The organism is Kitasatospora cystarginea, from assembly GCF_039533515.1.
GTDB classification, from domain to species: domain Bacteria; phylum Actinomycetota; class Actinomycetes; order Streptomycetales; family Streptomycetaceae; genus Kitasatospora; species Kitasatospora cystarginea.
In genome coordinates this window covers 305609-363279 of record NZ_BAAATR010000003.1, presented here as the reverse complement: position 1 = coordinate 363279, position 57671 = coordinate 305609, and the positions used below count along the sequence as shown (strand labels likewise).

The following is a 57671-nucleotide window of genomic DNA, read 5'->3' as shown; positions in this document are numbered from 1 at the left end:
CCAACTCGGCGGTGAGCGGGTGGCTGTAGGTGGTCAACAGAATTGGTGCACCGCTGCCGTAGAGCCTGGCGAGATGGGCAGCCCGGTGCAGGGCAGTCACCGTCTTGCCAGTGCCCGCGCCGCCGGTGATCATCACTGAACCGGAATAGGGACCGTGGTAGGCGATCCGGCGCTGCATCGGATGAAGAAAGATCCTCCACAACGCGAACGGCGGGCGCAGCAGCTTCTCAAGCTCTTCGGGCCCGCTGATGAGCGCGACCTGCTCGGGCGTCCGCTCGATCGCTGCGGACAGGTCATCCAGCTCTACCTGGTCGGGTTTAGCAGCGTCGACGAGATGCTTGCTGACCTCTTCCCAGGTCTCCTCGATCGACATACCCGAGGCCAGCGCAACGAGGACGTCGTACTGGAGCGACGGCAGCATGTGCTGGAGGGCGTCCAGATGCGCCTCCCTGGTCAGCAGTCGGACGATCGGCAGCACCTGATCGTCGATGCCGAGTGTGTGGAAGTCCGAATCCTGGACATGGTCGAAGAGTCGGGCTGGTGTAGCTTCGGCGGCCAGCCGTAGTGTGCCGGCCATGTTCTGCAGCCGTGTCTCGTCGCGCATCTCCAGGACACCGAGGACCTGGTTGACGGTGAACAGCCGAGTCGTAGCCCAGGCGATCGCCTCGTCGTGTGGCAGGACACGCAGCAGGCAGTAGAGATCCCCAGACGCCGGCGCTAGGACGACTCCGCGATAGAACTGGTTGATGCGGATCGTCCGGATCCGAGGGTCCTCGGCCCGGTTGAGCTTCTCCAGATGCAGTCCCGCGTGCGTGGCCTGGGCAAACTTGCCAAGCGCGGCCTGCACGGCCTTCTGGACTGGCTTCTCCAGCTTGGAGTACTCGGAGAGGAACTCCTTGGCGATTGCCAACTGCGGCACGGGCACTCCTCCGACGGGGTGGGCGCCCCTCATGGTAGGTCGTTGATGATCTGCGCTGGGCAGTATCGTATGAGGTCCTCTGACCTACCTAGACTGACGACTGGGGGCTCCGCCTGTGGCGAAGCTAACGTTGCCGCAGCTGGAAGCGCATCTGTTCGGTGCGGCCGACATCCTGCGCGGCAAGATGGATGCCTCAGAGTTCAAGGAATACATCTTCGGGATGTTGTTCCTCAAGCGCTGCTCCGACCAGTTCGACACGATCCGGAGCCGGGTCATCGCAGAGCAGACCGCAGCGGGCCGGACACCGGAACAGGCCTTGGAGATCGCCGACAACCGGGCGTTCTACCGGGGTGGCGACTTCTTCGTGCCGACCGCGGCCCGATGGAGTTACCTGGTTGGAAAGTCGGCTGAGCACGGTGTTGCTGACCTGCTCAACAAGGCATTGGCTGCACTCGAGACAGCCAACGCCACCGCCCTACAAGGTGTGGTCGGGCACATCGACTTCAACCGCAAGGTCGGCAAGACGTCGCTGTCGGACCAGAAGCTGCGAGCCCTTATCAGGCACTTCGACCGCTACCGGCTTCGCAACGAGGACTTCGAGTTCCCCGACCTGCTGGGCGCCGCGTACGAGTACCTCATCGGCGAGTTCGCCGACTCGGCGGGTAAGAAGGGTGGGGAGTTCTACACCCCACGTGGCGTCGTCCGGATGATGGCGCGCTTGGTCGATCCGCACTCCGGGATGCGAGTCTACGACCCGTGCGCCGGCTCCGGTGGCATGCTCATCATGTCGAAGGAGTACGTCGCGGAGGCTGGCGAGGACGCTCAGGACCTGCGCCTGTACGGCCAGGAGGCGAACGGTGGCACCTGGGCCATCTCCAAGATGAACATGATCCTTCACGGCATTGTCAACGCCGACCTGGAGAACGACGACACCCTCGCGAATCCGCTGCATGTCGAACCGGATGGTTCGGCGCTGACGCTTTTCGACCGGGTGCTCACGAATCCGCCGTTCTCGCAGAACTACGTCAGCGCCGGGATGAAGCACGCCGACCGCTTCGAATACGGCTGGGCTCCGGAGACCGGCAAAAAGGCCGACTGGATGTTCGCCCAGCATGTGCTGGCGGTGCTCCGTCCCGACGGCATCGGTGCCACGGTCATGCCGCACGGCGTGCTATTCCGCGGCGGCGCGGAACAGGCGATCCGGAGAAAAGTTGTCGAGGCCGACCGGTTGGAGGCCGTCATCGGCCTTGCTTCGAACCTGTTCTATGGCACTGGTATCCCTGCGTGCATTCTGATCCTGCGGGGCCCCGGCCCCCGCCCGACCTCACACCAGGGCAAGGTCCTGTTCATCAATGCCGACCGAGAGTACCTGTCGGGCCGCGCACAGAACTACCTCGAACCCGAACACGCCGAGAAGATCGTCGCCGCCTACCGGGCCTATCTAGCCGACCCCGCGCACGATATTCCCGGCTTCGCCCGCGTGGTGTCGCTTGAAGAACTTGAAGATAACCAGTTCAACCTCAACATCCGGCGCTACGTCGATAACACCCCACCACCGGAGCCTCAAGATGTCCGGGCGCATATTCACGGCGGCATCCCGAAGTCCGAGGTTCGTGAACACGAGGCTGCTTTCCGGGCATACGGCGTGGATGTGCACTCCCTATTCGTCGAACGAGACGCCAGCTACTACGAGTTCCCGGCGCATGGTTGGCGGTCGGCTGCTGACCGCATTCCCGAACTGGCCGCGCCCGCTGAAGCATGTATGCGGGGCGCTTTCGATGAGTGGTGGAGCCGGCACAGCAAGCGTCTGAGTGAGCTGCCCGACACCCGCAAGGTCATGGACACCCGCGCCGAGTTGCTGGAGTCCTTCGTCGCGGAACTCGCACCCCTTGGCATGCTCGACCGCTTCCAGCTCTCCGGCGCGGTCGCCTCCTGGTGGGGCAGCGTCCAATACGACATTCGCACGTTGGCCTTCCACCAGTTCAGCGGGGTCGTTCAAGGATGGCTTGCAACGATCCAGACTGCTTTCGCGGATGACGAAGCCGCAGTGCTGAACGCCCAACGCCAGGCAGCCGCCAAACGTAAGGCTCGGGAACACCCCCTCGTACCGTATGTCCTTGCCGATTACCTCAACGAGCTTGAGGAGGCCGAGACCCTACGGGCCGAACTCGACGCCAAGGTCAAGGCCCTCACCGCGTCCTCTGAAGAGGATGCTGACGAGGTCGGGGATGTCGACCCCGTCGTACTGAAGCGACTGCGCGCTCAGCTGACCGCGGCCAAGTCCAAGGTCCGCAAACTGGAGGCCGTCTTCATTGACCAACTTGGCTCGGGCGTTCGCCTGATTCACGACGCCGAGACCGAACCAGAGCTGGTTATGCGCGTCTTTAAAGCTGACCTCAGTCGACGCCTCGATGCCCGCGTCGAGGCTGGCCGCAGAGTATTGATCGAGCGCTACGGCAGATGGGCCGCCAAGTATGCGGTGACTCTCCCTGAACTCGAAGCTCAGCGGGCTGCCGCAGCCACCCGAGTCAACGAGATGCTGCGGGAGCTCGGCTATGCGTGACGTCCCTGAGGGCTGGATCCGGGTCAAGCTGAAGGACTGCGGAACTTGGTGGTCTGGCGGAACCCCGGCGACTGAAGAGCCTCGCTTCTGGGGCGGAGATATCCCGTGGATCAGCGCCGCGAGTCTCAAGGACTTCCGGATTAATGATTCCGATCGCAGGGTGACTCGTGCGGGCAGTATGGCCGGCACCAAGGTGGTTGAACCTGGAACTGTGCTGTTCGTTGTGCGAGGGATGAGCCTAAAGAAGGAGTTCCGGGTCGGTGTTGCCCAGCGCGGTGTGGCGTTTGGGCAGGACTGCAAGGCGCTGCTGCCTCACGCATCGATCGACGGGACTTTCCTCGGCCTCGCACTTAAGGCCCGTGAACGTGACATCCTCGCAATGGTCGATGAGGCAGGTCATGGGACCGGGCGTCTGCCGACTGACCTGATGGAGCGGCTGGAGATTGCGATACCAGCTGATTTGGCTGAGCAGCGGCGGATCGTGGAGGTCCTCGACGCCTTCGACGAGCAGGTCATGTCTGCCAATCGAGAACTTGCAAAGTGGCGCGAGGTGGAGGCAGGTTTTGTAGCGAATACGTTTAAGGTTGACTCCCATTCTGGATGGCAAACTCCTACCGTTGGGGCGCTGCTAGGGGGTGGCGGAGAAATTCAGATCGGTCCCTTTGGTAGTCAACTGCATTCTCATGAGTACGCTACCGATGGAATTCCCGTCGTCATGCCCCAGGATATTATTGACGGATCTATTTCGCCCGATAAGATCGCCCGAGTACCTATTAGGAAGTCTCGAGAGCTCGCGCGCCATCTCCTCGTTTTCGGGGATGTAGTTCTCGGCCGCAGGGGGGATCTATCGCGATGCGCAGTCGTCCGTGCCGAAAATGAAGGATGGCTGTGTGGGACTGGGTGCTTGCGGATTCGCCTCGGTGCAAGTCGAATCCTCCCTGAATGGCTCGCGATTGCCTATACTCAAGATTATTGCCAGCGTCAGATTGCCGCTTCGGCGGTAGGCTCTACTATGCCTAATATTAATTCCGGAATCGTTAAGAATCTGAGGGTTCCAGTGCTTCCGATGGAAATGCAAAGGCGGGCGATCTCGGCATTGAATGCGCAACGGGTCGGATTGTCTGCTGCCGAGCTTAAAGTCTTGCAGTTGATGCACGCGAAACAGGGCCTCGTAGATGACCTGCTGAGTGGATCCGTTCGGGTTTGAGGTTATGCAGGCATAAGGCCAGACGGCTTTTCCCGGAGCCAGTGGGTGAGGCGTGGATGCCGGCTTCCTTGGCGTGGTTCGTGAAGCCTTGGTGGGTTTCGGCCTGTGGGGGCTGCGATGCCGCCCTACGCACCCGACCTCAACTCCGCCGAAGGTGTTTGGCTCCTGCTGTGGCGCGGCTACCTCTCCAACTTGTCTGCATCTTCCCCGAGCACCTCATCCAGTGCATCTGGTGCGGCTACGGCACATCCAGTACCACAGCGACCTCATCGGCGGCTGACTCAGCGAGACCGGCCTGACCACCAGACCTACCTGAGTAACAGCACGACACCGTGAGGTCAAGCTCCGTAGAAATGTCCGTGGCGTGGAACGGTCTTCGCAAGGAATGATGGGACCGCTATGATCACACGCTGACTTGAAGCGAGGGACGTTCTTGTCCGGGCCCGAGTACATGCAGGTTGAGGCTCCGCTGCTCCGCCAGTTGACGCTTATGGGGTGGGAACACCTGCCAGGCCAGGCAGAGGGCGCGTTCACGCCAGAGGACCCGAAGGTATCTGGGCGCGAATCGTTCGCCGACGTGCTGTTGGAGTCACGGCTCCGTAGGTCACTGCGTGATGTCAACCTGGGACCGGATGGCGAGCCGTGGCTGGACGATGCGCGGATCAGCCAGGTATTGGGTGAGCTGACGCGGATCACGGTCAAGGGTCTGCTGGAGGCCAACGAGCGCACGACCGAGCTGCTGATCAAGGGTGTCACCGTGCCCGGTCTGCCAGGCTGGGATGGGGGACGGGATCAGCGTGTCCACTTCATCGACTGGGAGCACTGGCAGCGCAACGAATTCGTGGTGGTGTCCCAGTTCAGGGTCGACGTTCCGGGCACGAGCGGGCTGAAGTATGTCACGCCTGACGAGGTGCTGCTGGTCAATGGCATCCCTCTGGTCGTTGTGGAGTGCAAGAAGCCCAGCAAGGGCGACGCCATCGCCCAGGCCGTTACGCAGCTGAAGCGGTACGCCGGCCAGAGCCGAAGTCGGATGCCCACCGGAAATCCGAAGCTCTTCCACACCGTCCAACTAACCGTGGCGACTTGCGGAGAGCGGGCACGCCTGGGCACGTTCACGGCCGATGCCGAGCACTATGTGCCATGGCGCGACCCGTATCCGCTTACAGACGCGATCATCGCGGCCCAGCTCAGATGCGATGAGCGATCGGTTAGCGAGCAGAACCGGCTCACCGCAGTGGTACTCCATCCTGAGCGGCTCTTGCGGATCATCCACGACTACATCACGTTCATGACGCTGGACAATGGCATCCGAATCAAGGCAGCGCCGCGGTACCAGCAATACCGCGCGGTCGAGAAGACCCTAGAGCGATTGCTGGTGGGCGACACACGGGAGGAGGATGGTGCTCAGGACCGGCGGGGCGGGATCATCTGGCACACCCAGGGCTCCGGCAAGAGCCTCACTATGACGTTCCTCGTCCGTCGCATGCGGTCGATTCCGGAGCTTTCCATGGTCAAGGTCGTGTTGGTCACCGACCGGACCCAGCTACAGAAGCAGTTGTCTGAGACGCTCCGGCTCACTGGTGAAGAAGTTCAGGAGGCCAAGCGTGTCAAGCAGGCCAAACGACTACTGGCGACCCATGGCCCGGGCATCGTTGCCGTGATGATCCAGAAGCAACAGGACGTGGCTGCACGGACCACCGATGGCGAACTGAGTGAGGCTGTCCCTTCACTCGGGGAGCTCAACGACGACACCGCGATTGTGGTGCTCATCGACGAAGCACACCGGTCACACGGCTCCACCCTGCACATGAACTTGCTGGAGGCGCTGCCCAACTGCGCCCGGATCGGCTTCACCGGGACCCCGATCATCATGGGAAAGCAGAAGAAGACCTCGCAGATCTTCGGCAGTGTTATCGATACCTACCGGCTGGCCGACGCCGAGGCTGACGGCGCAGTCGTGCGGATTTTTTATGAGGGCAACACGGTCAAGGGCGCGGTTAGGGACGGACGTGACCTCGACGAGGTTTTCGAAGATCTCTTCGCCGAGCAGAGCGACGAGGACCGTGAGGCCCTGCAGCGCCGGTACGCCACTAAGGGCGATGTGCTCGAATCGGAGGAGCTGATCGCAGCCAAGGCCAGGCACCTGCTTAGGCACTACGTCACGACCGTGCTGCCTGGCGGGTTCAAGGCTCAGCTAGTGGCTAACAGTCGGGAGGCGACGCTGCGCTACCGGACGGCCCTGCTCGCCGCGAGGGACGAACTGGTTCGCCAGGCCGAGATGCTCCCAGCGCGGTTGCTCGACACCCCGCTAGACCAGCTGACCTCGCGACAGATCGCGCAGGTAAACGCACACCGCAATCTCGACCTGCTCCGCGCCATGGACTTCGTGCCTGTCATCTCACCGGGTACCGACGAGCGCGAAGAGCGCTTCGCCGAGTGGACCGCTCAGAAGCCGCAGGAACGCTGGATCGATGATTTCACGAAGCCGTTTCCGGCGGAACTCGGGCCGGACGATCAACCGGTCGCATTCCTGATTGTCAAGTCAATGCTGCTGACCGGCTTCGACGCGCCGATTGAACAGGTGCTCTACATCGATCGCTCGCTCAAGCAGGCCGAACTGTTGCAGGCGGTGGCCCGCGTTAACCGGCCGGCGAAGGATAAGAAGTGCGGTTATGTTGTCGACTACTTCGGCGTCGCCAACCATCTGACCGAAGCGCTTAAGGCCTACGCAGCCGACGATGTTGATGGAGTCCTCGTCGATCTCCGCGAGGAAGTCGCCAAGCTGGATCCGATGCGTCGTCGCCTCCAAGCGGTCTTCACCGACCACGGCGTGACCCCCTCCGGCACGACCCTGGAGGACTGTGTGCTTCTGCTGGATGACGGGGCTCGGTTCGATAGGTTCGAGGCCGAGCTCAAGCGGTTCCTCACCACCATCGATGTCATCCTTCCCGAACCGACCGTACGTCCCTTCCTCAAAGACGCCACTCTCTACGCGGAGATCGCCATGCGAGCCAAGCGTAGGTTTCGAGTAGACGGCGGCGACTTCGACCCTGGCCTGTATGGTGCGAAGGTTCGGCAACTGCTTGACGATCACCTGCTCTCGCTCGGCATCGATCAGAAGCTGCCGCCAGTGTCGCTGACCGCGGACGACTTCGAGGAGAAGGTGGCGGCACTCCCCGGTGCGCGAACCCGTGCCTCGGAGATGGAGCACGCCGTACGGGATCACATCGAGATCAATCGAGGCAAGGACCCGCGATTCTATAAGCAGCTCAGCCAGCGTCTCGAAGAGATTCTGCGCAACTATGCTGAGAACTGGGAACAGCAGGCCGCGCTCCTCGCCAATCTGGTGGCCGAGCTGCGAGCGGACCGCCCGGCGCAGGACGATCCGCTCAGCCCAGTTGAACGAGCACTGTACGGAGTCATATTGGAGGAGACCGCGAGGGACGGATTAATCGATCCGGAAACTGACCAGTGGTTGTGCGACATCAGCACCGGTGTGTACACCATTGCCCGACAGGTGACGCATCGGCGCGATTTCTGGCGGAGCCCGGTCGACCAGGAGGACTTTCGGAGCCAGACCGTCCAGTGGCTGATCTCTAAGGACGCAGTGGCGATCGACAAAGTCGATTCACTAGCTGATCAGCTGGTGGAGGTTATCAGACACCGCCGGGCGGAGATTCGGCGCCTCTGATTGGCGCCCCTGGGCAGGAATGTCAGTGATGGGTGCCAGGATGTAGCAGTGAAAGGTGGAGCAGACGTCGAGGTCCTGCGAGTCGATGACCTCGACGTACATGTGCGAGTCAGCGAGCGACGGCGGCAGGTCAGGCTGACCGTCGAGCGCGACTCGACGGTCAGCGTCACCGTGCCCCCAGGGATCGGGCAACTCGAGCTGGTCAAGTTGATCAGAAGCCGGCGGCGATGGCTGTACGGCAAGCTCGCCGAACGCGCGTTGCTGAGCAACTGCAGACCTCCGCGTGAATATGTGTCCGGAGAGGGCTTTCCCTACCTGGGGCGCAGCCACCGGCTGCTGGTCGTCGAGACCGGCTCGGCCGATGTGCGGTTGCTGCGAGGGCGGCTGGAGATCCGACAAGATGTACTCCACGATCCGCCCATGGCCCTGATCGCCTGGTACACCAGGCGTGGTGAGAGCTGGCTGCCTGGCCGGCTCTCACCGTGGGCCAAGCGGTTGGACGTGGCGTGCGAGGAACTCCGGGTCCGTCCTCTGGGCTATCGCTGGGGGTCGTGCTCGCTCCGTGGTCGCCTCAACATCCATTGGGCGACTATGCAGCTGCCGCCCGATCTAATCGACTATGTGCTTGTGCATGAGCTTGCTCATCTGCATGTGCCCGATCACAGCGACCGATTCTGGCGACTGGTTCAGCGAGCGATGCCCGACTTCGGTGCCCGTCGCGACCGGCTGCGAAGACTCGGGCCCGATCTCTGGTTGCCGGAAACATAGATCACTATGTGATCCAGCTGTGCCTCGATGGCTTCCCCGAGGAGGGCCCGTAGCGCTGACGGTGGTAGTCATGCTGAGCCGTTGGGCAGGCAGTCTGCGTGAGCGATGCGTGAGCGGACGGGGTAGCACGTGCCGGTTCGGCCGGGATCGCGGATCACCGCGCAACCTCCTGACCTGCGAGTTCATCACCAAGTGATCATACTGGCAGCAGCCAGCATGATCACTCTCGGGCTCGTAATGCGTAGGTCACGGGTTCGAATCCCGTAGGCGGCTCCATGTGGAACCCCAGGTCAGGAATGTGACCTGGGGTTTTCTGTTCCTCGGGCCATTTCCGGCCGTGGGGCCGAGGCGTTGATGCACCCGGCCGACGGCGATCTCCCAATCCCTGGGCATGCGCTCACCGTAGGGCTTGGCGCGGACAACTCGGGCACTGACTGCCAGTTGTTGGTGACAGAGTGTCGATGGAGTCGGTGCGCCCGGGCCGGACGGGCTTCGATGCTGCCGGCCTGCGGCCCGACGGTCCCAGGCCGGCCGTCCGCGTTCGACTGCCGGTGGGCGAGGGGCCGCCGGATGCGTGCCGTGGTGGCGTGGGATCAGGGGCAGCGGACGACCTGGCCGGCGTAGGAGAGGCCGCCGCCGAAGCCGAAGAGCAGGACCGGGGCGCCCTTCTCGACCTCGCCGCGTTCGACGAGCTTGGAGAAGGCGAGCGGAATGCTGGCGGCGGAGGTGTTGCCGGAGTCGACCACGTCGCGGGCGATGACGGCGTTGACCGCGCCGATCTTGTGCGCCACCGGTTCGATGATCCGGAGGTTGGCCTGGTGCAGGACGACTCCGCCGAGCTCCTCGGGGGCGACACCGGCGCGCTCGCAGACCCGGCGGGCGATGGCGGGCAGGGTGGTGGTGGCCCAGCGGTAGACCGCCTGGCCCTCCTGGCTGAAGGTGCCGTCGCGGCCCTCGATCAGGACGGCCCGTCCCATCTCGGGGACCGAGCCCCAGACCACCGGGCTGATCTCGGGCGTCTCGGAGGCCACCACCACGGCCGCGCCCGCCCCGTCGCCGACCAGGATGCAGGTGGAGCGGTCGGACCAGTCGGCGAAGTCGCTGAGCTTCTCCACGCCGATGACCAGGGCCTTGGCCGCGGAGCCGCCCGCGATGGCGAGGTTCGCCATCGCCAGGGCGTGCGGGAAGCCGGAGCAGGCGGTGTTGACGTCGAGAGCGGCTGGGGAGGGCACCCCGAGCCGGTCGGCGACCCGGGCCGCGACGTTGGGCGAGCGGTCGAGCGAGGTGCAGGTGGCGACCACCACGAGGTCGATGTCGGCGGGGGTGAGGCCCGCGGCGGCGAAGGCCTTCTCCGCGGCCTTGGCGGCCATGTCGGCCACCGACTCGTCCGGGCCGGCGATGTGGCGGGTGCTGATCCCGACCCGGCTGCGGATCCACTCGTCGCTGGTGTCGACCATCTTCGCCAGGTCGTCGTTGGTCAGGATCCTGGCCGGCTGGTAGTGGCCGAGCGCAAGTATGCGAGAACCGTGCACAGCTCAAATCCCCTCAAGTGAAGCGGATTCCGAGGCCCCGCCCACCTGTCCGACGGCCCCTGGAGGAGAGTCAAGTATCCATCCGTCATGATCGCATCGCCCGTCAATCTCTGTGCTTTGAAGGAGAGTTGTCGATCGGTAGGGCCGGTGGTGCCCGATTCGCCCGGGAAGGCGGTCGGTTGGGCGTGCGCGGGCTCGGTCGTGAGGTGTGCCGAGCCTCGGGCCGCGAAGCGGTCCCCCGCCACGTGCCGCGACGGGGGACCAGCCGGGGACTGCCGGGTTCAGCCGGCCGCCAGGGCCGGCTCCTTCGAGGGTTCGGGTTCGACGGCTTCGGGCCGTGCGGCCCGCGCCGGAAGGGCGAAGACCAGGGCGAACACCGCCAGCAGGCCGGCCGTCACCCACCACAGCGAGTGGGTGAAGGCGTCCACGAAGACCGGGCCCGCCGAGCGCGTCGGCGCGGCGCCGTCCACCACGGAGAAGAAGGCCACCGAGGAGAGGCCGAGACCGAGTGCGACACCCAGCTGCCCGGTGGTGTTGATCAGCCCGGAGGCCGAACCGGAATGCTCGCGCGGCACCTCACAGAGCACGGCGTCGGTCAGCGGCGCCACGATCAGGCCCATGCCCAGACCCATCACCACCAGTGGCGGCGCCATCTGCCACGGCTGGATCCCGGTGCCGAGGTGCTCGGCCTCGGCGAGGTGGAGCAGGGTTCCGGCGGCCATCACCAGCGCCCCGGCCTGCAGCACCTTCCGTCCGAACCGCGGCACCAGCCGCTGCACCGACAGCCCCGCGGCGACCGACACCGCGATCGAGAACGGCACGCCCGTCAGTCCGGCCCGGAGCGGGCTCCAGCCGAGGCCCAGCTGCATGTAGAGGGTCCAGACCAGGAAGAAGATCCCGGTGACGACGCCGAAGCAGAGCTGCACTCCGATGCCGCCCGCGAAGCTCTTCACCCGGAACAGCGAGAGCTCCACCAGCGGGGAGCCGTCCCGCCGGGTCTTCGCCCGCTCGTACGCCACGAACAGCAGAAGTACCGGCACGCTCAGCGCCATCGAGACGAATCCCCACAGCGGCCAGCCGGACTCCCGGCCCTGGGTGAGCGGGTAGAGCAGCATCAGCAGTCCGGCGGCACCCAGCGCCATGCCGACCGGGTCCAGCTTCAGTGCCCGCGGTGCGCGCGACTCGTCCACGTACTTGGCGCCCAGCAGCAGTCCGGCGACGCCGATCGGCAGGTTGACCAGGAAGATCGGCCGCCAGCCGAGCCCGAACAGGTCCCACTCGGAGAGCAGTGCGCCCAGCAGCGGGCCCAGCACCGCGCCGAGGCCGACCATCGCGCCGAACATGCCGAAGACCTTGCCGCGCTCCTCGGCCGGGAAGGTGGTGTGGATGATCGCGAGCACCTGGGGCACCATCAGCGCCGCCGTGCCGCCCTGCAGCACCCGGGCCGCGACCAGGAACGCGGGGCTGCCGGCAAGCCCGCAGAGCGCCGAGGCGAGGGTGAAGCCGGTGACACCGAGCAGGAACAGCCGCTTGCGGCCGTAGATGTCACCGAGCCTGCCGCCGGTGATCAGGCCGACGGCGAAGGCCAGCGCGTACCCGGCGGTGATCCACTGCAGCGCGCTGAACGAGGCGCCGGTGTCCTTCTGGATGCTGGGCATGGCGATGTTGACGATGGTGACGTCGACCAGGTCCATCAGGCTGGCCGTCATCACCACGGCGAGCGCCGCCCAGCGGCGGCGATCGGGGACGGTCTGGGCGGATGGCATGGCGGTACTCCTGAGCAGGGGGTTCTGGGGAGGGGTGGGGCGGATCCCGCGGATTCCCGCGGCCGGCGCCCCGGACGTCGTCGACGGTAGCCCGTATACAGGTCAGAACCTGTCCGCTACCTCCGTCATGCTGGCACCATGACGGACACCTCCGCACGCCTGCTGAACCTGCTCTCCCTGCTGCAGACCCCACGCGAGTGGCCCGGCGGCGAACTGGCCGAGCGCCTCCAGGTCACCCCGCGCACCATCCGCCGTGACATCGAGCGGCTGCGCGACCTCGGCTACCCGGTGGAGGCGACGCGCGGTCCGATCGGCGGCTACCGCCTGGTCGCGGGTACCGCGATGCCGCCACTGCTGCTGGACGACGAGGAGGCGGTGGCGATCGCGGTCGGCCTGCGCGCGGCGGCCGGCGCGGCGGTCGAAGGTGTCGAGGAGGCCTCGGTGCGGGCGCTGGCCAAACTGGTCCAGGTGCTCCCGTCCCGGCTGAGGCACCGGGTCGGCTCGCTCGGCGCCGCCACCGTACGGCTGGACGCCGGCGGTCCGCGGGTCGATCCGGAGACGCTCACCGTGCTGGCCTCGGCGGTCGCCGCCCGGGAACGGATCCGCTTCACCTACCGGGCCGGCTGGGGCCGGCCCGACGGCGCCGCCGACGAGACCCGCCGCCTGGTGGAGCCGCACCGACTGGTCGCCGCCGGACGGCGCTGGTACCTGGTCGCGTACGACAACGAACGGGACGACTGGCGGATCTTCCGGGTCGACCGCCTGCGCGACCCCCTGCCCACCGGGGCCCGGGTGCCGCCGCGCGAACTGCCAGCCGAGGACGCCGCCGCATACGTCGCCCGCAAACTCGCCGACCTGACCACGACCTACACCGCCGTGGTCACCCTGCACGCCCCGATCGACCGGGTCTCGCGCTGGCTGACCGGCCCGTCCGACCGGCTGGAGCCGATCGACGAGCACACCTGCAGGCTGCGGGCCAGCTCCGAGTCGCTGGACTGGCTGGCGGTCCGACTGGCCATGCTGGGCTGCGACTTCGAGGTCCACGAGCCCGCGGCCCTGCGCGACCGGCTCGGCGCCCTCGCCGCCCGGGCCGCCGCGGCGGCGGCCTCGGGAGGAACGGAGGAGCCGCGCGGGTGACAGGCACTGTCCGGAGGGCGGTCCAGCGGTCTACCGTGCGAGAGCCGGACAAAATGCCGACGGGACGGCGCAGGCGCGCGGCCGGGCCGCCGCCGTCGGATACTTCCAGTACCGACCTGGGCCCAGGTGGGGCTCCGAGCAGCAGGGACGGACGCCATGCGGCAGAACCCCGAGAACCCCGAGTTCCCCGAGGACTTCGACGACTTCGCCGACGAATCCCCGCTCGTCCTGGAGACGGAGGACGAGGAGCGGGACGTCGACGGCCACCCCGGCGACGACTTCGAGCAGCTGCGCGAACGCCGCTCGCTCGGCTCGGACGACGCCAACGACGCGGACGCGGTCGAACAGGCCCGCATCGTCGAACTCGACGAGGACGAGTACCGCTGACGGACTCCGGCCGCGGGGACCGGCCGTGCGGCACCCGGGCGCGGTGGGCCCCGGGGTGGTGCGCGGTGGCTCGCGCGCGCCGCTAGAGCGCCTTGCGGCGCTGGAGCCAGGTGAAGGCCAGCCAGCCGGGGAGGATCGGGAGCAGGAAGGTCAGCACCCGGAGCAGGATCACCGCGGCGAGCGCGGTGCCCTTGTCGATCGAGGCGGTGCCGGCCAGGGCCGTGGCGAGCAGGCCCTCCACCACGCCGGAGCCGCCGGGGGTCGGGGCGGCGTTGCCGGCGGCGTTCCCGGCCAGGTAGGCGACGGCGGTGGCGGCGAAGGCGGGCCGTGGTCCGACGGCCCGGGTGCAGCAGTACAGGCAGGCGACCAGGGTCATCGACACCAGCAACTGCCCGACCAGTCCGATGACCAGCTTGCGGGGCTGCTGGAGCAGGTCGAGCAGCCGGGGCAGTACCTCGGCGCGCAGCGGCCGCAGCAGTTTGGCCAGCCGCCCGCGCACCCAGGGCACGGAGAGCGCCAGCACCATGAGGACGGCCAGCACCGCCAGCGAGGCGAGCAGGACGGGGGATTCGGGGAGTTCGGCGCCCTTGCCGCGGCCGAGCAGGGCGCTGAAGACCGCCAGTTGCAGCAGATGCAGAGCCGCCCCGATCAGCTGGGACGCGCCCACGCTGGACAGCGCCTGCGCGGTCGGCACGCCGCTGCACTGCAGGAAGCGGGTGTTAAGCGCCACCCCGCCGACCCCGCCGGGGGAGACCAGCCTGACGAAGGAGCCCGCCACCTGGGCGGCCAGCGCGCGCCGGAAGCCCAGTTGCTCCGGGACGAAGCCGACGAAGCCCATGGTCGCCGCGAAGTGGCTGGCGACGGCGGCCAGCGCCGCCAGTGCCAGCCAGCCGGGGTCCGCGTGGGCGACGGTGGAGATCGGGTCGGTCTTCGAGCTGAACATGAACTGCAGCAGCAGGTAGCCGGCGAACACCCCGGCGACCAGCGCCAGCAGGGTGCGCGGGCGCAGCCGCTCCAGCCGTACCGGTTCGACCGGGGCCTGGGGCCGCCCGCGCAGGGTCTCCTCCCGGATCGCGGCGAGCAGTTCGGGCCGGCCCTTGAGCGAGTTCCGGGTGCCGCGCGGCAGGGCGATCGGCTGGAGCAGCGGCAGGGCGGCGCCGATCGAGGCCGCACCGAGGACCGCGGTGCCGGTCGTCACCGCGCGTTCGGCGCCGGCCCGCAGGGCCAGGGAGGTGAGCAGTCCGGCGACGTCGAGGTGCAGCAGCAGCTCGCCCGCGGCGATCTCGCCGTCGGTGAGCCCGACCAGGTGGACCGCGCCGTCCGGGCCGACCAGCACGTTCTCGGGGGCGAGGGCGCGGTGGGCGATGCGGCGGCGCTGCAGCAGGTCCAGCTGCCGCCAGGCGTCGCTGAGCACCTCGTCGGTGACTTCGGTGTCGTCGAGTTCTGACAGGGTCCGGCCCGGGAGGCACTCGTAGGCGACCAGGGCGCGGTCGGCGTCGAGTTCGGTGGTGGCGGCCAGGCGGCGGGTGCGGGCACCGGCGGCGGACGCCGCGTACGCGAGCAGGGCCTCGTGCTCCAGGCCGGAGCGCAGCGAGCGCAGGCCGCGCGGGCGCGGGGCGGTGCGCAGCCGCAGGAGCAGCCACAGCCGGTGGAACAGGCCGGTGGCCTGGGCGTGGCGGTCGAGCAGGTGGACGTCGAGGTCGGGGCGTCCGTCGTGCTGGGTGACCAGGTAGCGGAAGGAGCCGGTGCGGCGGGCGAGGTCCGGGCGGGTGCCGGCCTGGCCGAGCGCCGTTCGCAGCTGCTCGGTGCTCGGGCGGACGACCGGGGTCCCGATCGCGTACACGGTGCCGTGGGCGGCGGCCCAGCCCACCAGCAGGGCCAGGACCAGTGAGAGCGGGGTGGCCCAGCCGGTGATCAGCCCGGACAGCCCGGCCGTGGCGAGGGTCGCGGTCAACGCGGCGCGCCAGCGGGGCAGTCCGACGAGATCGGCGGCGGTCATGAAGGCGAGGACGGGTGCCAGGTGCCCGTAGACGGCGTCGGTCCGGCCGAGGCCCTCGGGGGCCGCGTGGGTCAGCGTGGCGAGGTCGCCGAAGACGGTGTCGAGACCGAGCGAGAGCCCGTACGCGACCACGGCGGCGAAGACCCCGTCGGCGACCCGCAGCCCGGCGCGGCGGGCCAGCCGGTCGACGGAGAAGGCGAGCGGGACGAGCAGCAGCGCGGCGCCGGAGACCACCGAGGCGAGCCGGCCGGGCGGCCAGGGGACGTGTTCCGCGCCCTCGGCGACATCGGCCTCCAGGCCGTTGGTGGTGCCGTGGGCGCCCATGGCGAGCAGCAGCAAGAGTGCGGCGGCGGCGAGGCCCAGCCCGCAGCGCAGCAGCGAGCCGGGGTAGCGGATCCGCCGGACCTCGGGGGAGGCCGCGTCGTCCCCCGCCCGTGTTCGACTGTCGTCGCGTATCACCGTTGCCACCCGGCGCATGCTTCCACAGATGCGGTTCGGCGTACGGCCGACGGTCAGGTGTGTCGTTGCCGCCGGGACGGCCGGCGGCCGGGCGACGGAGACCATGACGGGCCGAAAGGCTAGAATCCGGGACATAACGTCCCATGCGCCCGCCCTGCCGCGCACTCCGCCGCGACGAGCGGTCGCCGGAGGGAGGTCCACGATGACCAAGCAACCGTCGGGCAAGATGACCAGGCTCCGCCGCGGCACCCAGGAGCTCCTCGAACGCCGCGGCATGGCTGCCAATCCCCGCGGACTCCCGCCCGTCCTCGGTGCCGGGACACCGAAGGCGACCCAGTCCGGGGCGCACTTCGGCGACGCCGTCTTCAGCCACGGCGGCCGCCGCGCCGCCGACTCCGCCGGCCCGCTCCAGGGATCGGCGCACCACGCCGAACTCCCGGGCCACCGCCACCGCGGCGCGGAGAAGCACTCCGCCCACTGACCCAGAGGACGCGGGGCGGCGCCCGGTGGCCGGGGCCGCCCCGTGAGGATGTCGTACGCCCTGCCCGGCGACGCGGTGGGAGTGGGAGAGTGGGCGCGCACACCGGTCCACGACACCTCCGGAGGGACAGCCCATGACGGACACCCCGCTGCTGCAGACCCGCGACGAGTGGCTCGCCTCGCTGCGCCGCGTCTACGCGGCCTCCGGCTGCCTGATCAGCGACCCCGAGGGGCGGCTGCTGATCGTGAAGGCCGGTTACCGGGAGCACTGGCAGTTCGTCGGCGGCACGGTGGACCCGGGGGAGAACCCCGAGGAGTGCGCGAAGCGCGAACTCCTGGAGGAGACCGGCATCGTGAAGGAGCCGGGCGCCCTGCTGGCCGTCGGCTGGACCCACCCCTCGGCCGAACTCGACCACCCGGCCTGCCACTTCCTCTTCGATCTGGGCACCATTCCCGCCGACACCCCGGTCGCCCTGCCGCCCGGCGAGCTCGACGCCTACCGCTGGGCCACCCCCGAGGAGGCCCTCGTCCTGCTCGGCCCGAGCCGGTCCCTGCGCCTCGCCGCGGGCCTCGCCGCCCGAGCGGACGGGCGCACCCGGGTGCTCACCACGCCGATGGTGGGCTTCTGAGCACGAGCCGGCCGGGCGGACCGGGCCGCGGCCGGGTGCGGAAGGCTCCGGTGCGGGCTAGGCCGGCTTGCGCCAGACGTACGCGGCGGAGACCGGGCGGTGGCGGTAGCGCTCCCACTTGGGCTTCAGGGCGACCCAGGTGTCGTCGACCACGGCCTCGTGCATCTCGGCGAGCTGCCACCCGGCGGCCAGTCCGGCCGTGAGGTGGTCGCTGACCAGGTGGATGTGGGTGGTGATGGCGATCGGTGAGCCGTCCGCACCGTCGAAGTGGGTGGGCATCCCGGCGGCCATGATGAAGTACGGGTGCAGGCCCACCAGCACGCACAGCCCGCCCGGCCTGGCCAGCCGGAACGCCTCCCGGTACAGCGGGGCCAGGTCGGCCAGGTGCTCGTCAACCAGCGAGGAGACCACCAGGTCGTACGCCACGCCGGGCAGTCCGGTGGCGGCCAGGTCGGCCTCGACCAGCCGGTCGTGGACGCCCTTGGCGCGGGCCAGTTCGAGCATCTCGGGGGTGAGGTCCACCCCGTCCACCGCGCCGACGCCCCGGTCGCGCAGCCAGACGCCGGTACGGCCGGTACCGCAGCCGAGGTCGGCGGCCCGCGCGGCCGCGCCCCAGTCCGGCACCGCCAGCCGGGCGAGGACGGCCAGGTCCATCGCGTCCTCGACGGTCTGCTCGTAGCTGCCGACCCACTGGCCGTACCCTGTGCGGACGTCCACCATCGGATAGCCGCGGGAATCGAAATCTGCGAATTGCACCATGCCGGGAGTATTGACGGTCCGGCGCTCCAACGGCGAGTGGATTTAGTGTCGCTGACCTGAAGTCAATTCCTGGGCGGTGCATCGAAGTTGCTGATCACGCCCTGGTCCGAAACCGAGGTTCTGCCGGAACTCCGCGCGCAGGTGTGGGAGTTGCAGGAACAGGCATGGCCCAGCGGTGGGTTTGATCCCGGGCTGAGCCGCGATCCGGCGCTGGATCCGCGGTCGATGCTGCTGGTGGACGGCGGCGGCCGGGTGCTCGCCGCCCTCGACCTGCTCTCCGAGGAACTCGCCCACGCCGGCGAGGTGTTCACCGCCCGCGGCCTGAGCTGCGTGGTGACCGACCGCGCCCACCGGGGCCGCGGCCACGGCGGGCGGCCGGTCGCCGCCGCCCGCCGGGCCGTCGAGGAAAGCGGTGCGGACCTCGGCCTGTTCACCTGCGACCGGGTCCTCGGGGGTTTCTACGAGAGCGCGGGATGGGCGGCGCTGCCGGGAACGGTGCTGGTCGGCGGCGCCCCCGAGGACCCTGCGATTAGCCCGGCTTCGACAAGGCCACCATGGCGGGGTTCTGCTCCCGGCGGGCCCGGTCGGTCAGGGACGGCTTCGTGGGCGCCAGGATCGCCCTCCATCCGGGCACCGCCGACAGGCTGAGCGCGGCCCCGGCGTCCTCAGCCCACCAGCCTGGCCCGTAGCGCGGCCAGGTCGCCGGACGGCAGGTAGCGGTCCGGGTCGAACCCGGCCAGCGTGTCCAGCAGCGCGCCCTCGGCGGTGGTGCCGGCCCGGGCCAGCAGGTCCTCCGCCGCCCGCTCCTGGTCCGGCCGGCCGAGGATGCCCCAGAGCGGGCGAAGGTTGGCGGCACTGAGCAGGTAGTCGGCGACGATCTCGCCGGGCTCGGTCCGGGCCGCCGCCAGCAGGACCAGTGCGGCCAGGCCGGTCCGGTCACGCCCGGCCTTGCAGTGCACCACCACCGCTCCCGGACGGGCCGTCGCGACCGCGGCGACCAGCGAGCGCACGGCGCCCGCGCAGTGGTCGAGATAGGGACGGAAGGCGAGCGGTGTGCCGTCCAGCTCGCCGAACCGCTCCCACCAGGCCGCCCCGGCCAGTTGGTCGAGCGGGACCCGGACCAGGTCGACGCCCTCCGGGTGAGGCAGCAGCGGCCGGCACTCCGGCTCGTCCCGCAGGTCGACCACCGTACCCACGCCGTAGTCGGCCAGCGCCGCCCAGCCCTCGGCGGTGAGCATGTCGAGGTTGTCGGCGCGTATCACGGCGCCGCGCCGGGTGCGGCGGCCGTCGGTGGTGGACAGGCCGCCGAGATCCCGTACGTTCAGGCAGCCGTCCCAGAAGAGCCGGCGGTCGGCCGGCAGCTCGGTCTTCATTCGGTTGTTCCCCCTTGGACGGGAGCTGTTCGCTCCCTGTCCACCAGGACATCCGGGGAGTGCGGATCGGTTCCGGGCGCGGTCAGAAGGTCCACAGGTCGCGGCCGAGGGTGTCCCGGCAGCGCACCCGGCCGAAGCGTTCGTCCCGGGCGGAGAGGAAGCCCTCGGCCGCCCCCTGCAGGACCTCGCGCGCGACCGGGTCGCTGCGGCTCCAGGCACCGACCAGCACCAGATCCCCGTCCGCCAGCTCGGCGCGCTGGATCCTGGCCACGGCGGCGATGAGCAGGGCGGCGTTCACCTCCTCCAGCTCGGCGGCGGAGAGGTAGGCCGCCCTGCCCGCACCGCCCGCCCGCGCCTGTTCGAGTCGGCGGCGCAGCTCGGGCAGGCCGTAGTGGCGGACGGCGGCGATCGAGTCCTCCACGGCCACCAGCCAGCGCGGCCCGGCCGCGATCTCCCACCACACCTCGCCGCCGACCGGCAGCAGCTCGCCGATCGAGGAGTGCCAGTGCTCGGCACCGCCCGTCGCGGCGGACAGGCTGAGGTCGAAGGTGTACCGGACGGCGTGCTGGCTCACGGTGCCGAACCGGATGCCGAGCAGCGCCCGGTACGTCTCGTCGGGGAGCCGGAAGACGTGCTGCTCGCCGCCGGTGAAGCCCATCGACCGGAGGGACGGCGCGATGTGCGTGCGCAGCCCCTCGGCGAACAGGTCCTGGGCGGTGGTCATCGCGTTGTCCCGGTGCTGGCTGGGCGTGCGGTCGCGCTGGGCCGGGTGGGGAGGGCCGGTGTGCCGCCGGGCCCGCCCGGGGCGGGGCGCGCCCCTCCCTGCCAAGGTATGACCGGGGCGGCCGGGACGGCACCGGCCGACGACAGCACCGGAGCGGACGTCGGTCCCACCGGCCGGGGCCCCGGCGCGGAGGAGGCGGGGCGCATACCGCGCGCCCCCCGGATACGGCTCCCGCTCCTGCCGGGCCACCCCTCGCCTCTGGGGCGCCTCACCGGGATGGCGCATGATGTGGCGGGTGCACAGTGCAGAACCACACGGGACGGGCGCCGACCACCTCGCCGGCGACCAGATATCACCCAGCCGGCCGGGCCCGCCGGACGATCCGCTGCCCGCCCGCCGTGCGGCGGACCTCACCGCCGCCGTACGGGCGGCCCAGCAAGGGGACGAGGACGCGTTCCGGCAGCTGTTCCGCGCCGTCCAGCCGGGGCTGCTCCGCTATCTGCGGGTACTCGTCGGCGGCGGACCCGAGGACGCCGAGGACATCGCCTCCGAGACCTGGCTGCAGATCGCCCGCGACCTCGGCGGCTTCAGCGGCGACGCGGACGGCTTCCGGGGCTGGGCCGCCACCATCGCCCGCAACCGGGCCATGGACCACCTGCGCCGCATCCGCCGCCGTCCGGTCGCGGACCTCCCGGTGGAGTACCTGACCGAGCTGGTCGCCGCCGAGGACACCGCCGGGACGGCACTGGCCACCGTCGCCACCTCCGACGCGCTGGCCCTGATCGCCCGGCTGCCCAGGGACCAGGCCGAGGCGGTACTGCTCAGGGTGGTGCTCGACCTGGACGCGACCGCCGCCGCCCAGGTGCTGGGCAAGCGCCCCGGCAGCGTGCGGATGGCCGCCCACCGGGGGCTGCGCAAACTGGCCAAGCTGCTCGACGAGGCCGGCGGAGCCGCCTTCGGCGTACCCGGACGGACCGCGTCGGCGACGCACTGGGGCCCGGGACGGGGACCGGACGGCGGGCCGGAGCCCGGGCTGGAAAAAAATTCCTCGAAGAATTCCGCGCAGGGTGTGACACGCGCCGGAGCAGCGACGCTGAAGGACATGAGATGAGCACCAACCGATCCCGCCGGATCGACCGCAGCGCCGCCGAGCAACTGCTCGGCGGCGCCAAGGTCGGCACGTCGGCCGGTCAGGCCCCCCTCACCGGTCATGCCGCCCTCGCCGGGCTGCTCGCCGCCGCCGCCGCAGGGACCGCGGCGGGTGGCGCGCAGCAGGCGGACGGCGTACTGCCCGGAGAGGAGGCGGCACTGGCCGCGTTCCGGGAGGCCCGTCGCAATCCTGCACCGCTACCCGGGAGACGAACGATGGCGAGCACCGCGCTGGCGCGGGCCTTCAGTGCGAAGGTCCTCGCCGCCGTGTTCGCCGCCACCACCCTCGGGGGAGTGGCCGTCGCCGCCGGTACCGGACATCTGCCCGCGGCACTGGGAGGCCGGCCCGCCGCGGCCGGCCCCACCGCGGCGCGTGCCACGGCGGCCGCCTCGCCGGCCACCGCCCACCACGTCGGTGCCGGCACCGCCGCCTCCGGACAGCCCCGGCCGAACGGTGCGGCCTCACCGGCCGCGGACCGGGGCCCGGAGGCGAGTGCCGATCCCGGCGGCAACCCGGCCGGCGACCCGAGCCAACCCGCCGGGCAGGTCCCGGACGCCGCGGCCGAGCGGTCGGCCGAGCTCTGCCGGCTGTACGCGGACCGGCTGGTCGGCGGAGCGGCGGCCCGCACGGTACTCGCCGACGCACGGCTGGCCCCGCTGGTCGCGGCCGCCGGTGACGTGGACCGGGTGGACGGCTACTGCACGGCTGTCGCCGCCAGGTCCAAGGGCAACGGCAACGGCGGTGGCAACGGCACGACCCCGGCCCCGGACCGCACGAAGGACCTCAAGGACAAGCCCCCCACCGAACTGCCGACCAAGCCGGGCCAGCCGACCCGGCCCGGCGGCGGGCCCGGTGGGCGCGACACCGGCGGAGGCAACGGCCCTGGCAGGTGACCCCCCGAAACCCCGGACGGACGGTGTGCGACATTCCCCCCGGGCACACCGTCCGTCCGGTGAACCGCTGCACCAGTGAACCGAAGTACCGGACCAGCAGTACCCGGCAGCAACTCCCAAGCTCCGGGCGGTCGGTGGGCTCCCCCGTGTCCACCGCACGCCCGGTTCGACTCCGGACGGCCGACGGCGCACCCCCGGGCCCGTCGGCCGCCCGGACCACCCCGCCGGTGGAGTGTCAACTCCCCGGCACCGGGCGGTCGGTGGGCTTCCCCGTGTCCACCGGCCGCCCGGCCACTCCATTCCTGGCACGCCACGACCGGTGACCCGATCGCGTGGTTGCCAGGCGAAAGGCCCGGCCATGACGACGAGTTGGACCACAAGGGGCGGGACGGCGAGGTGCCATCCGGCAGCCGACGCCGTGCTGTCGGACCACGTGGTGCCGGACTACGCGGTGCCGGACTACGCGGTGGCAGGCCACGTGGTGCCGGACTACGCGCCGGCAGATCAAGGGGTGCCGCACTACGTGGAGCCGGACTACGCGCCGGCGGATCAGGCCGTGCCGGACGACACGGTGCGGATCGACGGTGTGCCGCTACCGTCGGCCGGGACGGCGCCGCCCGACGCGCCGGTCTTCGTGGACTCCTCGGGCCGCCGCCAGCGCCGGGTGAGGCGGCTGGGCCGGCTGGCCGCCGTCCCCGCCGTCGGCTACCTCGCTCTGTTGATCAGCAGCGCGCTCGGCGGTCCCACGGTCAACGCTCCCTTCCTCCCCCAGTCGCCGGTGCAACAGGCCGGCCGGCCGCCGGTCGCGCCTCAGCCGGTACCGAGCTCGGAGCCCAGCGGAGAGCCCGGCGATCCCAAGGCCTCCGGTACGACCGGACCGAGGCCCTCCAGGTCCGCGGTCGCCGCTGTCACGCGCCGCGGGCCAGGAGCCCCCGTGGCCCCCGGTGCCCCGGCGGTCGCCGGACCGGCCGCACCCGGAGCCCCGGCCGCACCCGGCCCCTCCACGGCGCCCGTAACAGCGCCCGCCCCGAGCGCCACCGCGAGCCCGACGAGCCACGGCCACCCGAGTGCGGCAGCGTCGCACGCCCACCCGACCAAGGCCGCCTGACACCCGACGACCGTCTCCCGAGCCGCCCGCCCCGAGCCCTGGGCCCCTGCACCCCGACCGAGGACCGAGTGACCACGCCGACCCGTACCGCCCCCCGACGCCGACGCCGAGGCCGCGGCAGGCGCGGCACGGTGCGCAGCGTCCCGCTGCGCACCCACTGGCTGTTGCTCACCGTGCTGATCACCACGCTTTCGGCGGCGCTCTTGCTGCAGGGCTACACCCGGCACATGTACGGGCAGACCGCCGACGGCGCGGCGCTGAGTCAGGGCAGCGACGCCGACGTTCCCGCCGTGGTCCACGGAGGCGGTCCGGTGATCGACCCGGGCTCGGCCGCCGGGCCCAGCACCGCCAGGCCATCGGCCAGGACCATCGCGCTCACCTTCGACGACGGCCCCGACCCGCGCTGGACCCCGCAGATCCTGGACGTACTGCGCCGCCACAACGTGCACGCCACCTTCTTCGTGGTCGGGACCCAGGTCGCCGACAACCCCGGGCTGGCCCGCCGGATCCTGGCCGAGGGGAACCAGATCGGCATCCACACCTTCACCCACACCGATCTCGGCAGCGCCGCACCCTGGCGTCGCTCGCTGGAGCTGCGCGAGGCACAGCTGGCCCTGGCCGGTGCCACCGGGCGGACCAGCTCGCTGCTCCGCCCGCCGTACTCCTCCTCCGCCGACGCGCTGACCGACACCGACTGGCAAGCGGTCCAGCAGGCCGGCCGGGAGGGCTACCTCACCGTGCTGACCACCCTCGACAGCGAGGACTGGCAGCGCCCGGGCGTCGAGAAGATCCTCGCCAACGCCACCCCGCACGGCGCGGACGGCCAGGTCCTGCTGATGCACGACGCGGGTGGCGACCGCAGCCAGACCGTGGCCGCGCTCGACCAACTGCTGCCCAGGCTCCAGGCGGCGGGTTACCGGTTCGCCACCGTCGGTGACGCCGTCGGCCTGCCGAACCCGGTGAAGGCGGCCGGCGCCTCCGACCGCTGGCAGGGAGAGGCGCTGATCGCGGCCATGACGGCCGGCGACTGGGCACTCGGGATCCTCGACTGGCTGTTGTACGCGGCGGGTGCGGTGAGCGTCCTGCGCGCGGTGGCCGTGCTGGTCGCCGCTCGGCGGCACAAGCGGTTGCGGGGCCGCTCCTGGGGGCCGCCCGTCACCGAGCCGGTCAGCGTCATCGTCCCCGCCTACAACGAGGTGGCCGGCATCGAACCGGCCGTCCGTTCGCTGCTGGCCTCCGACCACCCGGTCGAGGTGATCGTGGTGGACGACGGCTCCACCGACGGCACCGCCGATCTGGTCGAGTCGTTGAACCTCCCCGGCGTCCGGGTGATCCGGCAGGAGAACGCGGGCAAGCCCGTCGCGCTCAACACCGGTATCGCCGCCGCCCGGTCCGAGCTGTTGGTGATGGTGGACGGCGACACCGTCTTCGAACCGGACGCCGTCCGGATGCTGGTGCAGCCCTTCGCCGACCGGCGGATCGGCGCCGTCTCGGGCAACGCCAAGGTGGTCAACCGCGGTGGGCTGCTAGGTCGCTGGCAGCACATCGAGTACGTGGTCGGCTTCAACCTGGACCGCAGGCTCTTCGACCTGGCCGAGTGCATGCCGACCGTGCCCGGTGCGGTCGGAGCCTTCCGCCGTTCCGCCCTGCTGCGGGTCGGCGGTGTGGGGATGAGCACCCTGGCCGAGGACACCGACCTCACCATGGCGCTCTGCCGGGCCGGTTGGCGGGTGGTGTACGAGGAACGGGCCAAGGCCTGGACGGAGGCCCCGGCCTCCCTCGGCGCACTGTGGCGCCAGCGCTACCGCTGGTGCTACGGCACCCTGCAGGCGATGTGGAAGCACCGCGGTGCGCTCGTCCAAGGGGGTCAGGCGGGCAAGCTCGGACGACGCGGCCTGGGCTACTTGCTGATGTTCCAGGTACTGCTGCCCCTGCTCTCCCCGGTGGTGGACGTCTTCGCCCTGTACGGCCTGGCCTTCCTGGACCCGGTGCGGGTCATCGGCGTCTGGCTCGCCTTCCTGGTGGTCCAGCTGGCGATGGCCGGCTACGCCTTCCGACTCGACCGTGAGCGGCTGGGCCCGCTCTGGAGCCTGCCACTGCAGCAGTTCGTCTACCGGCAGCTGATGTACCTGGTGGTGATCCAGTCCGTCTTCACGGCGGTGGCCGGGTCCCGCCTGCGCTGGCAGCGCATGCAGCGCTACGGCAGCTTGCAGGTGCCGAGGTGATCCACTTCCCCCCGCGCGTCACCATCCTCGCCCTCCGGGTCCGGCTGGTGCTGCTCCGCGTGCTCGGTGTCCGGTAGCCGCGGCGTGTGGTGCGGCTACCCGGAAGGCACACACGGTCTGCGAGAACACCACACGGTCGAGTTGGTTATCGTGCACAGGTGCACCAGCGGCCCGAAGTCTCCGGCCGGTGGACCCGAGGGGAGTGGTGCCAGGTGATCGGACGTGCGCTGAACGGGCGTTACGTACTGGAGGAGATAATCGGCGTCGGTGGGATGGCCACCGTCTGGCGCGGCCACGACCGGGTGCTCGGCCGTGCGGTCGCGGTCAAGGTGCTCAACGGCGGCCTGGCCGACGACCCGCGCTTCGCCGATCGCTTCAGCCGCGAGGCCCAGCACGCCGCGATGCTGGTTCACCCGCGCATCGTCACCGTCTTCGACTCGGGCGTGGACCAGGGCTCCCCCTACATCGTGATGGAGCTGGTGCACGGCCAGCCGCTCAGCCGCCTGATCGCCGAACTCGGACGCCTGCCGGTGGAGCGGTCCGTCGGTATCGCCGCCGCCGTCTGCGAGGCGCTGGAGGTCGCCCACGCGGCCGAGATCGTGCACCGGGACATCAAGCCCGGAAACATCATGATCACCCAGGACGGCGGGGTGAAGGTGGTGGACTTCGGCATCGCCCGAGCCGGCTCCTCCAGCTCCCGGCTGACCCAGACCGCCTCGGTGGTCGGCACCGCCGCCTACCTCTCGCCCGAGCAGGCCACCGCCGCCCCGGTGGACGGCCGCTCCGACCTGTACGCGGTCGGCTGCGTCCTGGTCGAAATGCTCACCGGTCGGCCGCCGTTCGACGCCGAGACCCCGGTCGGCATCGCCTTCAAGCACGTCAGCGAGCAGCCCGCCCCGGTCGCCGCGCGCCGCCCGGACGTACCGCCGGCGCTGGACGCGGCGGTGCTGCGGCTGCTGGCCAAGAAGCCCGCGGACCGTCCGGTCGGTGCGGCCGCCGCCCGGTCGGAGCTGCTGGCCGCCGTCCCGGTGGCCGCGGCCGCGGACCGTACGGCGGAGCTGCTGGCAACCAACGGGCAGGGCGCCGAACTCTTCGCCGCCACCCAGCTGCTGCCCCCGGTCGCCGGAGTACCGGCGGAGGTGCCGGGCCGGGGGCACGCCGACGCGCAGCGCACCGCCGTACTCCCGGCGGCGGCCCCGCCGCCGTTCGCCCAACCCTCGTTCACCCCGCCGGGCGGACCTCCGGCGTCCGGGGCTGCCACGTCGCTGATGGAGCCCGTTCCCGCCCACGACGAGCCCGTGCTGCAGCGCCGCAGACGGCCGCTGGTACCGATCGCGATCGGGGTCGCCGCGGTGGCGGGCGTGGCGGCGGTCGCGGCCTTCGCACTCGGTGGGTCCTCCGGCGGCTCGGCTCCGGCCGCGGCGCCGAGCGGCAAGCCGCCGACCGCGGTGGGGTCCTCCCCGGCCGCCGCGGCCACCACCCCGACGCCGGACACCGCGACCAGCGCCCCGCCCAAGAACGGCCCGGCCGCCGCACTGGCCGCGCTCCGCGCCGACGTGGCGGCGCAGCCGTTCGGCAAGGAGAAGGACAAGCAGGGCGAGCTGCTGGGCCGGCTGGACACCGCGGCACAGGCGATCGCCGACCACCGGCCGCAGGATGCCGAGGCGGTGCTGCGGGGTGTCCAGAAGACCGTCAAGGACCTGGCCAAGAAGCACGGGGTCGACGGCGCTACCACCCAGAACTGGCAGAACCGCCTCGGCGCACTGGTCAACACGTTGCACGGCCAGCAGCCGCGCGACCGCAACGCGGACGACGGCGACAACTGACGCGGCGTCCGGTCGGCCTCCGGTTCGCCGGCTCCGCCGTACGGGCCGCTCCGCCACCCGCTCACGCCGGCCGGTCGGCGGCGGTGGCGCCCGCGGTGGATGCGGAAACGCCGGAGCCTCCGGCCCGTCAGCTGACGGGCCGGAGGCTCCGGGTGAAGTCGTGGTGGCCGGCTCAGGCGGTGGTGGCCGACCTGTCGGTCTCGGCGGACTTGGCGATGTTGGCGGGGCTCACCGCCGGGCGCGGCTGCTCGGCGGCAGTGCTGGTGGCCGTGGAGTTCTGGGCCGTCCCGTCGGTCGGAGTCTCGTCCTCGCGCAGCGCCTTGGTCTCCGCCTTCAGGATCCGCATGGACTTCCCGAGGCCGCGGGCCATCTCGGGCAGCTTCTTCGAGCCAAAGAGCAGAACGATGACAGCCAGCACCACGAGGAGGTGCCAGGGCTCCAGACCGTTGCGCAGCATCCCTGACCACCGGTCCCTTCGGATATCTCGCCGTTATCAGGGCCGGGCGGGCTTGCCCGACTTGGCCAGTATGCCTGGCGCGAGCGCAGAACGTATACACCGGCCGGGAAACGGTGGTCAAAGAGCGGGTGTTCTGCAGGTGGGGCAGGGTATGTGGTCTCGACCACGTACGGATGGGCCGCCTGTTGCCGGTATCGCGCACCGGCCGCCGCACCCCGCCCGACCGGCTGTGCGGCCCGCTCTGGTCCGCCGGCCGCACCGGGGTGGCGAGCGTGCGGTCTGAGATCTCATCAGGTCGGGGGCGGGTGGAGAGCCGTGTTGACGGCGGGGACGGGGCGGCCGGGGCGCGGCGGCGGTGGCGTGGAGTGGGGCCGTCCGGGACGGCTGCGCCGCACGGTCGTGTGACTCGGGCGTCTTGCTCTACTGTCCAAGACGGTCGTCCAGCGCTGGAATAGCATCGGGCCATGGGAAATCGCGAGGATCTGCTGGCGGGGGCCAAGCGCTGCCTGTACGAGAAGGGCTACGGGCGCACCACCGCCCGGGACATCGCCACGGCCGCCGGGGTCAGCCTGGCCGCCATCGGCTACCACTACGGCTCGAAGGACGCCCTGCTCGTCCAGGCGATCATCGAGGCGATGGGTGAGTGGGGTGAGGCGGTCGGCAGGCTGACGACCGAGGCGCGCGGCGCCGCCACCCCCGAGGAACGCTTCGTCGCCGTCTGGGACCGGGTGCTGGAGAGCTTCGTCGAGCACCGCGACCTGTGGGCGGTGCAACTGGAGGTCGCCACCCGGGTGGCGGACTCGCCGGAGCTGCGGGAGGCGTTCGCGGCCACCCAGCGCGAGGCGCGGCTCGGACTCTCGGCGATCTTCCAGGGGCTGGCGGAGGTGCCCGACAGCCCGGAGGAGCTGGCCAGGGGTGCCTTCTACCAGTCACTCCTGATCGGGCTGGCGGTCCAGTGGTTCGCGACCCCCGACCAGGCTCCGGACGGACGGGAGATCCTGCGCGGGTTGCGGCTGGTCAGCGGGACGGTCCTGGCCGCACCGGCGTCCTGAGCCCGACGCGGCCCGGATGGTTGCTTCGGATGGCTGACGGCTGTTCCGCCGCGCGGCCCGCGCGGTCAGTAGGTGACGGCGGTGAGCAGCACCACCGAGTCCTGGTGGGCCAGCAGGCCGTGCCGCTCCTGCGGGATCGGGCGCAGTTGGCCGGCCCGCAGCTCGATCCGCCGGCCCGAGACGGTCAGCGACACCCGTCCGCGCAGCACCTGGATGCTGGCGGCGGGCGGTGCGTTGTGCTCGTCCAGTGAGGTCCCGGCCGTCAGGGCGATCACGGTCTGGCGCAGTACGCCGTCGTGGACCAGGAGGTGCGCGCTGCGGCCGTGCGGGTCGGCGGCGGCCTTCGCGGCGTGCTCGTCGGCGAGTGCCACCAGATCGACGGGGGTGTCGGCGGGGGCTGGGCCGGCCATCGCGTCCTCCTGGTTCGCGGCCTACTGCTGGAGGGTCCCCCGACCGCGACCCTAGGCGGCCCGCTCCGCGGACGGCAACCGTGCACCCGGCCCGGACCAGCCGCGGGCGGTAGGCGGGTACCCGGTCCGGTCCATCGGCGGACGGCTTCCGGGTGCGGGCGGCACGCCACTCTTGGATGGTGGATGCCATGGCGAACTATCAGAAGTTCATCAGTGGATTCCAGGTCAACCGGGGCATGCTCACCGCCGGTGCCGCGCTCACCGGGATCGGCGCGCTGATCGGGCTGACCGGCACGGTGCTCGTCGGCGTGGCGCTGGCCTCGGCCGGACGGGGCTGGGTGCAGCAGCTGGAGACCCCACCCAGCGAACTGGCGGCCCGCGCCTTCCAGCAGGCCAAGGCGGCCTCCCAGGCGGGCCTCGAAGCCTGGCGCGCCCAGGCGGCGGACTGACCGGCCGGACGGCCCTGGCGGGCACGGAGCCGTTCCGGCACCCCGCGTGGGCCGCCCTCCGGCTCACGTCGCGCCCGGAACGGCTTCCTGCGCGATGACCTCGGCGCGCAGGGCACGCTTGACGATCTTCCCGGTGGGGTTGCGGGGCAGTCCGGTGCCGCGCAGGAACACGTGCGTGGGCACCTTGAACGAAGCCAGCCGGGCCGCGACATGGTCGCGGAGCCCGTCCGCGTCGACGCCCGCGCCCGGCCGGAGCACCACCACGGCGGCCACCTCCTCGCCGAGTACGGGGTGCGGCACACCGATCACGGCGGCGTCGGCGACCTCGGGATGGTCGAAGAGCACCCCCTCGACCTCGATGCAGTAGACGTTCTCGCCGCCGCGGATCACGATGTCCTTCAGGCGGTCGACGATGTAGACCTCGCCGCCCTGGAGGCGGGCCAGGTCACCGGTGCGGAACCAGCCGTCGGTGAAGGCGGCGGCGGTGGCCTCGGGGTTGTTGCGGTAGCCGCTGAAGACCGGCTGCCCGCGCAGCCAGAGCTCGCCGATCTCGCCGTCCGGGAGGGCGGCGCCCGTGGGGCCTGCGATCCTCACCTCGACGGCGGGAGCGGGGCGGCCGATGCTGTCGGGCTGCTCGACGTAGCGGGCGCCTAGGTTGGCGATCACGCCGCCGCAGGTCTCGGTGAGGCCGTAGCCGTTGCGGGCCTCCACCCGCCCGCCGAAGCGGCGGGCGATCCGCCGGGCCAGCCCGGGCGGGGCCGCGGAGCCGCCGGTGCTGATCGCCCGCATCGTGGGCAGCTCCTCCCCGGCGGCGTCGGCCGCGTCCAGCAGCCCGAGGGCGGTGGCGGGGACCCCGTAGTAGGCGGTGATCCGGTGCCCGGCGATCAGCCGGAGCGCCTCGGCGGCATCCCATTTGTGCATCAGGACCACGGCGCCGCCGCTCGCCATCAGCGGGAACAGCGCGGTGAACGCCGCGACGTGGAAGAACGGGTAGGTCATCAGCGCGGTGTGCAGCGGCACCGCCACCGGGTCCACGTCCGCGCAGAGCATCGCGCTCAGCGCGAAGAAGCGGGGGTTCTGCGCCGCCGCGCACCAGGCCCGGTGGGTGGCGGCAACTCCCTTGGGGTGACCGGTGGTTCCCGAGGTGTAGATGAGCGTGGCCTGGTCCTCGGGGGAGATCTCGACCGGTGGGAGGCCGGCCCCGGACGCGGCCGGGCCGTCGAGCGGCAGTTCCTCCAGCCGGTCGTGCCCGAGCCCCGGGGCCCCGACGGTGAGCAGCGGTACTCCACGGGCGGCGGCCCACCGCTCGGTCCGCTCGGCACGCTCGCGGTCGGCGACGATCAGCCCCGGTTCGCAGTCGTCCAGCGCGTACCCCAGCTCCTCGCGCTCCCACCAGGCGTTCAGCGGTACGGCGACCAGTCCGGCCAACTGGGTGGCCCAGAAGGCGATCTGCCACTCGGGGAGGTTGCGCATGGCGATCACCACCCGGTCGCCGGGCCGCAGGCCGTACCTGGTGCGGTACCGGTGGGCGAGGGCGGTGGCGGCCGTGTGGTGCCCCGCGTAGGTCAGCTCGCGGGAGCCGGCCAGTAGGAAGGGGCGGTCGCCGTGCGCGAGGGTGGTGTCCAGCAACTCCCGTAGGGTGCGCGGTCCTTGGCGGTAGTGAGGGCCGTCAGGGGTGTCGGCGGTGGCGAAGGGGGCGCCGGGTGCGCTGAGCGCGGCCTGGACGCGGACGAGCTTGGCGAGCGCGGGTGTCATGGCGTCCTCGGTGCGTCGGCTCTCGGAAGACCGGTCGGTCTAAGGTCGCGAAGGGTCCGGCAGCGGGCCCATGGGGGAAGCCCGCTGCCGGGGACGCGGCGATCCGGTGGGGGGCGGCCGCCGCGCGCTGCCGGGCCTACAGGCCCAGGGACTTGGCGATGATGGTCTTCATGACTTCGCTGGTGCCGCCGTAGATCCTGAACACCCGGTTGTCGGTGTAGAGGCGGGCGATCGGGTACTCCAGGATGTAGCCGTAGCCGCCGTGCAGCTGAAGGCACTTGTCGATCACCTGGGAGGCGGACTCGGTGCAGAACAGCTTGGTCGCCGCCGCGTCCGCGACCGTCAGCCCGCCGTTCTGGTAGAGCTCTAGCGCCCGGTCGACCATCGACTGCTGGGCCATCACCTGGGCCTGGCAGTCGGCCAGGGTGAACTTGGTGTTCTGGAACTCGGCCACCGCCTGGCCGAACACCTTGCGGTCCTTGACGTAACCCACCGCGAAACGCACCGCGGCCGCGGCCGAGGCGTACGCGCCCACGGCGATCGCCAGCCGCTCCTGCACCAGGTTGTGGGTGAGGTAGTCGAAGGCCCTGCCCTCCTCGCCCAGCAGGTCCTCCACCGGCACCTTGACGTCGGTGAACGAGAGTTCGGCGGTGTCCGAGGCGCGCAGGCCGATCTTCTGGAGCTTGCGGCCGACCGAGTAGCCGGGGGAGGTGGTGTCGACGCAGAGGATCGACAGGCCGGCCCGGCGGTCGGCCGGGTCGTACGGGGAGGTGCGGCAGACCACCAGCACCAGGTCGGCCAGCACGCCGCCGGTGATGAAGGTCTTGGCGCCGTTGAGGACGTAGTGGGTGCCGTCCTCGGAGAGCTTCGCCGTGGTGCTGATCCCGGCCAGGTCCGAGCCCGCGCCCGGCTCGGTCATCGCGATCGCCGTCATGATGTCGCCCGAGACGAAGCCCGGCAGCCAGCGCCGCTTCTGCTCCTCGTCGGCGTACTCCAGCAGGTAGGGCAGCACCAGGCCGGTGTGCACACCGGAGGAGCCGAAGGTGACGCCCGCGCGGGCGCACTCCTCGCTGATCACCGCCTGGTACTTGAAGCCGGTCTCGCCCGCGCCGCCGTACTCCTCGGGTACCTCGATGCCGTAGACGCCCAGTTCACCGAGCTTGCGGTAGAAGTCGCGCGGCGGGTGGCCCTCGGCCTCCCAGCTCTCGTAGACCGGGACGACTTCCCTGGCGATGAAGCTCCGGATGGTCTCCCGGAACGCCTCGTGGTCCTCGGTGAACACGGTGCGGCGCACGGCGGCGCTCCCTTCGTGGTGCCCGTTGATCGCTCCACAAGTTAATCGCGGGTAGCCATGGCTGTCCAGCATCGAAGCATTGCTTTCTCGCTGATCGAGGAGGAAGAAGTGAATCCTTGCTAACCTGTGGCGAATCATCGAGGTGTGGTGTTGCCGTGATTCACCGAACTGGTCCGCTGTGGGGAGCACGGACCAGCGGGGTGCGGCGCCCGGGCCGATCGCGAGGGGAGTCACGTGACGACGGAGCGGGAGGTCGTGCGCCGGCCGCCCGGGCGCAGGGCGCAGATCCTCGCGGTGGCGAGCGAGCAGTTCCACCGGCGGGGATACCACCAGATCTCGATGGCGGAGGTCGCCGCCGAGGTCGGCATCACCGCCCCCGCGCTCTACCGGCACTACCGCAACAAGCCCGAACTCCTGCTTCGGGCCGTCGAGTCGGACCTCGCCGCGGTCCGGGCGGCGGTCCGCGCCGGCCACCGGGACCTGGACGGGCTCTGCGGCGCGCTCGCCGCCGTCGCGGTGGAGCACCGGGCGCTCGGCACCCTGTGGCAGCGGGACGCCAGGCTGCTGCCGTCCGTCCAGCGCGCCGAACTGTGGGGGCGGCTGCGTGCGGACGTCGGCGCGATGGCCGAGCTGCTCTCCGACGCCAGGCCCGAACTCCCGCCCCAGGACGCCGAGTTCCTCTGCTGGTCGACGCTGTCCGCGTACGGCAGCCTGTCGTACCACACCTTCGCACCACCCCGCCGCAGCTTCGAGCGGCTGCTGCGGCGGATCGGCGGGGCGGTGCTCGCGGTCACCCCGTCCGGGCTGCCCGAGCCCGTGGTGGCGGCCCGGACCGCCGCTGCGGTGCCGGAGTCCAGGCGGGAGGAACTGCTCACCGCCGCCGTACGGCTGTTCCACGAGCGTGGTTTCGACAATGTGAGCACCGACCAGCTCGGCGCCGCGGTCGGAATCTCGGGTCCCAGTGTGTACAAGCACTTCGACACCAAGGCCGAACTGCTCGCCGCCACCCTGGTGCGCAGCCGCGAGCGGCTCTGGCACGAGGTCGAGAGCGCGATCGCGGGCGGCGGCACCCCCGGCGGGGCACTCGCCGCCGGGCTGTCCGCGTACGTCGACTTCGCGCTGCGCCACCGGCACCACCTGGGCGTGATGCTGGTCGAGACCGAGCGGCTGACCGAGCCCGACCGCAGGGCGGCGGTGGACTTCCGGCGGGACTTCCTGCACACCTGGGTCGGCCTGCTCCGCCAGGTGCGGCCGGCCTTCGAGAACACGGAGGCGCGGATCCGGGTGCATGCGATGTTCGCGCTGGTGAACGACGGGGTGCGGAACCGTCCTGGCTGTACCAGGCCGGATCTGGCGGACTGTCTGGTCGAGTTGGGCCGGGCGGTGCTGGGCCTGACGGTGTGACCCGGCCGACGGCGGCAACGGTGTGCCCCGGTCGGCTGTGGGAGGGGGCGGCCGTCGGACGGTGAAGGGCGGGCCCCTGTGGAAGGGAGGGGCCCGCCCGGTCACTCGCGCGGCGGACTGAGCGCGCCCGCTCGGCGGTCTGGGCGGCTCAGTACAGAACGAAGGGGTAGTAGACGCGGCTGTCCAGGTCGGCGCTGCCCTGAAGGGTGGTGCGGGCGTCACCGAGGCCGTGGTTCCGGTTCTGCCGCCGGTTCCGGTCTCCGCCGTCCGAGCCGGCCTGCCGGCCCGTGTCGCCGTCGAAGGTGCTGCCGGAGTCGCTCACCACGCTGTCGGGCTGGGGCTCGGAGCCGGTGCCGTTGCTCGCCTGGGCGCTGCCGATTCCGGCGAGGAGGAACGCGCCGAGAGCGGTGACGGCAGCGGCCGCGCGAATACGGGACACGGTGGTCTCCCTGCTTAACTGGTGCGAATTGTGGCGCATCCCGGGGTGGCCGCCCCGGGATGCGCCGCTTCCTGACGTCGCGGGACAAGCATTCCCCGAACGGCCGATTGACTTCAATGGATCGCCGCCAGGTTCCCTCGTTCGTGTCACCCGGATGGAATAGCGCGAAGCGGTACGAGGCTGGTACGGAGGGCTGGTGAGGCCCGGAATAGCGTCGAATATCGGCAATTTCCCCCGCTTTGCCATAGTGGCTCGGGGTCACTCTTGCGTCAACGCCGAGTTGACCGGTTCACGTCGCGTGAATAGCGACTGAAAACAGTGGTCGAAGGATTGTCGTACTGGCAGACTGGGGCCTCATGTCTGAAGGACTCCAGCCCGGTCGCGAGCCCGATCGCGACCTGCGAACCACCGAAGTCGATCTCGGCGGCCTGGTCGGCGTACTCGCCACCCACCTGTACTCCACTCCCCTGGTCGCGCTGCGCGAACTCGTCCAGAACGCCCACGACTCGCACATCCGCCGCAGGCTGGAGGACCCCGACAGCACCGTCCGGCCGGTGATCAGGGTCCGCGGCGACGCCGAGCGGCGTACCGTCGCCATCGAGGACACCGGAGCCGGGCTCACCGAACCCGAGATCCACGCCTACCTGGCCACCGTCGGTACCGGCTACACCCGGCTGCTGCGCGAAGTCACCGGCGACCAGAGCCTGATCGGCGCCTTCGGTCTCGGCTTCCTCTCCGCCTTCTCGGTGGCCGAGGAGGTCGCCGTCACCACCACCTCGCACCGTGAGCCCGCTGCCGGCCACCGCTACCGCAGCCGGGGCGGCGAGCAGTACAGCGTCGAGGCCGTCGCGCCGCGCCCGGTACCCGGCACCGTGGTCGAACTGCTGCTCAAGCCCGAACACGCCCACCTCGCCGACGAGTACGCACTGCGCGAGGCGCTCGCCCGGTACTGCGCACTGCTGCCCATCCCGGTCCACGTCGGCGACGACCCGACACCCGTCAACGACGTGCCCGTGCCCTGGCGGCAGGAGGTACCGGGGGACCCGCACACCGCCCGGATGCGCTTCGCCACCGCCTTCGGCCGCCGCTTCGAGCCGCTCACCGCCTTCCCGGTCACCCCCGTCGACGGCACGACCGACGCCGTCGGCCTGCTCTGGGTCCAGGACGGCGGCACCTACGGCAGCAGCGACAACCGGGACCTGTCGGTCTACCTGCGCGGCATGCTCCTCTCCGAGGACGCCCGCGACCTGCTGCCCAGCTGGGCCGGGTTCATCGGCGGCGTGATCGAGTCCACCCGCCTCACCCCCACCGCCAGCCGCGAGGACCTCCAGCGCGACGAGCACTACCGCGCACTCCAGCAGGCCCTCGCCGACGCCGTGGTGGACGGCCTGTACGAGACCGCCAGGCTGCACCCGGCCGCCTGGCGCCGCATCCTCGCCCGGCACGGCCAGGACCTGCTCGGCGCCGCGCTCTGCGACGACCGGCTGTTCACCCTGCTCGCCGACGACGTCCCGGTCCCCACCTCGCAGGGCGACCTGACGGCCGGTGCGCTGCGCGCGGCCGGCGGCGGCGCGGTGCACGTCGCGCTCGGCAGCGGCGGCGGCGGCTTCGAGGAGATGCTCTACCGGGCCATGCAGGTGCCGATCGCCCGCGGCGACCGGTACGCCGTCCTGCCCTTCCTGCGCCGCTACGCCCGGCTGCGCGACTGCCGGATCGTCGAACTCGGCAGCGAGAGCGGCAACCGCGAGCTCTTCCGCGACCCCGAGCGGCCGCTGCCCGCCGAGGAGGCCGCCTGGCTCTCCGCCGCCCTCACCGACCAGGGCGAACAGCTGGTCCCGGCCCGCTTCGACCCGCCGGGCCTGCCGTTGGTCCTGGTCCCCGACCGGGAGGCCGAGCTCAAGGCCAGGATCGAGGACGACCAGGCCGACGCCCGTATCCCGACCGCCGCCCTACGGCTCGCCCGTGCCTTCACCGCGAAGACCGACGGCACCGTCAAGGCCAGGCTCTACCTCAACCTCGCCTCGCCCGCCGTCGAACAGCTGCTCACCGCCTACCGCACCGGACACACCGGCAGCACCACGGCGGCCGGCCTGCTGCGCTCGTTGAAGGTCATCATGGCGGCGGCCTCGGGCTCCTCGGGCTCCTCGGGCGGGGACCTGACAGCCGCCCTGGCGGGTGTCGGCACAGCCGTCGCGGCGCTCACCGCGGCCGTACCGGAGGGACTGTCAGTGGTGCCGGACACACTGTCCGGAAGCGGCCGGCACGACGCGCTCCAGGGGGAGGGGACGGCATGACCACCGACATCTGGGCCTGGGTCCACGACGTTCACGGCGACTTGGTCGAGTCCGGCCAGCACCGGCTGGCCGACGCGCTCGCGGAGATCGCCGGGCACGCCGTCGAGGGTCGCAACGAGCAGCTCGACGCGATGTTCCCGGAGGCCATGGCGTCCGCCCGTGCGCTGGGGCTGCCCTGGGTCGAGGTCTTCCTGCGCCACTGGCGGCTGCAGAACCTGCTGAACAAGCGTCACCAGGGCGAGGCCGCGATGGCCGAGGCGGTCTCGCTGCTGGAGTTCGCCCACCGGGAGGAGACCGCGACCTGCCCGCAGTCCGTCTGTGCCGTCCAGGACTTCACCATCTGCCACGCCAACATCGACGGGCCCGGGTACGTCACCGAGCGGCTCGCCGTGCTGGAGGAGACGCTGGAGCGGGTCGAGCCGGCCCGCGCCTGTTTCGACTGCCTCTCCCGCGAGTACGCGGACACCCTCGAGGACGACGGCCGGGCCGAGGAGGCGCTGGCCCACCTCGACCGCGCGCAGGCCCGGATCAAGGCCGCCGACCAGCAGGTCTCGCTCGCCTTCGGCCACAGCCGTGCCTCCGCGCTCCACCGGCTCGGCCGCTACCAGGACGCCCTCGCCGCGTACGACGCCGCAGAGCTCGGTTACGTCTCCGCGCGCCAGAAGCCGGACGACGACGACCGCCGCAAGCTGGCCGTCGGCCGGGCGGTGATGCTCGCCGCCCTCGGCCGCACCGAACTCGCCCTGGAGCAGCTGCCGGGCATGGCGGAGGCCGAGCGGTACCCGGACATCCGCTACCGCTGGGCCACCGCCGTGGAGTCGCTCACCACCGCCGGCGCCTACCCGAACGACGCCGAGCTCGGCACCCGGCTCGCCCACTGGGTCGGCTACCTGGACACCGCGGGCTCCCACCGTCCCTGCCTCGACCTGCTCTTGATCGCCGGCCGGCTGGCGCTGCGCCGCGGCGCCCGTACGGTCGCCCTGACCCTGGCGGCCACCGGCGAGCGCAAGCTCACCCGCCTGCGGCGCACCGAGGGCGTGGCCGGGCAGGTCGCCGCCCTGCGCGAGGAGGCCGAGGGGCTGCCCGTCCCGGCGCTTCCGGTGCCCGCCGCCGGGCTGATCGACTGGCTGGCCGGGCAGGAGGTTCCGGCCGAGCACGCGGTCGACCTGCTCGCCGCCGCCGTGCCGGCCCCTGGCGCCGACACCGGGGAGGCCGGCCCCGCGCTCACCACCGACCTGGTGCTCAACCTCGCCGGAGCGCTCGGCAGTCTGGGCCACAGCGCTGCCGCGGCCGAGCTGCTCCGGGCCAGGATGGACCAGGACGAGGGGCACGAGCAGCTGGTCCTGATGCTCTCCGGGCTGCTGATCGACGCGGGCGACGGCGAGGGCGTGAAGCGGCTGGCCGACCGGCTGATCCAGCACCGGCCGGCCGACGCGCACTGGACCAGGGCCCGCTGGGCCGCCGCCGAGGGCCGCTGGGCCGAGGTCGGCGAGCACTGCGCCGCGCTGCTGGCCGTGGACCCCTCACGGATCAACCCGCGCCGGCTCGCCGCCTCCGCCGCGACCAGGCTCGGCGACCACGCCACCGCCCAGCGGCTCTACCAGGAGCTGCTGGAGCACGCACTGCCCTCCGAGGGCACCCCGCCGGAGCTCAGGCACCGGACGGTCCAGCAGCCCGACCTCTGGCACCTGATCACCGCCGCCACGGCCAACCGGGACTGGGCGGTGGTGCGTTCGACCGGCGCCCTGCTCGGCATCGGGTTCGCCACCGACGGCGGCCCGGTCGACGAGGAGTGGCAGCTGGTCACCATCCGGGCGACCAGGACCAACGGCTCCACCGCCGACCTGCCGGCCGTCCGCACCGGTCCGGCGAGCGCTCGGATCCTGCCGGTGCTCGGCGAGGAACTGCCGCTCAACCACCGGGACGTCGTGGTCTTCGGTCCCCAGTTGCTCAACGAGCCGCCCGCCGAGGGCGAGCCGGACGAGAACTGGCGGCCCGCCTTCGAGCTGCTCGTCCTGCTCGACCCGGCCGGGTACACCACTTACTGGCTGGACGGCGGCTGGCCGGGCCGCGAGGCCTGGACGGCACTGCGCGAGGAACTCGGCGAGGCGGGCTACGGCCTCTGGGTGTACAGCACCGGCGACTACGCGATCACCGATCCTGCGGACGAGGACGGCGAGCTGCCCGGTGTCTACGCCGCGCTCGGTGTGCCGCCGACCGCCTCGGCGGTCGAGGCCGACGCCCTGCTCACCCGGCTCACGACGGCCTGGGAGCACCCGCTCAGCTGGCCCGAACTGGCCGAGGCGGCTGGTGTGGACGTGGCCCTCCACCGGCGGATAGCCGAGCGCTACGGCCTCTGAACACGCCCTCGGGCGGCCCGGTCGGCTTCTCGGGGGTGCGGGAGACTCGTACGGTTTCGCAGTGCGCTCCCCGTGCCCTTGAGCAGCGCCCCGGCCGGCCCCCGAGCGCGCCCGGGCTCACGCCGTCCAGCCCGGGCTCACGCCATCCAGAAGAAGACGGCGGTCATCCGCTTGTCCTCCAGGGTGCTGCCCCAGTACCCGGTGGCGCTGTGGATCATGTTGGAGGTGTAGAGCAGCAGGCGGTTGTACTTGTTCGCCACCCGGACGTCCTCGGTGAAGGCGTCGGGGGAGACGAATCGGGTGCGCAACGCGTCCACCAGGTTGTTGTGCGGCGCGGTCACCAGATTGCCGCCGAGGGTGCCGCCGGGCAGGCTCTGCCGGTAGAAGCTGGTGCCGCAGTCCCGGGGCACGTCCGGGTTGAGGTAGAGCACCGCGGCGTACCGGCACAGTGCCCGGGAGTCGGTGTGCGGCCGGACCTGGCCCTCGTCCCGGCCGACGACCTGGACGCAGTTGTGGTTGAGGGTGGCACCACCGGGGGCGGTCTCCTGCCAGAGCCTGCCCGCGCCGGTGGCCTTCATCACCTGCCGCTCGACCAGGGCGAGTTCCTCGGGTGTCAGTCCGGGCATGGCGCGCAGCCCCGGCCAGCTCTCCGGCTTGTACGGGTAGCCCTCGGTCCAGTCGTCCTCGGCCAGGCAGCGGGCCCGGACGGCGTCGACGTCGGGCAGCACGTCGTCCAGCACCCAGTAGTCCCGCCCGGGTGTGGGCTTGCGGTAGGGGAGGACCGGGAGTGGTGGGGTCCTCTGCGGCCTCGGAGGCATTGGCATGGGCAGACCATACAGTTCGGGTCGGTCGGCCCGCCCCTGCGAGAAGGTCAACCTTCGGTCAACTCAAGGAAGTTGGCCCTCACCTTGGTGAAGACTTTACCATTTCATTGCTCGGACAATACCGGCCGTACCACCTGTCAGGGGTTCAGCGCATGACCAGCCTCGCCCTCGGCCCGTCCTGGCTCGATCCCACCGCCCTGATCTCCGCCTTCGGCCTGCTCGGCATCCTCGTGGTCGTGTTCGCCGAGTCCGGCCTGCTGATCGGCTTCTTCTTGCCCGGCGACTCGCTGCTGTTCACCACCGGCCTGCTGGTCGCCGACGGCACTCTCGGCTGGCCGCTCCGGCTGGTCTGCCCGCTCATCGTGGCCGCGGCCGTGGCAGGCGACCAGGCCGGCTACCTGTTCGGGCGGAAAGTCGGCCCCGGTCTCTTCCAGCGCCCTGACTCCCGCTGGTTCAAGCAGGAGAATGTGGAGAGGGCGAGCGCCTTCTTCGACCGGCACGGAGCCAAGGCGATCGTGCTGGCCAGGTTCGTCCCGGTCGTCCGCACCTTCGCGCTGATCGTGGCGGGCGTGGGCCGGATGAACTACCGGACCTTCGTCCTGTGCAACGTGCTCGGCGCGGCGCTCTGGGGCGGCGGCGTCACCGTCCTCGGCCATGTGCTCGGCCGGATCGGCTTCGTCCGGGACGACATCGAGGCGATCTTGGTCACGGTCGTCCTGGCGTCGGTGCTCCCGGTCGTGGTCGAACTGCTGCGTGCCCGCCGGGCGGATCGCGCGAACCGGCACCGGCCGGTGGACGAGTTGGTCGAGTAGTCGGCGCAGAGGCTTCCGCTCCGTATATGTGCGTTCGCGCGTTCGATCAGGCAAGGTGGGACAAAAGATCACATCGGTGGCCGGATGCCACCAGGGGCGGCGAGGAGTGGTAGTGCCTAAGCGGGGCCGAGGCCGATCGGGCGGCGGCAAGAAGGTCAGGGGCGGGCGGGCGGTCAGGCCGGAGCCGAAGCCCGTACCACCGCGCGAGGCGCCGCCCACCGAGGGGCTGCTCGGCTCCGCGGCGCCGCCCGTCGAGCGGCCCACCGTCATCCCGCTCGCCCCGCCGCCGGTCGAGACCGAGGGCCTGCTGCGCCCGGCCGAGCCCGAGCCGTCGGACGCCCGCCCGGCGACCGGCCCGGAGGACACCCTCACCCCCGAGGTCTGGCGCGCCGTCGGCTACGGCCTGCCCGCCGGTCTCGACGTCTCGGCCCTCAGCCCCGGCGCACCCGGCGCCGCGCCCTGGCCGGACCGGATGCGCACCCTGCTGCGCACGCCGATGTCCGAACGCCCCGCCTTCGAGCGCACCCAGCGCGAGAAGCCGGAGGCGGCGAGCAAGAAGAACATCCCCCGCGTCCTCGACCTGACGCTGCGGATCGCCGAGCTGCTGCTCGCCAGCGGCGAGGCGGCCGAGGACGTCGAGGCCGCGATGCTGGGCATCACCCACGCCTACGGCCTGGACCACTGCGAGCCGCAGGTCACCTTCACCCTGATCGGTATCTCGCACCTGCCCTCCCTGGTCGAGCCGCCGGTCACGGCCGACCGGGTGGTGCGCCGCCGGACCACCGACTACACCCGGCTCGCCGCCGTCTACAGGCTGGTCGGGGACATCACCGCCGAGAAGATCTCGGTCAACGACGCCTACCGCCGCCTCGCCGAGATCCGCCGCAACCGGCACCCGTACCCGGTCTGGCTGCTGGCGCTGGCCACCGGCCTGCTGGCCGGGTCGGCGTCGTTCCTGGTGGGCGGGCGGCTGGACGCCAAGGCATGGTTGGTCTTCGCCAGCGCCTTCGTCGCCGCCATCCTGGGCGACCGGTTCGCCGCGCTGATCGCCCGCCGCGGTCTGCCGGAGTTCTACCAGTTCGTGGTCGCCGCGATGCCCGCCGCGGCCTCGGGCATCGTCCTCTCGTTCAACCACCTCGGCCTGCGCGGATCCGTGGTGATCACCGGTGGACTCTTCGCCCTGCTGCCCGGGCGCGCCCTGATGGCCGCCGTGCAGGACGGCCTCACCGGCTTCTACATCACTGCGGCCGCCCGGCTGCTGGAAGTCCTCTACCTGGTCGCGGGCATCATCATCGGCGTCATGCTGATCCTCTACCTCGGGCTGACCTTCGGCGCCAAACTCAACCCGAGCGAGAGCCTGACCGGCTACAGCCACCCGCCGGTGCAGCTGGTGGCCGCGATGCTGGTGACCTTCGCCTTCGCGATACTGCTGCAGACCGACCGCAGAAAGCTTCCGCTGGTCACCCTCAACAGCTGCATCGGCTGGTCCACCTACGGGGTGCTCACCCTCAACGCCCACGTCTCCGCGGTGGTGGCCACCGGGATCGCCGCCGGCATGGTCGGCCTGTTCGGCCAGCTGATGGCCCGTTACCGGCACGCCTCCTCGCTGCCGTACGTGACCGCCGCGATCGGCCCGCTGCTGCCCGGCTCCGCGATCTACCTCGGTATGCTCTCCTTCACCCAGAACCAGCCCGTCACCGGCCTGGTCGCGGTCGGCCGGGCCGCCGCGCTCGCCCTGGCGCTGGCCGTCGGTGTGAACCTCGGAGGCGAGATCGCCCGCCTCTTCCTCAAGCAGCCGGGCGCCGAACTGTCCCTCGCGGCCTCGCTGGGCGTGCCGCGCCGAGCCGCCAAACGCACCCGGGGATTCTGACCGGGTGTTAGCCGGAAGGCGCCCCGAGGATCACGGAACGAAGGCACCGCGACCCATGACCAGTACGCTTTTGGACGGTTACCGCACGCATATCGTCACCACGCACAAGCAGCCGCTGTTCCTGCTGCTGGTCGGGTTCATCTGCTCCTTCGTGCTGATCAGGTTCAGCGTCCGGATGATCCGCGCCAGGGTCCGCTGGTGGCCGGGCAACATCACGCCCGGCGGCCTGCACATCCACCACATGGTCTTCGGCCTCGGCTTCCTGCTGCTCGGTGGCATCGGGGTGTTCGCCGCCAACGGCGGCCATCCGTGGATCGACTGGTTCGGCCTGGCCTTCGGGATCGGCTGCGGCCTGGTGCTGGACGAGTTCGCGCTGATCCTGCACCTGGACGACGTCTACTGGAGCGAGCAGGGGCGCAAGTCCGTGGACGCCGTCATCCTCGGCATCCTGGGCACCGCCCTGCTGCTCACCGGGTACGTGCCGCTCGGGGTGGTGCCCGGCCAGACCGCATCCGCCGAGGCCGGCCGTTGGGGCGTGGTCGCGGTGATCGCGGTGAACGCCCTGGTATCGGTCGTCACCCTGCTCAAGGGCAAGGTGTGGACGGGTCTGCTCGGCATGATGGTGCCCGGGCTCTCCTGGATCGGCGCCGTCCGGCTGGCCCGCCCCAGCAGCCCCTGGGCCCGCTGGTGGTACCCGAGCCGGCCCCGCCGCGCGGCGCGTGCGCTACGGCGCGAGCGCCTCCTGCACCAGCGGGCGGACCGGGCGCGCACCTGGCTCTTCGACCTGATCGCCGGGGCGCCCGACAAGGTCCCGGCGCACCACACCGCCACCCACCGGGTCGCGGAGCGCATGGCGGCCCGGGCCACCGCACACCTCGACGCCCATGCCGCCCGTGCCCTCGCCCGCCGCTCCGCCCGGCTGGCCGACCGCCGCTCGGCCGCCGCAGCCGGTGCGGCCCTCGCCGCCGCGACCGACCCCGCACGGCACAACCGCGCACAGCAGCGCCGCCGCGTGGTACGCGCCGGGCGCAGCCGCGGCTACGCCGTGCGCCTGCCTGCCTGGGTCGGCCGGCCGGGTGCGGCCGGCGGCCTTCGCGCCGGTGTCCGCCGGGGCGAGGGTGGCACGCCGGGCTCCGGGGCCGCCTGCGGGCCGGAGGCCCGCACGGGCCGTCGCTACCCCGGGCACCCCCGGCTGCCCCACCCGGCACCCCGGCGCTGACCGCGCGGCCGGCGTTCACCGGCTAAGTCGCGGGCGGAAGCTGACGCCGGATCGGCGGAGGGCACATCTCACCCGACAGGGCGCACGGGGATGACCTCGGCTTGATGCGAGATCTGAGATATTGCGTCGAGTGACCGAATTGTCACCTGATGAGATCTTTGATCGATTATCAGATACCGCGAGAGAGGGCCCGCCCATGGCACGCAGACTCCTGTCGACGCTCCTGCTGGCATCCTCGAGTCTGCTCGGACTGCTCCCCGCGGCCGCTGCCGCGCCGAGTGCAGTGGTGAACGTCCCGCCGTTGCTGGCGTCCCCTGTCGATCCCCCTGATCCCGCGGCCGAAGAGGCCGCCCCGGCCTGGACCGACGCCACCGTGAAGGCCGACGCCACCGTGAAGGCCGACGCCGCCGTGAGGGCTGACGCCACCGTGAAGGCCGACGCCGCCGTGAGGGCTGACGCCACCGCGAAGGACGACGACGCCGACGCGATCGAGGCCCGACTGACCGCCGCCCAGACCGAACTCGCGGACGCCGACCGGGCCGCCGAACAGGCTGTGGAGGCGTACAACGGGGCGCAGGCACAGCTGGCCAGGGCCCGTACCGCCTCGGCCGAGGCAGCCAGGCGCGCTGCCGCGGCCGAGGCGGACCGCGCCGACGCCGCCGAACGCGCCGGTCAGCTCGCCGCCGAGTCCTACCGCCAGGGCATCAGCGCCGAACTCTCCGCGATCAACGCCCTGCTGAGCGCCAAGGGCCCGCGCGCCGTCAGGGACCAGGCCACCGCCGTCGGTGCGGCCGGAGCCCGCATCCGGGAGATCTTCGACTCGGCCACCGCCACCGCCGCCGCGGCGGCCGACGCTGCCACCGCCGCCCGTGAGGCCGAGCAGACCGCCATCCGCGCCGCCGAGGCCGTACGGACGGCCAAGGAACGGGCGCAGGCCAGGGTCGAGGCCCAGCAGGCCCGGGTCGACGAGATCACCAAGCGCCGTGAGGACCTGCTCGCGGAACTCGCCGCCGCCCACAACACCACCATCGAGCAGGAGCGGCAGCGGCGCGAGGACCAGGAGTCGAGTGCCGAACTCGCCGCGGCGGAGGCGGCCAGAGTGGCCACCGAGGCCACCGGCACCCCCTCGAACCCGGCGGCGGACAGCGCCTGGTCGGCCAGTGGCGCGGAGGCGGCCGTCGCCTTCGCCCGCTCCAAGATCGGACTGCCCTACCTCTGGGGTGGTGAGGGGCCGGAGGGCTTCGACTGCTCCGGCCTCACCATGAAGGCCTGGCGGCACGGCGGCAAGTCCCTCACCCACTTCGCCGCCACCCAGTACGCCGAGTCCACCCCGATCGGCTACCACCAACTCAGGCCCGGCGACCTGGTGTTCTGGACGCACACCGGCCGCGCCGCTGACATCTACCACGTGGCCATCTACATCGGCGACGACCAGATGATCGAGGCCCCGCGCCCCGGCAGGGCGATCAAACAGGCCAGCCTCTGGATCATGGGCCGCCCGGACTTCTACGGCCGCCCGTAGCGCCCGGGCCCGCGCCGCAACCACGTGACGCCGCTCGGCGCGAGCCGGCGGGACCGGTCGGCCCGGGCGCCCCTCGGGAGTCGGTGGAGGCTCAAAGGGAGGTGAAGAAATCCCGGCGGAGAGTCGAAATGCCCGCGTACGGTGGCCAGATGGGCAACGACACGCATGGTCGGACCGGTCAGGACATCGAGGTCAGATACATCGGCGAGGACGAACTCCCGGTCTGGGATCGGGCGATCAGCCGGGGGTTCCTCCGGCCGTACAGTGCGGACGCTACCGAGTACCGCCGCCGGCTGTTCGAACCGGGGCGCTGGCAGGGCGCGTTCGACCGGTCCGACGGGGGGCGCTGCGTCGGGACGTTCCGCAGCTTCGACACCGAGCTGACGGTTCCCGGGGGCGCTGCCATCGAGGTCGATGCCATCACCGGGGTGACGGTCAGCTCCACCCACCGCCGGCGCGGCCTGCTCAGCGGCATGATGCGCCGGGACCTCGCCGCGGCCCGTGAGCGCGGCTCGGTCGCGGCGATCCTGATCGCCTCCGAGTACAACATCTACGGCCGGTACGGCTTTGGTCCGGCGACCCGGGCGCACGGCCGGCAGATCGACCTGGCCAGGGCCGGCGGGCTCCGCGCGGAGCTGCCCGACTCACCCGGCGGCCGGATCGGCTTCGTGACCATGGAGGAGCTCGGCAAGCTCGGCCCCGAACTGCACGAGCGCTGGCGACTGACCCAGCCGGGCGCGATCAAACGCCTGCCGACCGGCTGGCAGCTGGCCACCGGCGAGGTCCAGTCGCCGGGACGCGTGTGGCAGGAGCCGTTCGCCGCCGTGCACCGGGACGCCGAGGGTGCCGTCACCGGCCTGGCGGTCTACCGCGTGGACGATGCCTGGGACGGCAGCTGTCCCAACTGCACCCTCACGGTCTACGACTTCCTCGCCCTCGATCGGGGCACCGCCGTCGCGCTCTGGCGGCTGCTGTTCTCGGTGGACTGGGTGCGCAGGATCGCGGTGGCGAACCTCTCCCCGGACGACGCGCTGCCGCTGTGGCTGAATGAGCCACGTGCGGCGACCCCGCACCCCGAGACCGCCGACCACACCTGGCTGCGCCTCCTCGACCTGCCCGCCGCCTTCGCAGCCCGTGGCTACGCCGCGCCCGGCCGGGTGGTGCTCCAGGTCGACGACCCGGAGGGGTACGTCGACGGGCGGTGGGCCCTGGAGGCCGGGGCCGACGGCGCCGGACGCTGCACGCCGACCGAGGACGAGCCGGACCTGGCACTCGACGCGGGCGTCCTCGCCTCGCTCTACCTCGGCGGTGAGACGGTGCCCCGGCTGGCCGCCGCCGCGCTGGTCACCGAGCTGCGCCCGGGCGGGGTCGCCGCGGCCGACCTGCTGCTGCGCACGCCGCTCGCGCCGTGGAACCCGGACGGTTTCTGACCGGGGAGGTCCGGCAGGCTCCGCCCGCGCCGGTCCGGCAGGCTCCGGACCGGTGCGCCAGAGCCCTGTCCGTTCGGGGGGACAGGGCTCCGCGGCCGTCCGGCGGGCCGCCGCGCGGCGGCCGGACCGGGGCCGCTACTTCGTGGTGCGGCCGATCGTCGGCAGGATGAAGTCCTGGATCAGCCCCTTGGCGTCCCGGACTATCGGGCGGAAGACCCGGAAGCGGGACAGGTTGATGATGCGCGCGGCCATCGGGGTCGAGCGGCGGACGAACTCGCGGGTGCGCTCGGTGTCCGGGGTCCGGTCGAAGACCCAGTAGAGGACGACGATCATCAGGTGCAGCCAGAGCAGGTCGGGCAGCAGCTCGGCGAGCTCGGCGTCCAGCTTCGGCGCGAGCTCGGAGCCGCTCAGCGTCTCGCCGAACAACTCCACCGCCGTCTTCCGCGCGGGGTGCGACTCGCTGGAGAAGGGGCTCAGCGAACTCGTCGGGTCGGCCGCCGTACGGAAGAACTGGGCGGCGAACTCGTGGTACTCGGCCGCGCAGTCGATCCAGGAGGTGAGGGCGATCTCCAGCCGCTCGGCGAAATCGGTGGTTCCGGCCATGCGGATGCGGGCGTCGGCGGCATGCTCGTACGTCATCCGGTCGTAGAACCCCTGGATCAGGAATTCCTTCTTCTCGAAGTAGTAGTAGGCGTTCCCGACCGAGACGCCCGCCTCGGCGGCGATGGCGCGCATGGTGGTCTTCTCGTAGCCGCGCTCCTGGAACAGCCGCATCGCGGTTTCGAGGATCAGCGCACGGGTCTGCTCGCTCTTGTCGGTCTTGGGTTGCGCCCGCCCGCCGCGCACCTCGGCAGGCAGCAGCCCGGGAACGGGCGGCCTGTGCTCCGAGGCGTCCGTTCCGGTCGGGCCGTCCGTGCCGATCGGGCTTGCCGCGCTGATCGGGTCGCTTCCACCGTTCGTCGTTGCCGCGTCGTCCACGGTCCCCGAGCCTAGCGGGACGCGATGGCGGCCCGTCCGCCGTCATCGCGTCCCGCGTGGTACCGGATTCCCCCGGAGGTCCCGGTACCACGCGGTTTGATCCCCCCTGCCCCCTCATCACCCCGAGGTTTCCGGTGTCCAGTCGGCAACCCCCGCAGTTTCGAACGCGTTCAAAACTGCCTGGCGATAACTCTAGAGATAGTTTCGAACGCGTTCAAGTGGACGGGCATGGGAGGATCGTCACATGAACCGTCAGCCCGTCATCCGCGTCGGTGGTGCCGCCGACGCCGAAGCCGTCGCGGCTCTGCACTCCGAGAGCTGGCGCACCGCGTACGCCGGAATCGTTCCGCCCGAGGCGCTGGGCGACGGGCTGCTGGAGGAACGCCGCGAGGTGTGGGCGATCCGGCTGACCGCCGACTACGGCGAACCCGCCAGGACCCCGCTGCTGCTGATCGCCGAGCGGGACGGCGAGACGGTCGGCTTCGCCTACCTCGTCCCGCAGTCCGACGGGGGCCGGGTGCTGCTGGACAACCTGCACGTCCGCCCGGGGCTCACCGGCGGCGGTATCGGGCGCACTCTGCTTCGCGAGGCGCTGGCGCGTACTGCGCACGCCCCGCTCTATCTGGAGGTGCTGCGCGGCAACACCCGCGCGGTCGCCTTCTACGAGCGCGAGGGCGGTGTCCGCACCGACGAGCGCGACGGCCACTTCCCGGGCGGGCACGTACTGCCGGAGTACGAATACACCTGGCTGCCGGCTGCCCGGGGCGGCGCGGACTGAGCTCGGGTACCGGACGGATCGCGGGTGGGCGCGAGGTCGGCCGTCAGTCATGGTCGTAGACCGTCACCGGCACCCCCCGATCCGTCAGCCGAGCCGTGACCAGCGGCTCGACCAGCTCCCAGCGGCCGCCGGCCAGGCCGCAGCCGATCCGGGGCATGTGCACGGACGCGCCGAGCCGGAGCGCGTGCTCGCCGAGCCGGGCCAGTGCCGAGTCGACCGCCTCGTAGCGGACCGGCGCGCCCGTCGAGCGGCCCGTCCTGGTGCCCCGCTGGCCGATCAGGTTGGCCACCCACACGTACCGCTCGACCTGCACCAGCTGGACCGCGCCGAGGCCGAAGTCGTTGCCGGAGCGCTCGCGGTGCCAGCGCCGGTACGCCGCCTCCGGCGCGGGCCAGCGGCGGGAGAGCGCCACCACGAAGCCCTTGCCCCAGCCGCCCAGGTCGTTGCAGACGTGCGCGATCACCTTGACGCCCTTGCCCTGCGGCGCCGTGGCGTCCCCCCGCAGGTATTCGATCCCTGCTCTGCTGTCTTCCCCCATGGCCGCAACGCTAGCGGCCGGCACCGACAGCCACCGCCGAATTCTCCGCCGCCGAAGGCCCATGTGCGGCACGGGCCGCGGCGGGACGCCGCAGCCGGCGGTAGCCGAGCGCGGTGAGCAACACGGCCGATGCCGCGGCACCCGCCGGGAGGAGGTAGCCGGTACCGGGTGAGGCGTGCTGGGCGATCGCGCCGCCGAGCGCGGACCCGGCGGAGATCCCGACCACGATGCCGGACACGGCGAGCGACATGCCCTCGTTCAGCCTGCTCTCCGGTACTGACTCCTGGACCACCGTCATCCCGGCGACCATGGTCGGTGCCGTCCCGGAGCCGGCTGCGAACAGTGCGACGGCGAGGACGGTGAGCCCCGCCCCGGAGAGCGCGGCGGCCGTCGGCAGAAGGAGCAGCGCGGCCATCGCGGCCGTCCCCGCCAGTAGCCGGGCTGCCGCCGGCCGCCGGAAGCGGACCAGGCCGAAGGCCAGTCCGGACACGCAGGAACCGGCTGCCACCAGCGCCAACAGCCCGCCCCCGGCCGCCCGTTGGCCCAGTGCGTCGGAGTACGCGATGGTGGTGACCTCCATCGAGCCGAAGGCCACGCCGGTCGCGAGGAAGATCGGCAGCACCGCCCGCAGCCCGCCCGCCTGCCGGACGACGCCGCCCTCACCGTGTGCCGTCGGCCGCACCGGCGGTTCGGTACGGCGCTGCGCGGCGAACAGCAGCACACCGGTGACCGACAGCAGCCCGGCGATCAGCAGTCCGGCCTCCGGGAAGAACGAGGTGCAGAGCAGCATCGACAGCACCGGCCCGGCCATGAAGCAGAACTCGTCCAGGGCCTGTTCGAAGGAGTTGGCGAGATGGCGGGCGGCCGGGTCGTCCCGGTACAGGTGGGCCCAGCGGGCCCGCGCCATGCCGCCCAGGTTCGGCTGCACCGAGGCGGCCGGCCAGCAAACGAAGTACGTCCAGGCGGGCGCGCCGTAGTGCACGCAGAGCAGCAGCCCGGCGAACGGGACGGCGGCGGCCAGCACGCCACGCACCGCGACCCTCCGCTGGCCGTGCCGGTCGACCAGTCGCCCCAGCAGCGGCAGCCCGATGGCGACCGCCGCCACGCCGGCCGCCGAGACCGCGCCCGCCAGCGCGTACGAGTCCCGGCGGGCGGCGATCATCACCACGGTGCCGACACCCGTCATCGAGAACGAGAGCCGCCCGAGCAGTCCGGCCAGGGTGAAGGCGAGCGCCCCCGGTGGGGCGAAGAGGCGGCGGTACGAGGCGAGCACGGGTCTCCCGGGAGGGTGGTGGGGGGTGTGCCGCCAAGCCTCGCGGTGCCGGCCCGGGCCGGTCCAACACCTGTTCTGCCGGATTGACGCGTCCGTGTTGTCAATCGCGGGCGGCGGACGGGGTCGCTGAATCGCGTTGCTAACCTGCGGCCATGCCCGTTGACCTGCATCCGCGTCTGCTGCGCGGTTTCCTGGCCACTGCCGAGACGCTGCACTTCGGCCGGGCCGCGCAGCGCCTGCACATCGCGCAGCAGGCCCTCAGCCGGGACATCCGGGCGCTGGAGCGGGCGTTGGGCGGCGCGCTGTTCAGCCGCACCACCCGAGCCGTCCAACTCACCCCGGCGGGCGAGCAGTTGCTGCCGAAGGTGCGCCGACTACTGGCGCTGCACGACGAGATCGTGGCCGGCTCCGGCGACCGGGCGCTACTGGTCGATCTCAACAGCGCGGTCAGCGGCGCGGACCTGACCGCCGACCGGCTGCTCGCCGCCGCCCGCGCCGCGCTGCCCGGTGGCGAACTCCTCGCCCGCTACTGCGGTGGACTGGCCGGTGCCGCGGCGGAGTTGCTGGCGCACCGGCTGGACGTCTCGTTCGGGCGCTTCGCCGGCCTTCCGGCGCCGGTGCGGTCCCAACTCGCCCACACACCCGTCCGGCTGGAGCGCATGGCGGTGCTGTTGCCGGCCGGCCATCCGCTCGCCGGGCGGGCCGCGGTGCCGCTGGCCGCCCTGGCCGGGCACCCGCTCGACGTCTGCGCGGGCAACCAGGCGACCACCGAGTGGTCCGACCTCGGCCGCCGGCTCGCCGCCGAGCACGGCCTGGTGACCGCGCGGCCCTACACCCCGCCGGTCGGCGCGGACGAGATGGCCCACTACCTGGCGCGGCACGGCGAGGCGGTGCTCACCACGGTCGGCGGTCCGGAGATCCCCGGATCGGTCACCCGGCCGCTGGTCGATCCGGTGCCGCTGAGCCTGGTCTGCCTGGTCCACCGTCCGGAGCTGCGCCACCCCGGGCTGGACGCGCTGCGCGCCGCGGCGGCGGAGTTCGGCGCGCGCGAGGGCTGGTTGCGGCGCCCGCCGGGCAGCTGGCTGCCGGGGGAGGATGCCGCGCTACTGGGGTGATCCCGGGCGGAGCGGCTTCTCCCCGTCGGAGGTGACCCCGTCGGAGGTGACCGGGTCGGGGGTGGCCGCGTCGGAGGTGACCGGGTCGGAAGTAGCGGCGTCGGAAAAGCGTTCGGCCTCCCGGGCCGACCCCGCCGACGGGGGAGCGGCGGGGGCGGCCCGGGAGGCCGAACGTGTTCGGGGATGGATCAGGAGGCCCTGACGGCGGAGATGTCGAAGGTCAGCTTGACCTTCTCGCCGATCAGCACGCCACCGGTCTCCAGCGCCGCGTTGTAGGTGAGGCCCCACTGGGTGCGGTCGATGGTGGTCGAGCCCTCGAAGCCGACCCGGTTGGCGCCGTAGACGTCGGTCGCACTGCCCGTGAAGTCGAGGTCGAGGGTGACCGGGCGGGTGGTGTCCTTGATGGTGAGGTTGCCGGACATCCGGTACGAGTCGTCGCGCAGCCGCTGGATGGAGGTGCTGCGGAAGGCGATCTCCGGGTAGGTGTCGGCGGCGAAGAAGTCGCCGGTGCGCAGGTGCTCGTCGCGCTGGGCCTGGTTGGTGTCGATGCTGGCGACCTTGATCACCAGTTCGGCGGAGGAGTTGGCCGGGTTGCTGCCGTCCAGCTGCAGCTTGCCCTCGTACTCGGCGAACTCGCCGCGGACATTGGTCACCATGGCGTGGCGCACGCCGAAGCCGATCCGGCTGTGGGCCTGGTCGATGGTGTAGGCGCCGGTCAGATGGGACAGGTCGGGTCCGGCGGAGGCCGGTGCGATGACGGCGGCGGTGGTCTTGTTGCGGCTGAAGATGCCCATGGCTCCTCCTGAAATCCGAAGCCAGTTGTTTAGGCTTCAACTTGTTGGCTCCACTATAGCCCTATTTCGTTCAATGTTCAACCATGAGTGGGGGGATTCCCGAAGGAATCCCCCCACTGGCTCGATCCGTCGCGCGGCAACGGGTGCACGCCGGGCGTATCTCCCGGAGAACGCTCCGGGTGCCCCCAGAGCGCGCTCCGGGCGCGCCTCCCGGAGAACGCTCCCCGGTGGCCGGCCCTCCGCCGGCCATCCAGTTCAGCCCTTTGCCACCTCCTCGGCGGCGTCCACCAACTCGAAGGCCGTCCGGCCGTCGGTGCTCTCCCGGATGATGTCCGCGTGCCCCGCGTGGCGCGCCACCTCCTCGATCAGGTGCATCAGGATCCAGCGCGCGGTGCGGCGGCTGCCCGGCGGGAACCACGGGGCGGTCGGCAGCGCCGCGTCCACGTCCAGATCGGGCAGGCTGCGGATGGCCTCCTCGGTCTCGGCGGCCACCGCTTCGTACTCCTTGAGCCAGCCCGCCAGCGTCTCGCCGTCGAGCAGCCGGTGCTCGTCCGCCCAGTCGTCCGGCGTGACCTTTCCGCGCTCGTCGTCCATCAGGATGCCGAGGATCCAGAACCGCTCGCACCGTGCCACGTGCTTGACCAGTCCGGCCACCGACAGGCTGCTCACGCTGGGTGTGGCCGCCGCCTGCTCCTCGGTCAGCCCGAACGCGGCGCGGCGGATCGCGCCGCGCTGGGCGTCCAGGAAGGCCAGCAGGCCGTCGCGCTCATCGCTCTCCGCGCGCACCAGGATGGGCATGTCGACTCCCTCTCGTCGTGGGGTTGCCCCGCTTCGGTAGGACCGACGTTAGCCAGCGTTTAGGGCAGGATCTGTCCGCTACTCGACTCCGGTTAGGGTCGATCGAGTCAGTGTTCGCTCCCCGGGAGGCCAGGCCGATGTACGCCCTGCACGCGCTCTGGCGGGCCGACGGCCGCCTGGCCCTCTGGGCGGAGGACGCGCGGGCCTTCGGCAGGCCGTCCCGCGAGGCCCGCGAGGCCCGTGCGGCTGGCGCGGCCGGCGCCACGCCGCTCGGGCCGACGGGTGGGCTCTCCGATGTGCCCGCGGTTCTCAGTGCGCCCGGCGCGGCCGTCGTGCCGGAAGCCGAGCCTGCGCCGGGAGCAGCCGCGGTGAGCCGGGCGCTCACTGCGAGCGCTGCGCGCCCGGTGCACAAGGGCGCACGTACGGCAGTGCACCCGTACGCGTGCCCCGCCGACGCACTCACGCGCCTCCTCGGTGCCATCGGCCCCGGGCTCGGCTGGCTGGCCGAACAGGCCCTCGAGCGGTGGGCCACCCTGCTGCTCCCCAGCCTGGGCGCCACGCCGGCCCCCTCCCCGCAGCTGCCCGTCGGCACCGTCCGGCGGGGTGTCACGCTGTCCTCGTGGCGGATCCCGGTACTGCTCTTCGAAGCACCCCAGGCCGCCCAGCTGCTCGGCGAACTCTTCGACCCGCACTGCTCCGTGGCCATCGCCGAACTCCCCGGGACCGGCCCGGTCGAGGTCGCGTACGGGGCCTCGCTGCGCTGGCTGACCGCCGTACACGACCTCGCCTGGCGGATGGTCGGCCAGGGCCGCGTACTGCCGGTGCTCCGCGCACGGGACGGTGTGCTCCGGGCGCACTGGCAGCCCGCACCCGACGCGGCCGCCCGGCGCGAAGCGGAGGCGCTCGCCGCGGGATGCCCGCCGGTCTGCCGCGCCGAGGACCGTCCCGGTGACCCCGCCCGGACCGGCACCGAACTGCTCGCCGACCTGCTGGACGTCCTGGTCGACCAGGAGACCCGGGTCGCCCTGGAGGCCGCACCACCCCCGTTGCGCCGTTCCCCTGCCACCACCGCCGAGTCCTGGCTGGCGGCGCTCCACACCGCCGACGGGCGCCTCGCGCCGGTGGTGCCACCGGTCCCGGCCGCCACCGAGGGCGCGAACGCGGCACGGCGGACCGCTGCGGAGCCCGCCGCGGCCGACCCCGCCGCCGCAGACCTCGGGGAGCGGCTGGCCGCCTGGCAGGCCGGGGCACCCGCGTCCGACCGGGCGCTACGCCTCTGCTTCCGGCTGTCCGAACCGCTCGGCCACGACGCCGACCTGCCGGGCCGTTCGGACCTCCCCGCCCCCGACCAGCCGGCGGGCGACGACGACTGGCGTCTGGACTTCCTCCTCCAGCCCGTCGACCAACCCTCCCTCCTCGTCACCGCCGCGGACCTCTGGTCCCGCGGCCCGGCGTGGGCGGCGCTCTCCCGACTGGTCGCCGACCCCGTCGGCGGCTACACCGCGGAACTCGACCGGGCCGTACTCCGCCGCCCCGAACTCCGCGCGGCGCTCCGCACCTCCCGTCCCACTGGTCTCACCCTCGGCCGGGCCCAGGCCCTCGGCTTCCTCCGCGAGGCCGCCCCCGCCCTGACCGAAGCCGGCTTCGGCGTGCTGCTCCCGGCCTGGTGGCAGCGCCGGCCGCGCCTCGGACTGGTGCTCAAGGCCGCTCGTACGCCCGTCGCGGGGGCGCTGGAGCGGACCGGCCGGATCGACCGCGACGCGGTGGTGGACTTCCGCTGGTCCGCTGCGATCGGCGACCTCACCCTCACCGCGCAGGAGCTGGCCGAGCTGGGAGCGGCGCAGCAGGGCCTGGTTCGGCTGCGCGGCCGGTGGATCGAGGCGGACGTGGAGCAGATCGCGACCGCGCTCGCTTTCCTCGCCCAGCGGGGCTCCGGGGTGATGTCCACAACGGACGTGCTGCGCCTGGCACTCGACCCCGCCGCGCAGGTCGCCGGGCTGCCGGTCGCCCGGGTCGAGGCAGCCGGCCCGCTCGGCGATCTCCTCGCCGGCCGTACCGGCGGTACGGGTGCCGCCGGTGCTCCGGGCGGCGGGGCGCACACGCCGCCCGCGCTCCCGGCCGGCTTCGGGGCGACCCTTCGCCCGTACCAGGAGCGGGGCCTGGCCTGGCTGCACAGCCTCGCCCGACTCGGCCTGGGCGCCGTACTCGCCGATGACATGGGGCTCGGCAAGACGGTGCAGACCCTCGCCCTGCTCGCGGTCGAGCACACCGAGGCAGCCGGACGGCCCTCGAAGGGCCGGGCGGCCGCGCGGGCGAACCTGCTGGTCTGCCCGATGTCCCTCGTCGGCAACTGGCAGCGGGAGGCCACGCGGTTCGCCCCGATGCTGCGCGTCCACGTCCACCACGGCGCGGACCGGGCGGCGGGGTCGGTCACCCGGGCCGTCGCGGACGGGGCCGATCTGGTGATCACCACCTACGGTCTGGTGCAGCGGGACGCCGAGGAGCTGGGCCGGATCCCCTGGCGCCGGGTGATCGCGGACGAGGCGCAGTTCATCAAGAACGCGGCCACCGCCCAGTCCCGGGCGGTCCGTTCACTGCGGGCCGGGCACCGGATCGCGCTCACCGGCACACCGGTCGAGAACCGGCTCGCCGAGCTGCACGCTGTCCTCGACTTCGCCAACCCGGGCCTGTTCGGCTCCGCAGAGTCCTTCAAGGAGCGCTACGCCATCCCGGTCGAGCTCAACGGGAACGCGACGCTGACCAGCCGGCTCCGCAGGCTGACCGGACCGTTCATGCTCCGCCGGTCCAAGTCGGACCCGGCGGTCGCGGCCGAGCTGCCCGCAAAGCAGGAGATCACGGTCTGGTGCAACCTCACCGCCGAGCAGGCCGGGCTCTACCGGGCGGTGGTGGCCGACCTCTCGCGGCGCCTGGCGGGCGTGCGCGGGGTGGAGCGCCAAGGCGCCGTGCTCGCCGCGATCGGCAAGCTCAAGCAGGTGTGCAACCATCCCTCCCAACTCCTGCGCGACCGTTCGGCGTTCGGTGGCCGATCGGGCAAGGTGGAGCGCCTGGAGGGGATTCTGGCGGAGGCGCTCGCGGAGGACGGCCGGGTCCTGGTCTTCACCCAGTACGCGGAGTTCGGCCGGATGCTCCAGCCCCACCTGGCCGCCCGGTTCGGCGAGGAGGTGCTCTATCTGCACGGGGGTGTGCCGAAGCGCCGGCGCGAGGAGATGGTCGCCCGCTTCCAGGCGCCGGACGGGCCCCGGATCTTCCTGCTGTCGCTCAGAGCGGGCGGCACCGGACTCAACCTGACCAATGCCAACCACGTGGTGCACCTCGACCGTTGGTGGAACCCGGCGGTGGAGGACCAGGCGACCGACCGCGCCTTCCGGATCGGCCAGCGCCGGGACGTCCAGGTGCGGCGTCTGGTCTGCGTCGGCACCGTGGAGGAGCGGATCGCCGAACTGATCGAGTCCAAGCGGTCGTTGGCCAAAGCCGTGGTCGGCGAGGGTGAGCACTGGCTCGCCGATCTGTCCACCGGCGCGCTGCGCGAACTGGTCTCCCTCTCCGCCGACGCGATCGGCGAGTTCGAGGCGCCGGATGACGCGAGTGCGGGCAGACCTGCCGTGGGGGTGAGTGACCGATGACCGACGCGCAGCCGTTGTCCGAGCTTCTGGACACCTTCTGGGAGGGCGAGTTCACCCTCCGTCCTGCCTCACCGGACTCCGCGGCCGGAGCGTCGTCCGACTCGGCCCTCGCCGGCCTCGGCCCTGCGGGCATCCGGATCGTCGGACGTGATCTCGCCGCCCTGCTCGCCCCCGCCTACCGCCGGCTGACCGGATCCGCCGACTGACGCCCGGCGGTGTGCACTGCCGTCCCGCCTCCCGATGAGCGCGGCCGGGCCACTGCCGCCGGGTCGGCCGGCCGCGAGCACAGGCGCGAGTCGGGCCGCACCCCGGACCCGGAGGCGGCCGGGGTGGTGGTGGATCGGGAAGAGCTCACTGTCCTGTCTCAGTGAGGGTGAACCATGCCGAGGCTGTGACCCGGGGTGTCAAGATTGACTGAGACGAGCTGCGGGTTGTCGTCTCAGTCAATCTGATGCCTGAGCGCCCTGCGCGGCCTCGCGCTCGGCAGTGAAGTCGTCGAGGTCGCGGGTCGATGTTGTCGAACTTCGGAGGGCCGTGGTGGCGGTGGAGTTTCTGACGGATGAGCAG

The 57671-nt window shown here is 71.6% G+C and carries 46 protein-coding genes (1 of these 46 cut by a window edge); 28 read left to right on the top strand and 18 right to left on the bottom strand.

Annotation, left to right across the window (positions count from 1 at the left end):
- A protein-coding gene (locus tag ABD369_RS05520) for a 3'-5' exonuclease (protein WP_344635050.1) crosses the window boundary here: on the bottom strand, positions 1 to 919 show its 5' portion. The gene continues 1172 nt to the left of window position 1, outside the view; the window shows 919 of its 2091 coding nt (coding positions 1–919); the start codon lies at positions 917 to 919; its stop codon lies beyond the left edge, outside the window.
- A gap of 130 nt (positions 920 to 1049) precedes the next feature.
- On the opposite strand from ABD369_RS05520, the gene ABD369_RS05515 reads away from it, so the two are divergent.
- The 4 genes from ABD369_RS05515 to ABD369_RS05500 all read left to right on the top strand — a co-directional run bounded on the left by ABD369_RS05515 (position 1050) and on the right by ABD369_RS05500 (position 9148).
- Positions 1050 to 3482, top strand: a complete 2433-nt coding sequence (locus ABD369_RS05515; protein ID WP_344635049.1) for a type I restriction-modification system subunit M — start codon at positions 1050 to 1052, stop codon at positions 3480 to 3482.
- Positions 3475 to 4689 carry a restriction endonuclease subunit S gene (locus ABD369_RS05510; RefSeq protein WP_344635048.1) on the top strand — a complete coding sequence of 405 codons (1215 nt, stop codon included), beginning with the start codon at positions 3475 to 3477 and terminating at the stop codon, positions 4687 to 4689. Before ABD369_RS05515 ends, ABD369_RS05510 begins: the two co-directional genes overlap by 8 nt.
- A 433-nt stretch (positions 4690 to 5122) precedes the next feature.
- Positions 5123 to 8380 (top strand): type I restriction endonuclease subunit R, encoded by a 3258-nt coding sequence (locus ABD369_RS05505; protein ID WP_344635047.1) that lies wholly within the window; start codon positions 5123 to 5125, stop codon positions 8378 to 8380.
- 48 nt (positions 8381 to 8428) lie between these two features.
- Complete coding sequence (locus ABD369_RS05500; RefSeq protein ID WP_344635046.1) at positions 8429 to 9148, top strand: M48 family metallopeptidase; 720 nt, start codon at positions 8429 to 8431, stop codon at positions 9146 to 9148.
- Between the two features lie 593 nt (positions 9149 to 9741).
- On the opposite strand, the gene ABD369_RS05495 is transcribed toward ABD369_RS05500, so the two are convergent.
- The gene (locus ABD369_RS05495; protein ID WP_344635045.1) at positions 9742 to 10680 is read right to left on the bottom strand and encodes a beta-ketoacyl-ACP synthase III; all 939 of its coding nucleotides are present in this window, start codon (positions 10678 to 10680) and stop codon (positions 9742 to 9744) included.
- Between the two features lie 281 nt (positions 10681 to 10961).
- Positions 10962 to 12446, bottom strand: a complete 1485-nt coding sequence (locus ABD369_RS05490; RefSeq protein WP_344635044.1) for an MFS transporter — start codon at positions 12444 to 12446, stop codon at positions 10962 to 10964.
- A gap of 138 nt (positions 12447 to 12584) precedes the next feature.
- On the opposite strand from ABD369_RS05490, the gene ABD369_RS05485 reads away from it, so the two are divergent.
- A complete protein-coding gene (locus ABD369_RS05485) occupies positions 12585 to 13583 on the top strand; it encodes a helix-turn-helix transcriptional regulator (protein WP_344635043.1) in 999 nt (332 codons plus the stop codon).
- A gap of 156 nt (positions 13584 to 13739) precedes the next feature.
- Entirely contained in the window at positions 13740 to 13970 is a 231-nt protein-coding gene (locus tag ABD369_RS05480; RefSeq protein WP_344635042.1) for a hypothetical protein, read from the top strand.
- Positions 13971 to 14052: 82 nt separating this feature from the next.
- On the opposite strand, the gene ABD369_RS05475 is transcribed toward ABD369_RS05480, so the two are convergent.
- The gene (locus ABD369_RS05475) at positions 14053 to 16437 is read right to left on the bottom strand and encodes a lysylphosphatidylglycerol synthase domain-containing protein (RefSeq protein WP_344635041.1); all 2385 of its coding nucleotides are present in this window, start codon (positions 16435 to 16437) and stop codon (positions 14053 to 14055) included.
- A 193-nt stretch (positions 16438 to 16630) separates the two neighbouring features.
- On the opposite strand from ABD369_RS05475, the gene ABD369_RS05470 reads away from it, so the two are divergent.
- Together ABD369_RS05470 and ABD369_RS05465 are read left to right on the top strand one after the other, a co-directional pair.
- Positions 16631 to 16909: a hypothetical protein gene (locus tag ABD369_RS05470; protein ID WP_344635040.1), complete on the top strand. Its 279-nt coding sequence runs from the start codon at positions 16631 to 16633 to the stop codon at positions 16907 to 16909.
- Between the two features lie 133 nt (positions 16910 to 17042).
- Positions 17043 to 17537, top strand: coding sequence for an NUDIX domain-containing protein (locus ABD369_RS05465; protein ID WP_344635039.1), 495 nt, complete (start codon positions 17043 to 17045; stop codon positions 17535 to 17537).
- Between the two features lie 57 nt (positions 17538 to 17594).
- Here ABD369_RS05465 and ABD369_RS05460 read toward each other — a convergent pair whose 3' ends face one another.
- The gene (locus tag ABD369_RS05460) at positions 17595 to 18296 is read right to left on the bottom strand and encodes a class I SAM-dependent DNA methyltransferase (RefSeq protein WP_344635038.1); all 702 of its coding nucleotides are present in this window, start codon (positions 18294 to 18296) and stop codon (positions 17595 to 17597) included.
- An 87-nt stretch (positions 18297 to 18383) separates the two neighbouring features.
- Here ABD369_RS05460 and ABD369_RS05455 point away from each other — a divergent pair, with 87 nt between their 5' ends.
- Positions 18384 to 18944, top strand: coding sequence for a GNAT family N-acetyltransferase (locus ABD369_RS05455; RefSeq protein WP_344635037.1), 561 nt, complete (start codon positions 18384 to 18386; stop codon positions 18942 to 18944).
- A 17-nt stretch (positions 18945 to 18961) separates the two neighbouring features.
- Here the strand turns inward: ABD369_RS05455 and ABD369_RS05450 are convergent, their stop codons facing one another.
- On the bottom strand, positions 18962 to 19669 hold the full coding sequence (locus ABD369_RS05450) for a tyrosine-protein phosphatase (RefSeq protein WP_344635036.1): 708 nt from the start codon (positions 19667 to 19669) through the stop codon (positions 18962 to 18964).
- 82 nt (positions 19670 to 19751) lie between these two features.
- Positions 19752 to 20393, bottom strand: a complete 642-nt coding sequence (locus tag ABD369_RS05445; RefSeq protein WP_344635035.1) for a hypothetical protein — start codon at positions 20391 to 20393, stop codon at positions 19752 to 19754.
- 286 nt (positions 20394 to 20679) lie between these two features.
- Here ABD369_RS05445 and ABD369_RS05440 point away from each other — a divergent pair, with 286 nt between their 5' ends.
- The 5 genes from ABD369_RS05440 (at position 20680) to ABD369_RS05420 (ending at position 27595) form a co-directional block, all read left to right on the top strand.
- A complete protein-coding gene (locus ABD369_RS05440) occupies positions 20680 to 21504 on the top strand; it encodes an RNA polymerase sigma factor (protein ID WP_344635108.1) in 825 nt (274 codons plus the stop codon).
- Complete coding sequence (locus ABD369_RS05435; RefSeq protein ID WP_344635034.1) at positions 21501 to 22436, top strand: hypothetical protein; 936 nt, start codon at positions 21501 to 21503, stop codon at positions 22434 to 22436. Before ABD369_RS05440 ends, ABD369_RS05435 begins: the two co-directional genes overlap by 4 nt.
- A 418-nt stretch (positions 22437 to 22854) precedes the next feature.
- Entirely contained in the window at positions 22855 to 23544 is a 690-nt protein-coding gene (locus tag ABD369_RS05430) for a hypothetical protein (protein WP_344635033.1), read from the top strand.
- A 131-nt stretch (positions 23545 to 23675) separates the two neighbouring features.
- Entirely contained in the window at positions 23676 to 25769 is a 2094-nt protein-coding gene (locus tag ABD369_RS05425) for a bifunctional polysaccharide deacetylase/glycosyltransferase family 2 protein (protein ID WP_344635032.1), read from the top strand.
- A gap of 158 nt (positions 25770 to 25927) precedes the next feature.
- On the top strand, positions 25928 to 27595 hold the full coding sequence (locus ABD369_RS05420) for a protein kinase domain-containing protein (RefSeq protein ID WP_344635031.1): 1668 nt from the start codon (positions 25928 to 25930) through the stop codon (positions 27593 to 27595).
- A gap of 172 nt (positions 27596 to 27767) precedes the next feature.
- Here ABD369_RS05420 and tatA read toward each other — a convergent pair whose 3' ends face one another.
- Positions 27768 to 28052: a Sec-independent protein translocase subunit TatA gene (tatA, locus tag ABD369_RS05415; RefSeq protein WP_344635030.1), complete on the bottom strand. Its 285-nt coding sequence runs from the start codon at positions 28050 to 28052 to the stop codon at positions 27768 to 27770.
- A gap of 464 nt (positions 28053 to 28516) precedes the next feature.
- On the opposite strand from tatA, the gene ABD369_RS05410 reads away from it, so the two are divergent.
- Complete coding sequence (locus tag ABD369_RS05410; RefSeq protein WP_344635029.1) at positions 28517 to 29104, top strand: TetR/AcrR family transcriptional regulator; 588 nt, start codon at positions 28517 to 28519, stop codon at positions 29102 to 29104.
- 65 nt (positions 29105 to 29169) lie between these two features.
- Here the strand turns inward: ABD369_RS05410 and ABD369_RS05405 are convergent, their stop codons facing one another.
- A complete protein-coding gene (locus ABD369_RS05405; RefSeq protein ID WP_344635028.1) occupies positions 29170 to 29514 on the bottom strand; it encodes a cupin domain-containing protein in 345 nt (114 codons plus the stop codon).
- 188 nt (positions 29515 to 29702) lie between these two features.
- On the opposite strand from ABD369_RS05405, the gene ABD369_RS05400 reads away from it, so the two are divergent.
- On the top strand, positions 29703 to 29963 hold the full coding sequence (locus tag ABD369_RS05400) for a hypothetical protein (RefSeq protein ID WP_344635027.1): 261 nt from the start codon (positions 29703 to 29705) through the stop codon (positions 29961 to 29963).
- 63 nt (positions 29964 to 30026) lie between these two features.
- On the opposite strand, the gene ABD369_RS05395 is transcribed toward ABD369_RS05400, so the two are convergent.
- Complete coding sequence (locus ABD369_RS05395; RefSeq protein ID WP_344635026.1) at positions 30027 to 31718, bottom strand: class I adenylate-forming enzyme family protein; 1692 nt, start codon at positions 31716 to 31718, stop codon at positions 30027 to 30029.
- Between the two features lie 136 nt (positions 31719 to 31854).
- The gene (locus tag ABD369_RS05390) at positions 31855 to 33012 is read right to left on the bottom strand and encodes an acyl-CoA dehydrogenase family protein (protein ID WP_344635107.1); all 1158 of its coding nucleotides are present in this window, start codon (positions 33010 to 33012) and stop codon (positions 31855 to 31857) included.
- A gap of 234 nt (positions 33013 to 33246) precedes the next feature.
- Here ABD369_RS05390 and ABD369_RS05385 point away from each other — a divergent pair, with 234 nt between their 5' ends.
- Positions 33247 to 34416 carry a TetR/AcrR family transcriptional regulator gene (locus tag ABD369_RS05385; RefSeq protein WP_344635025.1) on the top strand — a complete coding sequence of 390 codons (1170 nt, stop codon included), beginning with the start codon at positions 33247 to 33249 and terminating at the stop codon, positions 34414 to 34416.
- A 148-nt stretch (positions 34417 to 34564) separates the two neighbouring features.
- Here the strand turns inward: ABD369_RS05385 and ABD369_RS05380 are convergent, their stop codons facing one another.
- Complete coding sequence (locus ABD369_RS05380) at positions 34565 to 34855, bottom strand: hypothetical protein (RefSeq protein WP_344635024.1); 291 nt, start codon at positions 34853 to 34855, stop codon at positions 34565 to 34567.
- 356 nt (positions 34856 to 35211) lie between these two features.
- Here ABD369_RS05380 and ABD369_RS05375 point away from each other — a divergent pair, with 356 nt between their 5' ends.
- Both ABD369_RS05375 and ABD369_RS05370 read left to right on the top strand, forming a co-directional pair.
- A complete protein-coding gene (locus ABD369_RS05375; protein ID WP_344635023.1) occupies positions 35212 to 37149 on the top strand; it encodes an ATP-binding protein in 1938 nt (645 codons plus the stop codon).
- Entirely contained in the window at positions 37146 to 39509 is a 2364-nt protein-coding gene (locus ABD369_RS05370; RefSeq protein WP_344635022.1) for a hypothetical protein, read from the top strand. Before ABD369_RS05375 ends, ABD369_RS05370 begins: the two co-directional genes overlap by 4 nt.
- A gap of 137 nt (positions 39510 to 39646) precedes the next feature.
- Here ABD369_RS05370 and ABD369_RS05365 read toward each other — a convergent pair whose 3' ends face one another.
- Positions 39647 to 40327, bottom strand: coding sequence for a DUF6445 family protein (locus ABD369_RS05365; RefSeq protein WP_344635106.1), 681 nt, complete (start codon positions 40325 to 40327; stop codon positions 39647 to 39649).
- Between the two features lie 158 nt (positions 40328 to 40485).
- Here ABD369_RS05365 and ABD369_RS05360 point away from each other — a divergent pair, with 158 nt between their 5' ends.
- From ABD369_RS05360 to ABD369_RS05340, 5 genes are all read left to right on the top strand, one after another.
- The gene (locus ABD369_RS05360) at positions 40486 to 41145 is read left to right on the top strand and encodes a DedA family protein (protein ID WP_344635021.1); all 660 of its coding nucleotides are present in this window, start codon (positions 40486 to 40488) and stop codon (positions 41143 to 41145) included.
- A 112-nt stretch (positions 41146 to 41257) separates the two neighbouring features.
- Positions 41258 to 43015, top strand: a complete 1758-nt coding sequence (locus ABD369_RS05355; protein ID WP_344635020.1) for a threonine/serine exporter family protein — start codon at positions 41258 to 41260, stop codon at positions 43013 to 43015.
- Between the two features lie 55 nt (positions 43016 to 43070).
- Positions 43071 to 44234 (top strand): hypothetical protein, encoded by a 1164-nt coding sequence (locus ABD369_RS05350; RefSeq protein WP_344635019.1) that lies wholly within the window; start codon positions 43071 to 43073, stop codon positions 44232 to 44234.
- A gap of 196 nt (positions 44235 to 44430) precedes the next feature.
- Complete coding sequence (locus ABD369_RS05345) at positions 44431 to 45756, top strand: C40 family peptidase (protein WP_344635018.1); 1326 nt, start codon at positions 44431 to 44433, stop codon at positions 45754 to 45756.
- Positions 45757 to 45905: 149 nt separating this feature from the next.
- A complete protein-coding gene (locus ABD369_RS05340; protein WP_344635017.1) occupies positions 45906 to 47186 on the top strand; it encodes a GNAT family N-acetyltransferase in 1281 nt (426 codons plus the stop codon).
- A 135-nt stretch (positions 47187 to 47321) separates the two neighbouring features.
- On the opposite strand, the gene ABD369_RS05335 is transcribed toward ABD369_RS05340, so the two are convergent.
- Entirely contained in the window at positions 47322 to 48164 is an 843-nt protein-coding gene (locus ABD369_RS05335) for a TetR/AcrR family transcriptional regulator (protein ID WP_425557537.1), read from the bottom strand.
- Positions 48165 to 48408: 244 nt separating this feature from the next.
- Between ABD369_RS05335 and ABD369_RS05330 the strand changes: the two genes are divergently transcribed.
- Positions 48409 to 48942, top strand: a complete 534-nt coding sequence (locus ABD369_RS05330; RefSeq protein ID WP_344635016.1) for a GNAT family N-acetyltransferase — start codon at positions 48409 to 48411, stop codon at positions 48940 to 48942.
- Positions 48943 to 48985: 43 nt separating this feature from the next.
- On the opposite strand, the gene ABD369_RS05325 is transcribed toward ABD369_RS05330, so the two are convergent.
- Together ABD369_RS05325 and ABD369_RS05320 are read right to left on the bottom strand one after the other, a co-directional pair.
- Positions 48986 to 49480: a macro domain-containing protein gene (locus ABD369_RS05325; protein WP_344635015.1), complete on the bottom strand. Its 495-nt coding sequence runs from the start codon at positions 49478 to 49480 to the stop codon at positions 48986 to 48988.
- 10 nt (positions 49481 to 49490) lie between these two features.
- A complete protein-coding gene (locus tag ABD369_RS05320; RefSeq protein WP_344635014.1) occupies positions 49491 to 50753 on the bottom strand; it encodes an MFS transporter in 1263 nt (420 codons plus the stop codon).
- 152 nt (positions 50754 to 50905) lie between these two features.
- Between ABD369_RS05320 and ABD369_RS05315 the strand changes: the two genes are divergently transcribed.
- Positions 50906 to 51868 (top strand): LysR family transcriptional regulator, encoded by a 963-nt coding sequence (locus ABD369_RS05315; protein WP_344635013.1) that lies wholly within the window; start codon positions 50906 to 50908, stop codon positions 51866 to 51868.
- A gap of 188 nt (positions 51869 to 52056) precedes the next feature.
- Here the strand turns inward: ABD369_RS05315 and ABD369_RS05310 are convergent, their stop codons facing one another.
- Positions 52057 to 52662: a YceI family protein gene (locus ABD369_RS05310; protein ID WP_344635012.1), complete on the bottom strand. Its 606-nt coding sequence runs from the start codon at positions 52660 to 52662 to the stop codon at positions 52057 to 52059.
- A gap of 255 nt (positions 52663 to 52917) precedes the next feature.
- Positions 52918 to 53460, bottom strand: coding sequence for a DinB family protein (locus ABD369_RS05305; RefSeq protein WP_344635011.1), 543 nt, complete (start codon positions 53458 to 53460; stop codon positions 52918 to 52920).
- Between the two features lie 137 nt (positions 53461 to 53597).
- On the opposite strand from ABD369_RS05305, the gene ABD369_RS05300 reads away from it, so the two are divergent.
- Positions 53598 to 57104, top strand: coding sequence for an SNF2-related protein (locus tag ABD369_RS05300; RefSeq protein ID WP_344635010.1), 3507 nt, complete (start codon positions 53598 to 53600; stop codon positions 57102 to 57104).
- Complete coding sequence (locus tag ABD369_RS05295; RefSeq protein WP_344635009.1) at positions 57101 to 57310, top strand: hypothetical protein; 210 nt, start codon at positions 57101 to 57103, stop codon at positions 57308 to 57310. The genes ABD369_RS05300 and ABD369_RS05295 overlap by 4 nt, the downstream gene beginning before the upstream one ends.
- Positions 57311 to 57671: the final 361 nt, after the last annotated feature.

What these genes read in the sequence shown, in the direction of transcription:
- ABD369_RS05510 (WP_344635048.1), top strand. Translation starts at nt 3,475, where the DNA reads ATGCGTGACGTCCCTGAGGGCTGGATCCGGGTCAAGCTGAAGGACTGC.
- ABD369_RS05490 (WP_344635044.1), bottom strand. Translation starts at nt 12,446, where the DNA reads ATGCCATCCGCCCAGACCGTCCCCGATCGCCGCCGCTGGGCGGCGCTC.
- ABD369_RS05485 (WP_344635043.1), top strand. Translation starts at nt 12,585, where the DNA reads ATGACGGACACCTCCGCACGCCTGCTGAACCTGCTCTCCCTGCTGCAG.
- ABD369_RS05480 (WP_344635042.1), top strand. Translation starts at nt 13,740, where the DNA reads ATGCGGCAGAACCCCGAGAACCCCGAGTTCCCCGAGGACTTCGACGAC.
- ABD369_RS05470 (WP_344635040.1), top strand. Translation starts at nt 16,631, where the DNA reads ATGACCAAGCAACCGTCGGGCAAGATGACCAGGCTCCGCCGCGGCACC.
- ABD369_RS05465 (WP_344635039.1), top strand. Translation starts at nt 17,043, where the DNA reads ATGACGGACACCCCGCTGCTGCAGACCCGCGACGAGTGGCTCGCCTCG.
- ABD369_RS05460 (WP_344635038.1), bottom strand. Translation starts at nt 18,296, where the DNA reads ATGGTGCAATTCGCAGATTTCGATTCCCGCGGCTATCCGATGGTGGAC.
- ABD369_RS05450 (WP_344635036.1), bottom strand. Translation starts at nt 19,669, where the DNA reads ATGAAGACCGAGCTGCCGGCCGACCGCCGGCTCTTCTGGGACGGCTGC.
- ABD369_RS05445 (WP_344635035.1), bottom strand. Translation starts at nt 20,393, where the DNA reads ATGACCACCGCCCAGGACCTGTTCGCCGAGGGGCTGCGCACGCACATC.
- ABD369_RS05440 (WP_344635108.1), top strand. Translation starts at nt 20,680, where the DNA reads ATGTGGCGGGTGCACAGTGCAGAACCACACGGGACGGGCGCCGACCAC.
- ABD369_RS05435 (WP_344635034.1), top strand. Translation starts at nt 21,501, where the DNA reads ATGAGCACCAACCGATCCCGCCGGATCGACCGCAGCGCCGCCGAGCAA.
- tatA (WP_344635030.1), bottom strand. Translation starts at nt 28,052, where the DNA reads ATGCTGCGCAACGGTCTGGAGCCCTGGCACCTCCTCGTGGTGCTGGCT.
- ABD369_RS05410 (WP_344635029.1), top strand. Translation starts at nt 28,517, where the DNA reads ATGGGAAATCGCGAGGATCTGCTGGCGGGGGCCAAGCGCTGCCTGTAC.
- ABD369_RS05405 (WP_344635028.1), bottom strand. Translation starts at nt 29,514, where the DNA reads ATGGCCGGCCCAGCCCCCGCCGACACCCCCGTCGATCTGGTGGCACTC.
- ABD369_RS05400 (WP_344635027.1), top strand. Translation starts at nt 29,703, where the DNA reads ATGGCGAACTATCAGAAGTTCATCAGTGGATTCCAGGTCAACCGGGGC.
- ABD369_RS05395 (WP_344635026.1), bottom strand. Translation starts at nt 31,718, where the DNA reads ATGACACCCGCGCTCGCCAAGCTCGTCCGCGTCCAGGCCGCGCTCAGC.
- ABD369_RS05375 (WP_344635023.1), top strand. Translation starts at nt 35,212, where the DNA reads ATGTCTGAAGGACTCCAGCCCGGTCGCGAGCCCGATCGCGACCTGCGA.
- ABD369_RS05370 (WP_344635022.1), top strand. Translation starts at nt 37,146, where the DNA reads ATGACCACCGACATCTGGGCCTGGGTCCACGACGTTCACGGCGACTTG.
- ABD369_RS05365 (WP_344635106.1), bottom strand. Translation starts at nt 40,327, where the DNA reads ATGCCTCCGAGGCCGCAGAGGACCCCACCACTCCCGGTCCTCCCCTAC.
- ABD369_RS05360 (WP_344635021.1), top strand. Translation starts at nt 40,486, where the DNA reads ATGACCAGCCTCGCCCTCGGCCCGTCCTGGCTCGATCCCACCGCCCTG.
- ABD369_RS05350 (WP_344635019.1), top strand. Translation starts at nt 43,071, where the DNA reads ATGACCAGTACGCTTTTGGACGGTTACCGCACGCATATCGTCACCACG.
- ABD369_RS05345 (WP_344635018.1), top strand. Translation starts at nt 44,431, where the DNA reads ATGGCACGCAGACTCCTGTCGACGCTCCTGCTGGCATCCTCGAGTCTG.
- ABD369_RS05340 (WP_344635017.1), top strand. Translation starts at nt 45,906, where the DNA reads ATGGGCAACGACACGCATGGTCGGACCGGTCAGGACATCGAGGTCAGA.
- ABD369_RS05330 (WP_344635016.1), top strand. Translation starts at nt 48,409, where the DNA reads ATGAACCGTCAGCCCGTCATCCGCGTCGGTGGTGCCGCCGACGCCGAA.
- ABD369_RS05325 (WP_344635015.1), bottom strand. Translation starts at nt 49,480, where the DNA reads ATGGGGGAAGACAGCAGAGCAGGGATCGAATACCTGCGGGGGGACGCC.
- ABD369_RS05315 (WP_344635013.1), top strand. Translation starts at nt 50,906, where the DNA reads ATGCCCGTTGACCTGCATCCGCGTCTGCTGCGCGGTTTCCTGGCCACT.
- ABD369_RS05310 (WP_344635012.1), bottom strand. Translation starts at nt 52,662, where the DNA reads ATGGGCATCTTCAGCCGCAACAAGACCACCGCCGCCGTCATCGCACCG.
- ABD369_RS05305 (WP_344635011.1), bottom strand. Translation starts at nt 53,460, where the DNA reads ATGCCCATCCTGGTGCGCGCGGAGAGCGATGAGCGCGACGGCCTGCTG.
- ABD369_RS05300 (WP_344635010.1), top strand. Translation starts at nt 53,598, where the DNA reads ATGTACGCCCTGCACGCGCTCTGGCGGGCCGACGGCCGCCTGGCCCTC.
- ABD369_RS05295 (WP_344635009.1), top strand. Translation starts at nt 57,101, where the DNA reads ATGACCGACGCGCAGCCGTTGTCCGAGCTTCTGGACACCTTCTGGGAG.